The 57671-nt window shown below is 53.5% G+C and carries 51 protein-coding genes, 1 rRNA gene, 1 pseudogene and 2 riboswitches (1 of these 55 running past the window's edge); of the genes and pseudogenes, 13 read left to right on the plus strand and 40 right to left on the minus strand.

Features of this window, described 5'->3' with window-relative positions; genetic code table 11:
* The 7 genes from Q5741_RS17720 to Q5741_RS17750 all read right to left on the minus strand — a co-directional run.
* Positions 1-74, minus strand: a 16S ribosomal RNA gene (locus Q5741_RS17720); the annotation flags it as partial.
* A gap of 386 nt (positions 75-460) precedes the next feature.
* Entirely contained in the window at positions 461-1870 is a 1410-nt protein-coding gene (locus Q5741_RS17725; protein WP_305025455.1) for an NCS2 family permease, read from the minus strand.
* A gap of 118 nt (positions 1871-1988) precedes the next feature.
* A riboswitch (purine riboswitch) is annotated at positions 1989-2088 on the minus strand.
* A 277-nt stretch (positions 2089-2365) separates the two neighbouring features.
* On the minus strand, positions 2366-3904 hold the full coding sequence (gene guaA / locus Q5741_RS17730; protein WP_305025456.1) for a glutamine-hydrolyzing GMP synthase: 1539 nt from the start codon (positions 3902-3904) through the stop codon (positions 2366-2368).
* A gap of 194 nt (positions 3905-4098) precedes the next feature.
* Complete coding sequence (locus tag Q5741_RS17735; RefSeq protein ID WP_305025457.1) at positions 4099-6399, minus strand: DUF4129 domain-containing transglutaminase family protein; 2301 nt, start codon at positions 6397-6399, stop codon at positions 4099-4101.
* Positions 6377-7681: a DUF58 domain-containing protein gene (locus Q5741_RS17740; protein ID WP_305025458.1), complete on the minus strand. Its 1305-nt coding sequence runs from the start codon at positions 7679-7681 to the stop codon at positions 6377-6379. Before Q5741_RS17740 ends, Q5741_RS17735 begins: the two co-directional genes overlap by 23 nt.
* A complete protein-coding gene (locus tag Q5741_RS17745; protein ID WP_305025459.1) occupies positions 7678-8664 on the minus strand; it encodes an AAA family ATPase in 987 nt (328 codons plus the stop codon). Before Q5741_RS17745 ends, Q5741_RS17740 begins: the two co-directional genes overlap by 4 nt.
* 108 nt (positions 8665-8772) lie before the next feature.
* Positions 8773-10026 carry a polysaccharide deacetylase gene (locus Q5741_RS17750; RefSeq protein WP_305025460.1) on the minus strand — a complete coding sequence of 418 codons (1254 nt, stop codon included), beginning with the start codon at positions 10024-10026 and terminating at the stop codon, positions 8773-8775.
* Between the two features lie 237 nt (positions 10027-10263).
* On the opposite strand from Q5741_RS17750, the gene Q5741_RS17755 reads away from it, so the two are divergent.
* Positions 10264-10899, plus strand: a complete 636-nt coding sequence (locus tag Q5741_RS17755) for a DedA family protein (RefSeq protein ID WP_305025461.1) — start codon at positions 10264-10266, stop codon at positions 10897-10899.
* Between the two features lie 68 nt (positions 10900-10967).
* On the opposite strand, the gene bcp is transcribed toward Q5741_RS17755, so the two are convergent.
* Positions 10968-11447: a thioredoxin-dependent thiol peroxidase gene (gene bcp / locus Q5741_RS17760; protein ID WP_305025462.1), complete on the minus strand. Its 480-nt coding sequence runs from the start codon at positions 11445-11447 to the stop codon at positions 10968-10970.
* A gap of 183 nt (positions 11448-11630) precedes the next feature.
* On the opposite strand from bcp, the gene Q5741_RS17765 reads away from it, so the two are divergent.
* From Q5741_RS17765 to Q5741_RS17775, 3 genes are all read left to right on the plus strand, one after another.
* Entirely contained in the window at positions 11631-12692 is a 1062-nt protein-coding gene (locus tag Q5741_RS17765) for an LCP family protein (protein WP_305025463.1), read from the plus strand.
* A gap of 221 nt (positions 12693-12913) precedes the next feature.
* Positions 12914-14230: a glutamate-1-semialdehyde 2,1-aminomutase gene (locus Q5741_RS17770; RefSeq protein ID WP_305025464.1), complete on the plus strand. Its 1317-nt coding sequence runs from the start codon at positions 12914-12916 to the stop codon at positions 14228-14230.
* A gap of 176 nt (positions 14231-14406) precedes the next feature.
* Positions 14407-15393, plus strand: a complete 987-nt coding sequence (locus Q5741_RS17775; RefSeq protein ID WP_305025465.1) for an ABC transporter substrate-binding protein — start codon at positions 14407-14409, stop codon at positions 15391-15393.
* A 269-nt stretch (positions 15394-15662) separates the two neighbouring features.
* Here the strand turns inward: Q5741_RS17775 and Q5741_RS17780 are convergent, their stop codons facing one another.
* The 6 genes from Q5741_RS17780 to Q5741_RS17805 all read right to left on the minus strand — a co-directional run bounded on the left by Q5741_RS17780 (position 15663) and on the right by Q5741_RS17805 (position 21775).
* Complete coding sequence (locus Q5741_RS17780) at positions 15663-16940, minus strand: stalk domain-containing protein (protein ID WP_305025466.1); 1278 nt, start codon at positions 16938-16940, stop codon at positions 15663-15665.
* Positions 16941-17101: 161 nt separating this feature from the next.
* Positions 17102-17362 carry a hypothetical protein gene (locus Q5741_RS17785; RefSeq protein WP_305025467.1) on the minus strand — a complete coding sequence of 87 codons (261 nt, stop codon included), beginning with the start codon at positions 17360-17362 and terminating at the stop codon, positions 17102-17104.
* A gap of 52 nt (positions 17363-17414) precedes the next feature.
* A complete protein-coding gene (locus Q5741_RS17790) occupies positions 17415-18314 on the minus strand; it encodes an inositol monophosphatase family protein (protein WP_305025468.1) in 900 nt (299 codons plus the stop codon).
* Between the two features lie 108 nt (positions 18315-18422).
* The gene (uvsE, locus tag Q5741_RS17795) at positions 18423-19424 is read right to left on the minus strand and encodes a UV DNA damage repair endonuclease UvsE (protein WP_305025469.1); all 1002 of its coding nucleotides are present in this window, start codon (positions 19422-19424) and stop codon (positions 18423-18425) included.
* 159 nt (positions 19425-19583) lie between these two features.
* Positions 19584-20678, minus strand: coding sequence for a D-alanine--D-alanine ligase (locus Q5741_RS17800; RefSeq protein WP_305025470.1), 1095 nt, complete (start codon positions 20676-20678; stop codon positions 19584-19586).
* Between the two features lie 98 nt (positions 20679-20776).
* Entirely contained in the window at positions 20777-21775 is a 999-nt protein-coding gene (locus tag Q5741_RS17805; RefSeq protein WP_305025471.1) for an amidase domain-containing protein, read from the minus strand.
* Between the two features lie 329 nt (positions 21776-22104).
* Here Q5741_RS17805 and acnA point away from each other — a divergent pair, with 329 nt between their 5' ends.
* Positions 22105-24822 (plus strand): aconitate hydratase AcnA, encoded by a 2718-nt coding sequence (gene acnA, locus Q5741_RS17810; RefSeq protein ID WP_305025472.1) that lies wholly within the window; start codon positions 22105-22107, stop codon positions 24820-24822.
* A gap of 79 nt (positions 24823-24901) precedes the next feature.
* Here acnA and Q5741_RS17815 read toward each other — a convergent pair whose 3' ends face one another.
* Both Q5741_RS17815 and Q5741_RS17820 read right to left on the minus strand, forming a co-directional pair.
* Complete coding sequence (locus Q5741_RS17815) at positions 24902-25549, minus strand: SdpI family protein (RefSeq protein WP_305025473.1); 648 nt, start codon at positions 25547-25549, stop codon at positions 24902-24904.
* A complete protein-coding gene (locus Q5741_RS17820; protein WP_305025527.1) occupies positions 25542-25811 on the minus strand; it encodes an autorepressor SdpR family transcription factor in 270 nt (89 codons plus the stop codon). The genes Q5741_RS17815 and Q5741_RS17820 overlap by 8 nt, the downstream gene beginning before the upstream one ends.
* A 373-nt stretch (positions 25812-26184) precedes the next feature.
* Between Q5741_RS17820 and Q5741_RS17825 the strand changes: the two genes are divergently transcribed.
* A complete protein-coding gene (locus tag Q5741_RS17825; RefSeq protein WP_305025474.1) occupies positions 26185-26337 on the plus strand; it encodes a hypothetical protein in 153 nt (50 codons plus the stop codon).
* Between the two features lie 122 nt (positions 26338-26459).
* On the opposite strand, the gene thiC is transcribed toward Q5741_RS17825, so the two are convergent.
* Entirely contained in the window at positions 26460-28238 is a 1779-nt protein-coding gene (gene thiC / locus Q5741_RS17830; RefSeq protein ID WP_305025528.1) for a phosphomethylpyrimidine synthase ThiC, read from the minus strand.
* A 281-nt stretch (positions 28239-28519) separates the two neighbouring features.
* A riboswitch (TPP riboswitch) is annotated at positions 28520-28633 on the minus strand.
* 100 nt (positions 28634-28733) lie between these two features.
* Entirely contained in the window at positions 28734-29477 is a 744-nt protein-coding gene (locus tag Q5741_RS17835; protein ID WP_305025475.1) for an IclR family transcriptional regulator, read from the minus strand.
* A gap of 209 nt (positions 29478-29686) precedes the next feature.
* Here Q5741_RS17835 and Q5741_RS17840 point away from each other — a divergent pair, with 209 nt between their 5' ends.
* Together Q5741_RS17840 and Q5741_RS17845 are read left to right on the plus strand one after the other, a co-directional pair.
* Complete coding sequence (locus Q5741_RS17840; protein WP_305025476.1) at positions 29687-30694, plus strand: alpha/beta hydrolase; 1008 nt, start codon at positions 29687-29689, stop codon at positions 30692-30694.
* Between the two features lie 185 nt (positions 30695-30879).
* Complete coding sequence (locus Q5741_RS17845; protein WP_305025477.1) at positions 30880-32091, plus strand: Fe-Mn family superoxide dismutase; 1212 nt, start codon at positions 30880-30882, stop codon at positions 32089-32091.
* Positions 32092-32175: 84 nt separating this feature from the next.
* Here Q5741_RS17845 and Q5741_RS17850 read toward each other — a convergent pair whose 3' ends face one another.
* The 6 genes from Q5741_RS17850 to Q5741_RS17875 all read right to left on the minus strand — a co-directional run bounded on the left by Q5741_RS17850 (position 32176) and on the right by Q5741_RS17875 (position 37724).
* A complete protein-coding gene (locus Q5741_RS17850; RefSeq protein ID WP_345784170.1) occupies positions 32176-32988 on the minus strand; it encodes a lipoate--protein ligase family protein in 813 nt (270 codons plus the stop codon).
* A gap of 97 nt (positions 32989-33085) precedes the next feature.
* Positions 33086-33679: a GTP cyclohydrolase I FolE gene (folE, locus tag Q5741_RS17855; protein ID WP_305025478.1), complete on the minus strand. Its 594-nt coding sequence runs from the start codon at positions 33677-33679 to the stop codon at positions 33086-33088.
* A 46-nt stretch (positions 33680-33725) separates the two neighbouring features.
* Positions 33726-33974, minus strand: coding sequence for a YneF family protein (locus Q5741_RS17860; RefSeq protein WP_305025479.1), 249 nt, complete (start codon positions 33972-33974; stop codon positions 33726-33728).
* A 101-nt stretch (positions 33975-34075) separates the two neighbouring features.
* Positions 34076-35104: an HD-GYP domain-containing protein gene (locus Q5741_RS17865; RefSeq protein ID WP_305025480.1), complete on the minus strand. Its 1029-nt coding sequence runs from the start codon at positions 35102-35104 to the stop codon at positions 34076-34078.
* A gap of 69 nt (positions 35105-35173) precedes the next feature.
* Positions 35174-36994: a tRNA epoxyqueuosine(34) reductase QueG gene (gene queG, locus Q5741_RS17870; RefSeq protein WP_305025481.1), complete on the minus strand. Its 1821-nt coding sequence runs from the start codon at positions 36992-36994 to the stop codon at positions 35174-35176.
* Positions 36995-37298: 304 nt separating this feature from the next.
* On the minus strand, positions 37299-37724 hold the full coding sequence (locus Q5741_RS17875) for a GNAT family N-acetyltransferase (RefSeq protein ID WP_305025482.1): 426 nt from the start codon (positions 37722-37724) through the stop codon (positions 37299-37301).
* 557 nt (positions 37725-38281) lie between these two features.
* On the opposite strand from Q5741_RS17875, the gene Q5741_RS17880 reads away from it, so the two are divergent.
* On the plus strand, positions 38282-38896 hold the full coding sequence (locus tag Q5741_RS17880) for a superoxide dismutase (RefSeq protein WP_305025483.1): 615 nt from the start codon (positions 38282-38284) through the stop codon (positions 38894-38896).
* Positions 38897-38966: 70 nt separating this feature from the next.
* On the opposite strand, the gene mutY is transcribed toward Q5741_RS17880, so the two are convergent.
* The 5 genes from mutY to Q5741_RS17905 all read right to left on the minus strand — a co-directional run bounded on the left by mutY (position 38967) and on the right by Q5741_RS17905 (position 43935).
* Positions 38967-40166 carry an A/G-specific adenine glycosylase gene (gene mutY / locus Q5741_RS17885; protein ID WP_305025484.1) on the minus strand — a complete coding sequence of 400 codons (1200 nt, stop codon included), beginning with the start codon at positions 40164-40166 and terminating at the stop codon, positions 38967-38969.
* Positions 40167-40214: 48 nt separating this feature from the next.
* The gene (acpS, locus tag Q5741_RS17890; protein ID WP_305025485.1) at positions 40215-40601 is read right to left on the minus strand and encodes a holo-ACP synthase; all 387 of its coding nucleotides are present in this window, start codon (positions 40599-40601) and stop codon (positions 40215-40217) included.
* Between the two features lie 154 nt (positions 40602-40755).
* Positions 40756-41568 carry an ammonia-dependent NAD(+) synthetase gene (nadE, locus tag Q5741_RS17895; RefSeq protein WP_305025486.1) on the minus strand — a complete coding sequence of 271 codons (813 nt, stop codon included), beginning with the start codon at positions 41566-41568 and terminating at the stop codon, positions 40756-40758.
* Positions 41569-41673: 105 nt separating this feature from the next.
* The gene (locus Q5741_RS17900; protein ID WP_305025487.1) at positions 41674-42108 is read right to left on the minus strand and encodes a BrxA/BrxB family bacilliredoxin; all 435 of its coding nucleotides are present in this window, start codon (positions 42106-42108) and stop codon (positions 41674-41676) included.
* 129 nt (positions 42109-42237) lie between these two features.
* The gene (locus tag Q5741_RS17905; protein ID WP_305025488.1) at positions 42238-43935 is read right to left on the minus strand and encodes a two-component system sensor histidine kinase NtrB; all 1698 of its coding nucleotides are present in this window, start codon (positions 43933-43935) and stop codon (positions 42238-42240) included.
* A gap of 213 nt (positions 43936-44148) precedes the next feature.
* On the opposite strand from Q5741_RS17905, the gene Q5741_RS17910 reads away from it, so the two are divergent.
* Positions 44149-45411 carry a BaiN/RdsA family NAD(P)/FAD-dependent oxidoreductase gene (locus tag Q5741_RS17910; protein WP_305025489.1) on the plus strand — a complete coding sequence of 421 codons (1263 nt, stop codon included), beginning with the start codon at positions 44149-44151 and terminating at the stop codon, positions 45409-45411.
* A gap of 86 nt (positions 45412-45497) precedes the next feature.
* Here the strand turns inward: Q5741_RS17910 and Q5741_RS17915 are convergent, their stop codons facing one another.
* From Q5741_RS17915 to Q5741_RS17930, 4 genes are all read right to left on the minus strand, one after another.
* A complete protein-coding gene (locus Q5741_RS17915) occupies positions 45498-45908 on the minus strand; it encodes a hypothetical protein (protein WP_305025490.1) in 411 nt (136 codons plus the stop codon).
* Positions 45909-46023: 115 nt separating this feature from the next.
* Positions 46024-47298, minus strand: coding sequence for an ABC transporter permease (locus Q5741_RS17920; protein ID WP_305025491.1), 1275 nt, complete (start codon positions 47296-47298; stop codon positions 46024-46026).
* 11 nt (positions 47299-47309) lie between these two features.
* Complete coding sequence (locus tag Q5741_RS17925; protein WP_305025530.1) at positions 47310-47999, minus strand: ABC transporter ATP-binding protein; 690 nt, start codon at positions 47997-47999, stop codon at positions 47310-47312.
* Positions 48000-48188: 189 nt separating this feature from the next.
* The gene (locus Q5741_RS17930; protein ID WP_305025492.1) at positions 48189-49523 is read right to left on the minus strand and encodes an MFS transporter; all 1335 of its coding nucleotides are present in this window, start codon (positions 49521-49523) and stop codon (positions 48189-48191) included.
* A 315-nt stretch (positions 49524-49838) separates the two neighbouring features.
* On the opposite strand from Q5741_RS17930, the gene Q5741_RS17935 reads away from it, so the two are divergent.
* Positions 49839-50285, plus strand: a complete 447-nt coding sequence (locus tag Q5741_RS17935) for a MarR family winged helix-turn-helix transcriptional regulator (protein WP_305025531.1) — start codon at positions 49839-49841, stop codon at positions 50283-50285.
* Between the two features lie 63 nt (positions 50286-50348).
* Here Q5741_RS17935 and Q5741_RS17940 read toward each other — a convergent pair whose 3' ends face one another.
* From Q5741_RS17940 to Q5741_RS17965, 6 genes and pseudogenes are all read right to left on the minus strand, one after another.
* The gene (locus Q5741_RS17940) at positions 50349-51881 is read right to left on the minus strand and encodes an MDR family MFS transporter (protein ID WP_305025493.1); all 1533 of its coding nucleotides are present in this window, start codon (positions 51879-51881) and stop codon (positions 50349-50351) included.
* A 288-nt stretch (positions 51882-52169) separates the two neighbouring features.
* Positions 52170-52994, minus strand: a complete 825-nt coding sequence (locus Q5741_RS17945; RefSeq protein ID WP_305025532.1) for an energy-coupling factor ABC transporter ATP-binding protein — start codon at positions 52992-52994, stop codon at positions 52170-52172.
* Positions 52995-53201: 207 nt separating this feature from the next.
* Positions 53202-53687: pseudogene (locus Q5741_RS17950) on the minus strand (energy-coupling factor ABC transporter ATP-binding protein); the annotation flags it as partial.
* A gap of 4 nt (positions 53688-53691) precedes the next feature.
* A complete protein-coding gene (locus Q5741_RS17955; RefSeq protein WP_305025533.1) occupies positions 53692-54279 on the minus strand; it encodes an ECF transporter S component in 588 nt (195 codons plus the stop codon).
* 260 nt (positions 54280-54539) lie between these two features.
* Positions 54540-55298 carry an energy-coupling factor transporter transmembrane component T family protein gene (locus Q5741_RS17960; RefSeq protein WP_305025494.1) on the minus strand — a complete coding sequence of 253 codons (759 nt, stop codon included), beginning with the start codon at positions 55296-55298 and terminating at the stop codon, positions 54540-54542.
* The gene (locus Q5741_RS17965; protein ID WP_305025495.1) at positions 55282-55869 is read right to left on the minus strand and encodes a GNAT family N-acetyltransferase; all 588 of its coding nucleotides are present in this window, start codon (positions 55867-55869) and stop codon (positions 55282-55284) included. Before Q5741_RS17965 ends, Q5741_RS17960 begins: the two co-directional genes overlap by 17 nt.
* 240 nt (positions 55870-56109) lie before the next feature.
* On the opposite strand from Q5741_RS17965, the gene Q5741_RS17970 reads away from it, so the two are divergent.
* Entirely contained in the window at positions 56110-57126 is a 1017-nt protein-coding gene (locus tag Q5741_RS17970; RefSeq protein WP_305025496.1) for an alpha/beta hydrolase, read from the plus strand.
* 104 nt (positions 57127-57230) lie between these two features.
* Here the strand turns inward: Q5741_RS17970 and Q5741_RS17975 are convergent, their stop codons facing one another.
* Positions 57231-57539, minus strand: a complete 309-nt coding sequence (locus tag Q5741_RS17975; RefSeq protein WP_305025497.1) for a hypothetical protein — start codon at positions 57537-57539, stop codon at positions 57231-57233.
* Here Q5741_RS17975 and Q5741_RS17980 point away from each other — a divergent pair.
* Positions 57538-57671, plus strand: partial view of a hypothetical protein gene (locus Q5741_RS17980; protein WP_305025498.1) — the 5' portion only. It continues 100 nt past the right edge of the window; 134 of the gene's 234 nt are visible here — the first part of the coding sequence; it begins with the start codon at positions 57538-57540; its stop codon lies off the right edge, out of view. The two genes, Q5741_RS17975 and Q5741_RS17980, sit on opposite strands and share 2 nt — an antisense overlap.

A 57671-nucleotide genomic window follows, 5' to 3' on the forward strand; every position in this document is an offset into this window, starting at 1 on the left:
AAACCCCGCTCGACTTGCATGTATTAGGCACGCCGCCAGCGTTCGTCCTGAGCCAGGATCAAACTCTCCAATAAAGTATTGAAAAGAGCGATAAGCTCATTTTGAATCTGACGAGATATAATTCTCATGGTTTGCCGTTACTTTCGTAACAGCGATACTCACTCGTTGTTCAGTTTTCAAAGATCAAGCATTTCACTTCATCGCTTCAGTTTGTCGCATCAGCAACTTTTATATCTTATCACAGCCACTTATTAAATGCAAGCTTTTTTTAAACTTTCTTTTCGCTTGCTACCCAGCTATGAACCAGCTCAATTGGCCGGAATAAGAATATACCACATAACCAAGTTAGTTAGCAAGTGTTTATTTAAATTAATTTTATTATTAGTTCCTCATAATTAATCTCTACATATTATACACAAAAAAAGCGTCCCTCCATTTTGGAGAGACGCTGCTCACTTTATTACCCTTGGCTGCCCACCAGTACATAACGAAGGATAACCAGCACGGCCAATACCCACATCATCCAGTGAATATGATATTTCTTCCCTGTCTTATTCGCAGCCAGGTTAGCCACCACGGCCAAGATCACATACGTGACGATCCCGAAGGAGATCCCGTTAGCGATATTGTAAGTGAACGGCATGATCACGAAAGTCAGGAATGCCGGAATCGCAATAACCATATCCTGAAAATCAATATTACGAATCGACTGCGCCATCAGCACGCCTACAATAATTAAAGCTGCAGCCGTAGCTGAACCTGGAATCAATGCGGCAATGGGTGCAAGGAACAATGCAAGCAGGAAGCATACGCCTGTCGTCACAGCTGTCAGACCTGTACGTCCGCCTTCAGCCACCCCCGCTGCACTTTCAACATACGCTGTCGTTGTGGAAGTCCCCATCATGGCACCACCGGCAACTGCTACAGCATCTACGAACATGGCTTTGCCAACACGTTTGCGTCCTTCTTCTTCATTATCCATGATGCCTGCGCGCTGCGCTGTACCTACGAGCGTACCGAAGGTATCAAACAGCTCTACAAAAGTAAAAGTAGCAATAGCCGAAATAATTCCTGTGTGCAGGATACCTTCCCAGTCAAAGGACATAAAGTTCAATTGGCTGAAATCAGGCGTCCAATGAGCATCCTTACCGGAGAGCGTACTGAAATCTACAGCGCCCATCAGCATGGCTACAACCGTTGTACCCAGGATACCAAACAGGATAGCCCCTTTCACACGCAGAACCATCAGAATAGCAATCAGGATCAGACCAATCAGGGCGAGCTGCACATTGGTGTTCTCCAGGCTGCCCAAGTGAATTACCGTTTCAAATGAAAGGACATCAGTCAGCTTGTGAGCCGGAATATCGCTTCCCGCTTCAACGCCAATCGTCATCAATCCACTGTTTTTCAGACCAATAATCGTAATAAACAAGCCAATACCTACTGTAATCGCATGTTTAAGGCCATCAGGTACAGCGACAAGAAGGATTTGTCGAACCTTGGTTACCGTCAGCAGAATAAAAATCAAACCGGAGATAAATACCGCCGTTAAGCCCATCTGCCAGGTAAACGGGTGATCCGAAGTGGCCGATGCAAGAATAACCGATGCAAAATAAGCGTTAAGTCCCATGCCTGGCGCCAATGCCACAGGGAAGTTAATGAACAATCCCATTGCAATAGTGAAAATACCTGCTGCAAGCGCAGTTGCCAGGAAAACCGAGTACCAACCCATCTCGATCTGGCCAAAAGCAGTCAGCGTGTTCGGATTGACCGAGAGTATGTAAGCCATCGCCATGAACGTGGTAAGGCCCGCCATAATTTCGGTGCGTACGGTAGTTCCGTTTGCCTTGAGTTTAAAAAACCGCTCCAAAAAAGATTCCCCCTAATAAGATTCTGTTCTGTCAAACCAAAAATAGCCGGAACCTGAGCAGGCACCGACGTTAAAAAAGATATATCCACTAACGAAAGGAACAATACCTCTCCCGTTACTGGATTCTCTCTCACATCGTAGCCAGGTCATTACGGTGACCGTGTAGAAACTCCCGGGCCAATTCCCGGGATTATACGAAGAAAATATGCTTGATTGCTTTTTCATTTTAGGGCGGCACCTATGAATTTGTCAACATAAAAACGAACATTGTATGTAATATCCATGAAATCGTTCGCATATGAGCTATAAAAAACACTTTTTCGCTCTTTTTGCCCACCCAATCCGTGTATGATCAACTTAATTTTCCCAAATCCTCTGTGCTTTAGCTATCTAAAATGCTCTTATGCTATTATGGCCTGCTCCCGCAAACTCCATGCTATACAAAAAAAACCCCGTCCAAAATGGACGGGGGTTTTTCAGCAGAAAACAAGGGGATTACTCCCACTCAATCGTTGCAGGCGGTTTGGATGTCACATCATAGACGATCCGGTTAACGTTGTCGACTTCGTTGACAATGCGAACCGAGATTTTCTCCAGCACATCCCAAGGGATACGTGCCCAGTCTGCAGTCATGCCGTCGATGGAGGTTACAGCACGGATACCTACCGTATAGGAATACGTACGTGCATCACCCATAACGCCGACACTCTTCATGTTAGGCAGCGCCGTAAAGTACTGCCAGATTTCACGATCCAGGCCCGCCTTCGCGATTTCTTCACGCAAGATGTAGTCAGAATCCCGAACAATTTGCAGTTTCTCTTCCGTCACTTCTCCAAGCACACGGATAGCCAGACCTGGACCTGGGAAAGGCTGACGCCACACGATTTCTTCAGGCAGACCGCACTCCTCGCCCACTTTACGGACCTCGTCCTTAAACAGCGCGCTCAGCGGCTCAATCAGCTTGAACTTCATATCTTCAGGCAGACCGCCTACGTTATGATGCGATTTGATCGTGTGTGCCGTAGCTGTACCGCTCTCTACGATGTCCGTGTACAGAGTACCCTGTGCCAGGAATGCAAAGTCGTCAAACTTGGCAGACTCTTCCTCAAACACATAGATGAACTCGTTACCGATAATTTTACGCTTCTGCTCCGGATCGTCGACACCGGCCAGCTTGGACATAAAGCGCTCGCGTGCGTCAATTTTGACCACTTTCATATCGAATTTGCCGACAAACGTCTCCATTACGCTCTCAGCTTCTCCCTTGCGCAGCAGGCCGTGATCGATGAACATACAGGTCAATTGGTCGCCGATGGCTTTATGAATAAGCATAGCTACCACGGAAGAATCCACACCGCCGCTCAGTGCGCACAGTACCTTCTGGTCGCCCACTTTCTCGCGGATCTCACGAATCTGGTCCTCGATGAATGATTCCATGGTCCAGTTTCCTTCACAACCGCAGACTTCGTACAGGAAGTTACGAATCATCTCGTTGCCCTGCACAGAGTGACGAACCTCAGGATGGAACTGTACCGCATACAGACGGCGTTCCTCGTCGCTCATGGCTGCTACAGGCGCGCTCTCTGTACCTGCATCCAGTTTGAACCCTTCCGGCAGGCCTGTAACATGGTCACCATGGCTCATCCATACCGTTTGACGGGCTTCCAGACCTTTGGCCAGAGCTGCTCCTTCATTAAATACTACATCCGCTTTACCATACTCACGCTTGTCCGCCCGTTCTACCTTGCCGTTCAACTGTTGTGCCATCAGCTGCATGCCGTAGCAGATTCCGAAAATCGGAACGCCCAGATCGTACACCGCTGTGTCTACATGAGGTGCATTCTCCGCGTATACACTGGATGGTCCTCCAGAGAAGACGATGCCTTTCGGCTGCAGTTCGCGGATTTTGTCAGCCGGTGTATTGTACGGCAGCAGTTCGCTGTATACTCCCAAATCCCGGATTCTTCTTGCTATTAACTGGTTGTATTGTCCTCCGAAATCCAGAACAACAACAATTTCATTTGGCTTATTCATTACCGTGCCTCCCTCAATTATTGGATTCATTATACGAAACGACAATTCGTAACGTCAAGGAAGGGAAGGACCTGGCATTCATGACAACCGAGCTTGGGCAATTCATCCATCCTGGCAATTACCATTATCAACCCCACAGATCGGAATAGTGTTATTTCCAGAAATGAAAGCTCGGATGATCGCCGCTCTACGTCTCAGAACAAGCGGCTCGCCAGACGCAGACACAGGCGCAGAAATGCCTGTGTCTCCATGCGCCCGGGATGCTCGGGCGCATAAGCCAGCCGCTCCCACGCCTCGGCGAAGCGGCTGATGTCGCCCGCATGCTCCGGCCTGCGGGCAGCCAGCACCGCCGCGTACTCCCGCGGCGTCTGGCCCGGTGCCCTTGCCCCGCAGCGGCGCGCAAGGGCAGCCCAGACCGTGACGGCGGCGCGCAGCAGCCGTTCACGGTCTGGAAAGCGGCTGCGCGGCCATGCCAGCAGCAGCCCAAGCTGCATGGCGGTGCGCAGCCGCCATGCGTAAGCGCCCGCAGCAGCGGCGAGCAGCAGCCCCGCCATGGCGGCGGCTGCCTGCAGCGGGCGCTCGGCGGCGGCAGTGCCCAGCTGCCGCAGCATATGCAGCGGCGCGGCGGCCCATGCCGCGCCTGCGCGGGGCTGCAGCGGCTTGCTCGCAGCCTGGCCAGCAACCGCCCCCGACAGAGCAGGCTGCGCCTGCGTTGCGGCGGCAAAACCGGGCGTGGCTTCGAAGGGAAGCCAGCCTACGCCCGGAAAGTACACCTCTGCCCACGAATGGGCATCCGCGGTTGTCACCTGATAATGACCCGGCTGCTGCGGGTCAGGTGTCCCCGGCGCGAACCCCTTGGCCCAGCGGGCCGGGATGCCCTGACTCCGCAGCAGCACGACGAGGGCCGTGGAGAAGTGATTACAGTATCCTTTCTTCGAAACGAACAGGAAATCATCAACAAAATCACGGCCGGTCGGCGGCTGTTCCGTATTTAGGGTGTAAGAATAATGTTCGTCAAGATAGGACACTGTCGCTTGGACCGCATCATAACGGCTGCCCGCTCCCTGCATAATCCGGTGTCCCAGCTCCCCGATCCGACCAGGCAGGCTGGCTGGTAGCTGGGTGTACTTGGCCAGGATAGACGGCGGATCATCCCCTGCAGCATGACGAAGCCGTTCTGCACTGCGGTCAGGCACCAGCACATCCATCCGGTAGCTCCGGATATCCGGGGGAAGCAGCTCGTCCCCCAGACGGACCAGTCCAGAGGAGAGGTTCTGCTCAAGCGCGGGGTTCACGGACTGTTCACCTGATGTTCCGGCCTGTCCGGTTTTTTCGGGTGACGGAATTTCCGGGTTCTTCTGGCTTGCCGGGAGCCACTGCATGGAAACAGGTACTCCCCCTATGAATAAGGGTTCGTGAGGCAGCGGCTGGCGATGAAACGTGATGGTCTGGCTTACCGTGTGCCAGAGGCGGCTGTCCATAATCGCTGTGTCCTCCGGTATTGCACTGCCCGGCTGAATCGTCTGGTAGTTTTCTCCCTGCGAATTCCATTGTCTCCCGTCATACCAGCTCCGATACTCTCCGCGCCAATAAGCGGGCAGAGGGCTGACCGCTTCAAACAGAGGCCGATCTTCCTGCATCAGCGGCGCCCCCAGCGGAGTGTCCTCACTGCCATAGCCGGTGACAGCCGCCGGCTGTGATGGCTCGAAATCAAGATCTGTCCAGCTGCTAACACGGGACCAGACACGTTCAAGGGACAAGTTGCCCGCCGATTGATGAGGCAGAATGCCAACCGCGGCGGTCCCCAGCAGCAGGAGCAGGACAGCAGAAACAGCAGTCCCCGCTGACCAGCGCACAAACGACGCGCGGTCCTCATAAGAGGGGTCTGCAGAGTCTGCTGCGAGCCATAGAATGTTCCTCCTCAAGATTCCCTGCAGCAGAATTCCCCAGAGCACGACTCTGCCCACAGGCCAGAACATGTCAGGTCCCGAGAGGGCCTCCAGCAGGAGCAGGTAAGCCACTGTAGCTCCAGTGAATAAGAACAGTGTCAGACGATACAGCATGAGCCGCTGCACCGAGGCGACCATCAGGCCCCAACCTGTCAGCATGACCAGCAGTCTCGTCTGGCTGCTGAACCTCATATGCGGGTCTGCTGCAAGCCAAGAGAGCAAATCGCTCCATAAAGCCTGACCCTGGTCATGCAGCCAAGCGGCAGGACTTCCGCTGCCAGTCATGACATACAGTGCAGCTGTCAGAATAGCCACCCTCAACATAGCCCCTGTCTTCGCAGGTACAGGCAGGAATCCAATAGCAAGGAGAAGGACCGTCAGCAGGATCCAGCAGGCTTTCAGCCATGTCTGTTCTCCCCCCGTCATCACTCGCCCTGTCATTGCCTGCAAGGGCTGGAGCCATTCCAGGCAAATTCCCATCAACAATAAGCTCCACGTGATTTTGAGGATCAGCGGGTCGCTTTTAGTGGAAGTAGGTTCCTGCATGAGAATTCACCTCCGTCCACAAATCAGCCAGTCTTCCATTCGAGCGAGAGGCATTCTGCAGAGAAGGCGGAAGGACAGGCTGCGGCGGCAGCTCCCTTACCGCTACACCTGCGGCTGACAGCTGTTCCATGCGCTCCTTTGCAGAGGAAGTGTCCTTATTTTCCGGAAGGGGGAGTCTGTATATAGCGGTTACGATGCCTGATGCCGCCAGCCTCATGGCTGTGTCGGCCGTCGCCGTATCCAGGCTGCCTGTCAAGATGACCGTACTCCTTGACTGCGTCGGAAAGCCCCGGGATGCCTCATACCATTCATGATTTGTCATGCAGACGTCCCCCGGCTGAATGACGGCCAGCTGCTGCTGAATATCTCCAAGCGTCTCTCCACGCCGGAATACGGGCTTTAGAAAGGGCTGCCCGATGGCGTCCTCCATGTCCCTGGAGGGCCACATCTGCTCAAGAGAGAGCGCAATTCCTGCAGCTTCCGCCTGGACAGCCCAGCCGGCGGCGGCGGAGACAACGGCTTCAAATCCGGGATGGAGCATACCTTTGCGGTATCCCGGATAAGCGGCGGGATCCAGATTCAACAGAATCTGCAGCTCCTGGCCCTGTTCAGGCTCCGGAAGCCGTGTATGCAGACTTCCCCTGCGTGCGCTGCCTTTCCAATCGAGCCGGTTCAGCGGATCTCCCGATACATATGTACGGACTTGTCCTTCATACTGGCTGCCTTTCCATCTCGGCTCCGCCGTTATGATCCCTTCCGGAGCGCGAGCTCCAGCCAGACCAAGGCTCTGCTCCCCGCCAAAGCTTGGCGTTGGCAGAACGGTAAACGAAACCTCGACGGGCAGCGTACGCTTATGCATAAATCCTCCGAGGTATCCGCCCCAGTACAGCTCCGTCATCCGAATAGTGTGCACACCGCGCTGCATGGACGTCAGCGTGTACTCGTAAGTGAATTGCCGCCTCCAGCCGGGCAGCAGCAGGTGACGATGGAAATCCTCGTCCAGGACATCCTCAACGATCAGCCACGGCAGCGGCAGCCAGGAGCGAAAGTTCAATTGCACCTGCACCCTGTGTGCAGGTTCTGTCTGGCTTCCCGCAGGATGGATCAGATGCTTGAGCTGAACTGTGCGCGGCCCCCCCGTCCACGAAATCATACCGCCGGCGATCAGCAGACAGGACAGCACCGTGAGAAGCAGCAAAGCTGCTCCGCCGTGCCAGAGGTAAAATCCGTACAGACCTGCCGCCAAGCATAACGCCAGCAGCCACCGCCAAGCCCCGATCATGCCTTCGCCCCTCTTCCGCCATAGCCGGTTAAAGGCATCCGGACCGACGAAATAAGTTCTTCCACTAATTCTGCGCCCCGGCTCGGCCCAGGATGAATGCCATTAAACTGCAGACGGTGGACCAGAACCGGCTCCGCCATGTCTTTCACATCGTCTGGTGTCACATAGTGGCGTCCCTGCATGTAGGCTGCCGCCTGGGAGGCACGCTGCCAGGCCAGTGTGCCGCGCGGACTGAGTCCAAGTGCGATAGCCGGATGCGTGCGTGACAGGACTGCGGCTTCAACGAGCGCACGCTTGATGGAATCATCCACGTGCACCGTCATCACCTGACGCTGCATGACCGCAAGCTCCTCTGCCAGTATGACCGGTTTAATGCGCTCAAGTGCCTCTTCACCGTGTAGCCGGCCCAGCATGTCGAATTCCTGCTCCGGATCAGGATATCCCATGGCAATCTTAATCAGGAACCGGTCCATCTGCGCCTCAGGCAGACGGCAGGTCCCTTCGAACTGCAGAGGATTCTGAGTAGCAATCAGGGTAAACGGTCTGGGCAGTTGATAAGTCGTGCCGTCCACCGTCACACGCCGCTCCTCCATTGCCTCCAGCAGAGCCGACTGTGTTCGGGCTGATGCCCGGTTCAGCTCATCACCCAACACCAGGTTTGCCCACAGCGGGCCGCGGCGGAATTCGAAATCACCGGTCTTTGGATGGTACACCGAACATCCCGTAATATCTGCGGGCATCAAATCCGACGTAAATTGAATCCGGCCGAAGCTGCAGCCGAGGGCTGCTGACATTGTTCGTACCAGCATGGATTTGCCGACTCCAGGCACATCCTCTAGCAGCACATGGCCCCCAGCCAGCATCGCAATTAATGTCAGCCGGATCTCGCGCCTTTTGCCGACAATCACCCTCTCCACCCGATTCAAAATCTGCTCCAGCAGCTCCGGTGCGTTCCGGTAATCAAAAGAATTGGCTGCATTCATTCTGCTTGCCCCTCCCTATCCGTTATCCATCCGCCTTACAGTGTTGCTGCTTGGCAGAAATCTAGTAGCAGTGTTGCCGGATAAGAGAGTAAATAGACATAGACCTGCTTAGAAAATAGAGATTTCCTGTGCCTTAACCCGGCGCGCCTCCGGACCGCTGTAGATTCCGGTAATCTGGTAGCCGCTCTTCTCCAGCAGCTCGCGCAGCGGAAACCAGACAGTTTCCCCAATAAGAATCGAATGACGAAGCGAAGCGGGGGCTCCCTCTCCCGCCGCCCTCACTAGGGATGCCGTCGGGTCATAGGCCGCCCGCATGGCATCCGACTCCAGTACGGTAAAACGCGGGGTGCCAACAGGGATGATCAAACGAGCATGGCCAAGCCGGGTCTCTACCTCCTGCCCCGAACGGTTCCATGTAACGGTTCCTCCCAGCCGTTCGACGGTCTTGCGCAGCGGCACGACATACTGTCCCCGTTCAATCCTGTACTCACCGGGCTGTAATTCAGTAGTGACCGCGCCGGCTTCGATCGTCAGACCTGGACCCCTTGCGAACAGCTCTGCATTGGCCTCCACGTTCGCTTTCACCCAGCCGGCATCAGGCGGTAGCCGCTTGTAGGGCAAGGAAGCTGCCACCCGGAACTGTACCGGCTCCTGTTCTTCGCTTAATATACCGAACTGATATCCGGCAGAACGGTAATGCTCGATAATCGCAGGCAGTGCCTTCACCGTCTCCCTGTGAGCCCCGCCGTCGTGCATCAGCAGAATGACATCCCCCCGGACTGCAGATGACAGGGTTGCATGACTCTTGATCTCTGCTGCCGGTACGTTCCGCCGAGCCGAATCCCCGCTGTCCACATTCCAGTCGAACACCTGGTAACCGCCTTGCTTCAGCAAATTGAAATAGGTATGATCGAAATGGCCATAGGTCCCGCCAGGCGCACGCACCAGGCTGGGCCGGCTGCCTGTAATGGATGTAAGTATTTCTTCTGTCTGCTTGATCTGTTTCCAGAAATGAACGAATGAGTCGTACATCTCACTGTATCTATGATTATAGGAATGATTTCCTATAGCATGTCCTTCTTCATACACCCGCCGCACGAGCTCGGGATAACGTTTGGCCTCCTGTCCAACCATGAAGAAGGTCGCTTTTACCTGATAGGTATGTAAAATATCAAGAACTTCTCCTGTATACTTGCCGGGACCGTCATCGAAGGTAAGGTACACGATTTTGCCTGTTGCAGTTGACCGGTTTCCCGCCTCAGACGCTTCAGCCGCCTGCAGCGGGAACGTTCCCATAATCATCAGAAGCAGCATACACCAGATTGCTGTGCGTTTGCCTATTTGGTTCCGATTTGCGGCCATGATTCTCTACCTCCAACATTTCGATAAGTTCCGTTTTCTGCTAGAATAAGGATTTGTTAGGCCTTTAGCGAAAACGAATTTAATAGATTATATGGAGGGCCTTCCGTAAAAAGACTATAGTAACGCGCTCTACCTTAATAATATTTCTATTGAATGCAACCATCCTATCGGTTGTTATAAGCCTGCCTCCGGTATTATTAGGTCAGGACTAAGCAGGTCATCAGGAGTGTGAACGTTGTGGAATTGCTGAAGTGGATGGAGCAATTATTTTATAATTACGGTTACGGTGTGCTGTTCTTCGGCCTACTGCTCGAGTTCATTGCACTGCCCTTTCCGGGAGAAACAACGATGGCTTACGCCGGATATCTCTCTTATAAAGGTTCGCTGGAATTTATGCAGCTGATCGGTGTCGCTTTTCTCGGGACAACTATCGGCATGACCATTACCTATTTTATTGGAAAAAAGGCCGGTCTCCCTTTCATCGAGCGTTTCGGCAAGTGGGTGTTTCTTAATCCAAGCAAGCTGGAGAAAACACAGCTGTGGTTCCGAAAATACGGTTACGGTCTGATTTTCATCGGCTATTTTATACCGGGTGTCCGCCACTTTACAGGCTACTTTGCCGGCATTATAGCCCTTCCTTTCAGAAAGTTCATGCTATACGCTTACAGTGGTGCATTGCTCTGGGTCATCCTGTTCATCAGCATCGGCAAAGTATTCGGCCCCCAATGGAGCGCTGTATTCCAGCTCGTTGAGCATTTCTCCGTGCGTGCTGCAGCTGTTCTGGGCATCCTTATTGTCCTGATCCTCCTGTACAAGTACCGCAAGCCTCTGTTCTCCCGGCGTAAGGGGAAGACCCGTCAACGTTCAAACTGACACACCTTATACAGGAAAAGCAGTCCCTGAAGCGGGACTGCTTTTCTGCATCAAGTGCATATTTCGGTTTACTCTGCTGCCTGTTCCAGCTGCTGCACGGTCGCGAGCGCTTCCTCAATGTGGCCTTTGACCCGGACGCCGCGCCACTCCCGAATCAGTTTACCTTCCTCATCAATCAGAAAAGTCGAGCGGACGATGCCCATATAGGTTTTGCCATACATCTGCTTCTGCTGCCAAACGCCATAGGTCTCGGACACACGATGATCCTCATCCGACAGCAGGTCGAACGGAAGCCCGTATTTCTCGATAAACTTATGGTGACGGCTGACCGGATCCGGGCTGACACCCAGAATAACGGTATTCAGATCACGAAACTCCAATTCCCGATCCCGGAAATCACAAGCCTGTGTAGAACAGGTTGAAGTGAGATCTTTGGGGTAAAAATATAAGAGAATCTTTTTCCCCCTGTATTGGGACAGCTGTACGTCATCCCCGCTGCTGGAAGGCAGCGTAAAATCCGGTGCCAGTTGACCGAGAGTTAATACCATATCTACTTCTCTCCCCTTCTATGACCCATAAGCTGCCGAGATTCCGGCAAAAGTCGAAAATTGATTGTATTACGAAAAGAAATTATAATGGAGTCTATTGAAAAGCTACAATAGCTTGTTCCCAAATGATATGGATGCCGTCTCTTTATACCAGCATTTTGTAATGGAAAGGAAGAACACCGGATGACGAGAAAGACCAAGAGAACCCTATGGACGGTTCTTGGCGTGGTGGTTTTGGGTATTATTATTTTTGCGGTTTATTACTTTGGCTCGATCTATAATCAGCTTCAAGGTCTTCAAAAAACAGGCGAGGATTCCCCTTTCCATAGTATTGAACAGGTTGAACAGGTTAAAACCCCTGATCCTCCAAAGTGGGAAGGCACGGAAGTTGTCAATGTTCTGTTGATGGGTGTCGATGCACGCGGCTTCAGCGAGGGAGAAATCCCGCGTTCCGACAGCATGATGGTTGTTTCCCTGGACCCGGTGAAGAAGAAGATCCATCTCTTTTCCATTCTGCGCGATACGTATACCGACATTCCGGGACATAACAAGGACCGGATCAACACCGCAATCACACATGGCCCGAATACGGCAATGAAAGCGGTAGGCGATCTGCTGGGACTGAACATTCAGTACTATGTCTACACCGACTTCCAGGGCTTTATTAAATTGGTGGACTCGGTCGGCGGCGTCGATTTTTACGTGGAGAAGGACATGAAATACCTTAGTAACGCTGACAATCACGAGTATGACATTAACCTGAAGGAAGGCATGCAGCACCTGGACGGAACAACCGCCCTGCAGTATGTTCGTTTCCGCCACGATGCTTTGTCCGATTTCTCTCGGACCGAGCGCCAGCGTGATTTCCTGAAGGCCGTAGGGGATAAATTGCAGTCAACGACCTCCATTGCGAAACTTCCCACGATCCTGGAAGCGGTCAGTCCTTACATTGACACCAACCTGGATGTATCGGATATGTGGAAACTGGCGAATGTGGCTTATCAGAGCAGTATGAGCAGCAGCGAACAGATTCCACCGATGAACCAGCTCGTGGAGGAGAAGATTGGCGGCGCACAGGTCATTACCGTCAAGAACCCCGAATCGCTCAAGCGGTACATCAAAAAGCTGTATCAGACTCAGGATCCGGTTCATGTCTCCAGCGATGGCAGCAGCAGTACGGTTGCCGGTGAAGATGGCAGTACCTCTGAGAGCAGTGCTTCAACCTCATCCAAAAATGATAATTAATTCAAACAGGCAGCCTGCGGGCTGCCTGTTTTTGATTCGATTTAACGATCAGCCCTGCCGGTTGGTCTAAAATTGTAACAGAGCTGGTCGTCCGCTCAGGCGGAAACGTGTATACTGGTACATGGTGCAAACGATGCTCTGAAAGCTGGTATCGTTCATGATCAGGATGAATTCGGCCATCAGGCAGATGCCGCATTCCATAAACGAAAGGATGTAAAATTATGAATCGCAAACAGTCTTCGCTGTTATATACAGAAGCCTTGGAGCATATTGTCGGCGGCGTGAACAGCCCTTCCCGTTCATTCAAAGCGGTCGGCGGCGGGGCTCCGGTATTTATGAAGAGAGCTCAGGGAGCTCACTTCTGGGATGTAGACGATAATCGCTATATTGATTATCTCGCAGCATATGGACCGATCATTACCGGCCATGCTCACCCTCACATTACCGAGGCTATTACGAGAGCTGTTTCCAACGGTGCCCTGTACGGAACGCCAACCGAGTTGGAAATTCAGCTGGCACGCATGTTGAAGGAAGCCATCCCTTCCATGGATAAGGTCCGCTTCGTAAACTCGGGCACTGAAGCTGTCATGACTACCATTCGGGTGGCTCGTGCTTATACCAAACGCAATAAAATCATCAAATTTGCCGGCTGCTATCACGGACATTCGGATCTTGTACTGGTAGCTGCTGGCTCAGGGCCGTCCACGCTGGGCATCCCGGACAGTGCAGGTATTCCGACCAGCATCGCAAACGAAGTCATCACCGTTCCATTCAACGACCTGGACGGGCTGCGTCAGGCTCTGGAGCATTGGGGAGATGACGTAGCTGCAGTTATGGTTGAGCCGATTGTCGGCAACTTCGGTATGGTGATGCCGAAACCAGGCTTCCTGGAAGGTCTGTGCCGGATGGCACATGACAACGGATCACTCGTGATCTATGACGAAGTCATCACTGCTTTTCGTTTCCATTATGGCTCCACACAGACCTATGCCGGCCTGGAGAATCACGATGCGATCCAGCCGGACCTGACGGCGCTGGGCAAGATCATTGGCGGCGGCCTGCCGATCGGTGCCTATGGCGGCACCAAACAGGTCATGGAACAGGTCGCACCGCTGGGACCCGCCTATCAAGCCGGTACCATGGCAGGCAACCCAGCCTCCATCTCAGCCGGTATCGCCTGCCTCGAAGTTCTGCAGGGCGAGCGAGTATATGAAGAGATGGAACGTCTCGCTATTACGCTGACAGAAGGTCTTCAATCTTCAGCAGATGTGCATGGAGTTCCTCTGACCATCAACCGGATCCGAGGTGCCTTCTCCACCCACTTCTGCGATCATCCGGTCACGAATTATGACGAGGCACAGGATACGGACGGTGAAGCATTTGGCGAGTTCTTCCGCCACATGCTGGACCGCGGCATTAATCTGGCGCCTTCCAAATACGAGGCCTGGTTCCTGACAACAGCTCATACCGATGCGGATATCGAAGCTACACTTACAGCAGCTGATGAAGCATTCCGTCTGATGGCTCAAGGTAAATAAGAAGCAATACATCCGCTGCCGGATATATACGCCTGCAGCGGATGTTTTTTTATTTGACAAAGAAAATGATAATCATTATCATTATACTGTCTGTACACCATGAACATACTTACACTCAACGATATGCCCTTCCGACAAGCGCGAAGTGCAGAAAACATACATAGGGGGATTCCTTCATGAAACGTAAGCATAATATAAAACTGATTGTCCTCAGCCTGACACTCATGGCCCTGCTGCTTGCCGCTTGCGGCAGCCAGAGCACCGGCACGTCAGATCCCGGCAGCAGCACTGGCACTGGTACCGTGTCACAAGATACGCCTGATGCTGCAGAGCAGACTGTCAAGGATGCCATGGGACATGAGGTGAAGATTCCCGCCCATCCGCAAAAAGTGCTGGCTGCCTATCTGGAAGATCACCTGGTTGCGATCGGGGTCAAACCCGTGGCACAGTGGGCTATCGGAACGACAGTCCAGAAATACCTGACCAGCGAGCTGAATGTTGTGCCCACCATCGAATGGAATTTGCCGCCTGAAGCAGTAGCCGCTGCAGCGCCGGATCTCATCATCGTCGGCTCACAGGCCAGTGTACAGAAAGGCTTGTACGAGCAATACAGCAAAATTGCCCCGACTTACGTACTGGGAGATGAGATCTTAGCCGACTGGCGTAAGGCACTCACTACAATTGGCGAACTGCTGAACAAATCCGATGAAGCCGCCAAAGCCATCCAGGATTATGATCAGAAGGCCGCCGATGCCAAAGAGAAGATTCACCAGGCAATCGGTGACCAATCGGCTGCGATCCTCTGGCAAATCCAACAGCAGCTGTACATCGTGGAACCGACACGCACCAGCGGCAACGTGCTGTATGGTGATCTGGGCGTAAAAGTTCCAGCTTTGGTGGCCTCCCTGCCCGCCCCGGGCGCGACCTGGGAAGCTATTTCGCTGGAAAAGCTCGCGGATCTGGATGCAGACCATATCTTCCTGATTAATGCTGACGGTGTCGGGCAAGCCGCCAAAGGCACCGAAACGGCCCTCTGGAAAAACCTGAAGGCTGTCAAGGAAGGCCATGTACATGAACTGGCGGATCAAGGCAACTGGACGGTATCCGGTCTGGTCGCCGGTGAGAAGACCATGGAAGAAATTGTGGGCGCACTCACGAAATAAACCGCTGCTTCCCTAAGCAGGCATCTGACTTTGTGCAGATGCCTGCTTTTTTTGACTGCTGCCTGTCTCCTTCTCTTCGGACAAGTGCTACAATGTGTAAATTTATGCGATGATGAAGAAGAGTACGTGCAGCAGAGGAACGCAGAGAGCCAGGGGATGGTGCAAGTAGTATTACTTGAAGACAGCTGTTTAAAAGTGATTCAAAATAAGAACCCCTCCTCAGCCATTGCTGGCTGCAGGAGGGGTTCTTGTTACAAGTTCTATTCGTATTAAGGATTGATAAATACCGTTTTGAGCTTGGCATCATACTGCACGTCGAGTCCCAGGCCCACGGCCAGAACTTTCAGCGGAACATAGGTTTTGTCCTCCTTGCCCACCTTATTAAGGAACGCCGGACTGCTGACAGCCACCTTCTGGCCGTTCACCTGCACGGTTGGCGCGCCCATCTTCACCACAACCTGATCGCTGCCGTAGGTGATGGTTGCGCTCGCTGTTTTGTTATCCCATTTGGTGGTTGCCCCGATCGCATTCACAATGTCCTGAATCGCTACATAGTTCTCATTTTTGCGCAGAACAGGCTTGTAGGGCGTCTGCAGCATGTTGCCTTTGACGATAATGTTCATCGGCTGGCCCGTATCAGGCGCTGTCAGCTTCCGGTATTCTCCCCAGATAGTCTCAGAGAACACCTTGGCAATGGCATCGTATCCCAGCTGGTTCGGGTGAATATCACTTGACAGAATGTGGGTCATCGTGAGCTCGCCGCCAACAAATTCCTTGGCCACATGGGCAATTTTCACGTTAACACCCTGCTGAACGGCATCCGCAGCGATTTGATCTGCAGCCCGCGTGAGCAAGCCTGCTGCCTGCTGCAGCGTATCATACAGCGCCTTGCCTGCAATGGCGGGAACCGGCTGATATTGATCAGCCAGCACAATTTCCGCGTCTGGATTGAGCTGATGCAGTGTGCCGATGACGGAAGATACATTAGCTGAATAAGTGCTCAGCAGTTCCTCAACCTTGGCCCCGACCGCAGCGCTGTCCATGCCGGAAGCAGACTGGGTCAAGCTGCTGACATCATTGCCCCCGATGGTCAGTACGATTAAATCCGCTTCAGCCAGCTTGGTTTTGGCTTCCGGAGCTAAGGCACCTACGCTGTTGGCCCGGGGATCTGGCAAAGCCGGCTGGATCGCTTCACTAGATATAACCTGTCCGGATGCGATTGCCTGTACATAGTTCTTGAGGCCATCCGTCTTCAGACCAGCAATAGCGTAGTTGGCTGTACGGGTACGTCCGTGGAGCAGCCCCTGCTCCTGCAGACGGTCCACATAGCCGTAAGGCACGCTTTTGCCCGTCTCCTGGCCGAGCCCCGGCTCAAATCCTACGGTAATGGAGTCTCCCAGTGCGACAATATGATATACATCGGCTTTGGCTGCCGCCGCCGACGCCTGCCCTGTGAATGCGCTGCCTCCCAGTGTACCGAACAGCACCGTGCTGAGTACAGCAGCTCCAGTCCAGGCTTTTAATCTATGTTTCCAGTTTACGTTCATGATGAACTCCCTTCTGCTTGGCATCATTTTCAGCAATCAAATCTTACCATTTTCTGCTTACCCAGCATAGAGGAGCATGAAGACTCATATCAAAAAAACCCCTGAATGTTCATTCAGGGGCCTCAGGTTTATTCACTGCATTACATATACAGTTGTGCCGGCTATTTGGAATCCGGTCCGGACCTATGCTGCTCACCAGGTTCTTGGGAAGAATCATATTTGTCGTACCGGTTATCCAATTCCTTGGCTATACTGCGATACCTGCGGGTCTCTTCCGCAATGGGATCCAGCTGGGTCTGAATGCGAATCTCGTACCGGGGAGGCAGCTCTTCCCGCTGGCGCTCTTTCACGTCTTCCTGCTCCATCTCACCTTCTGTCAGCAAATCATGAAGCTTGCGCTCGAGTTCTTCCGGATGACTCATATTCATTCACTCCTTGTCCATAGAATCGGATTAGTAGATGTACTCCTGCTAACTACTCGATGCCGGTAGTTCCCTCTTGCTTCAATATCGCGGCCAGCTCATCATGAATTGCGCCATTGGAAGCTAGCACGTGACGGACCGACAGCTCGTAAGGCTGTCCCGCAGTATCCGTGATGGTTCCTCCCGACTCCTGAACCATAATGGCACCAGCTGCGATATCCCAGGCATTGAGGCCCACTTCACAGTAAGCGCTCAGTCGTCCCGCTGCAATATAAGCCAAATGCAGTGCCGCAGAACCGCCTGCGCGCAGGCTTCGCACCTGAGGGATCAAGGCCTGGGCGGTCTTCATATTCAGCGGCATGGCAAAATTGCGATCCGGCGGGAAGCCGGTAGCCACCAGACTCTCGGCCAGGGTTTTCTCGCCGGAGACCGCCATCCGGTTGCCATGGACATAAGCGCCCTTGCCCTTCTCCGCGACAAACATTTCATCCCGTGACGGGTCATAGATTACACCGATAATGACTTCTCCCTTATGGGCCAGCGCAATAGACACGCAGAAGAACGGAAAACCGTGAACAAAGTTGGTCGTACCGTCAACCGGATCAATAATCCAAAGGTATTCCTCCTCGCGGGCAGCCTCCAGCGCTCTGGACGATGCGTCCGCCCCAGGCTCGACGCCTTCTTCCCCCAGAATGGCATGGTCCGGAAAATAGGTCATAATCAAACGGCGGATCATCTGCTCGGCTCCCTTGTCCACTTCGGTGACAAGGTCCTGCGGGGATTGCTTGGTCGACAGCTCTTTCACCGTGCCAAGCTTGCTCTTGATCCACTCACCCGCTTTGGAGGCAGCATTGATCGCTACCGCGGTATAGCTTTTGCCAGATACGACATATGGAACCTTTTCATCGTTTGCCAAAGCATTCACTCTACTTTCTGTATCATGTTTCAGCATTGTATATAATGCCTGCTAGAACTAGCATTTCTTACTGTTTAGTATACACCTGAAATGCAAGATTTGGCTCTCTTAATCCCCCCAAATCCTGACGTGAAAGGCCCTTTTTCACGGCTGGATCTCGATACTGGCTCCATCCAGCACCTTCACGCCGTCACCTGCCAAGCCTTTGAACTGCTCCATCAAACCGAACAGGGCCTCATCCTTCCGTTTGGCCTCAATCATGACATCAAGCCGGGGTGTATAACCCGATATTTTGCGCAGAAAAGTGAGAAGCGGCTCCAGGGATACTCCGTCCGCATGACCGCGGGGATCCTTCTCGCTCTTGGGGCTGGAGACATGGATTTTGGGCGGGAGCGGCTGATCCGGACTTGAATCGGCTTGCGCAAGCGGAGACTGCCAGGTTTCGAGGACACCAGGCCAAAGCTCCCAGGGCTGCTCGCCCTCGTTGTTCACCCATTGATGATGGATATCCAGCACCATAGGCAGCCCTGTATGGCGGCTGACCTCCAGGGTCTCCACCGCATTAAATGTCTTATCGTCGTTCTCCAGTGTCAGCCGTTCCTGTATGGAACGGTCCAGTCCCGCGAAGTTCTCCTCGAACCGGCCGGCAGAAACAGGCTTATTCCCGTAAGCCCCACCAATGTGAATGTTGTTCTTGGATGATGCATTCAGCCCCATAGCGTCCAGCATTCGAACATGATGTTTCAGGTCTCGAATCGAACTCTCCAGTACCTCCGGGCGCGGCGTGCTCAATACCGTAAAATGATCCGGGTGAAAGGAAACCCGCATCTGATGCTTCCGTACGAAGTCCCCTACTTCCGCAAATGAAGGCTGCAGCGCCTGAAACGGGTCCCAATCCTGCAGATCCCCATGTGTAGCAAGCGGGATAAGCTTGGATGAAAAGCGGTATACCTGAATATCGCTGGCCAAATTGTGACGAAGCAGGCGAAGTGTATTGTGCAGGTTATCCGCCGCAATCCGTTCCAGCTTGCGGATCGCCGCTTCACGATCACCAATCTTGTTAAAGCTTGCCATAGTCATCGTTTTGGAGGGCGAAGCATTCTCGACGATGACGGACATGGCAACATAACCGAATCTTACAATCATGCCGTTCATTCCTTTCCTGCGCTGATGTCAATTATCTATGAACTGTATGTACCCGGATGGGGGCATTTTACACATTAGAGGATTGGAAAGGTTGTCCGGGATCATGCCAAACACCGGGTATACAAAAAGGGGAGTTATCCTCCCCTTCGTCATCCGAACTTATACGCCGTTCTCGTAAGTCAATGCAGCCCGCGCTGTATAACGCTCCAATGCAAGCTCAATCATACGGTCAAGCAGTGCTGCATACGATAACCCTGTCTCTCTCCAGAGAAGCGGGTACATGCTGTAAGGCGTAAAGCCAGGCATCGTATTCACTTCATTAATCAAAATGCTTCCATCCGACTTGCGCACGAAAAAATCGGCGCGTGTAATGCCGCTGCCCTCAATCGCCCGAAAAGCATGAAGAGCATATTCCCTCAATTGATCGGCCACTTCTTCATCAAGCGGGGCAGGAATCAGCATCTGGGATTTGCCGTCCGTATATTTGGCAGCGTAGTCATAGTATTCCCCGGAAGAGACAATTTCACCCGGAACAGAAGCGATAGGCTCATCATTACCTAAGACACTGACCTCCACTTCGCGGGCTTCAATAAATTCTTCAACCACGATCTTCAGATCAAAGCCGAGCGCGTAGTCCACGGCCTTGTTCAGCTCTTCGCGGTTGTTCGCTTTGGAGATTCCGACGCTGGATCCCAGATTCGCCGGCTTCACAAAGCACGGATAGCCGAGCTCCCCTTCGATCTGCTGCAGCATCTCGCCGTGATTCTGCTTCCACTGTGTAGAGTTGAAATAGCAGTACTTCCCTTGGGGGATGCCCGCTTGGGCAAACAGCTTCTTCATAACCCCTTTATCCATGCCTGCGGCGGATGCCAGAACACCAGCTCCCACGTAGGGAAGGTCCGCCATCTCGAACATGCCCTGAATCGTACCGTCTTCACCAAAGGTACCGTGCAGGAGCGGGAACATAACATCGATGACCTGATTCTGACTGCCGTACAGCTTGGCAAAAATCGTATTCAGCGCTTCCTGGGTACCGGATGCCTGTTCCAGCTTCAGCTGGTCCACTGTCTTGAAAGCTGCATGGAGTACACTGCCCTTGCGCCATTCTCCCTGCTTCGTGATATAAAAAGGAATAATCTCGTATTTCGTAAAATCAAATGCATTCATTACCGCGTATGCGGTCTGCAGTGATACTTCATGTTCACCTGATTTGCCCCCGTAGACAAGACCTACGGTCAATTTCTGCTGTTCCATGCCTAACCTCCGCTTTCTGTCTGATACTGCTGCTGCCGGCTCTGTAACGATTTCGTCCAGGGATACCAGCGCCGCCTCAAATTTGGCTTCGTGCCGCCCTAAAACTGATCTGCTATATGGTAGAAGCGATAGACCGTGGCGTCATTCCAGGCGTAGGAGTCCTTATAGTCCCAATAGCGATGGCGGCTGCTGACTGTGTGGGCATTGACCAGGGGCATTCCCCCTGCATCAAAAGCCGTAACGATCGTACTGTGCTGAAAGGTGCCGTCTCCATCCCAATCGTAAAAAATAACATCACCCAAAGCCAGCTGCTCCGGGCGCTCCACCTGCTCGGCACGAAGACCCCATGTACTGCTGTCCAGATATCGCTGCAGGCTGTTCGATACCGCCCAGCTGTAGCTCCAAAGCTCGCGTCCGGCGGCCAAGCCTTTATACCACCAGCCCGATTCTCTTCTACCAGTATAGTGGATTGGCCCACCCCCTGCAAAGAGGCATTGGGAGATGTAATTGGTGCAGTCGACTTCAAAGGCTTCGAACTCGGGGTTGCTCGAATTCCACCAGCGGTCTGCATAATCAACAGCTTCTTCACGACGATAACGCGCATTCCGCGAACGGCTTGCGGGCCCCGTCACTTTACGGTTCAGGAGTGGAAGATTATGAGCATGAACGGTCTCCGCAGGCTCAAACGGATAAGCACCGGCGGAAAGCCCCCGCTCCGGAACAGAACGTTCAATCCGGGTGACTGCCCACTGACCCCCATCTCTGGTAAAAGTAAGCCGTTCCTGCTCCATTCGTTCCTCCCGGTGATTCATGCCCCTTTTCTCGTAAAACAGCCGGATATAGAGACTTACATCTACACAGGCCTCCTCTGGCGTATCCAGGACCAGCTTGGATAACCGGGCCCGGGTCTCACAGCGCAGTGGTACAGCTTCACGCTCCCGGTACCACTGCTGCAGCCGCTCCATGCGGCTTCCCCGCTCCAGCAGAACATCCAGATCCGCGATGACACTCTCCTTGGCCTGGGGCCGAAAATCGATCTCGCACTGATTATATTGGTTTACGTAGGCAAACAAGGTGTTTTTCCATTCCTTTTCCATCCTTTTTCCCCCCTATTCACTACAGAAAGCTTCCTATCATTAATATATGAAGGCTTTGGCCAGGTATGTTTCACTGGAAACAGTCAGGATGCAGCACCTGAAGAATGGGTACAAAAGACCCGAAAGAGGTCGAAAAAGCCCTTTACGCACAACGATGAAAACGGTATACTTGAGATAAAGACATTTTATGAAATGTTGTTTCACCAAGTGAAACGGGAGATTCCCGAATGCTCTTCTTTTTTCTGAACTTCTCATCATCGTAACCCCAGTATTTTGTCTATGGGCCGTTCTATGGACGATTCCCAACCCACATCCAAGGAGGTACATGTATGTCAGGAAAGGATCAATTCTCTACCGCGCAAAGCCTGGAAGTCGGCGGCAAGAGCTACCGTTATTACAGTCTGCCTGCCATGGCAGAACAGCAGGGGCATGAGAATATCTCCAAGCTCCCTTTTTCTATCAAGGTGCTGCTTGAAGCAGCAGTGAGACAGTTTGATGGACGCGCAATTACCGACGAGCACGTGAAGCAGATCGCAGGTTGGGGCGTATCCAGCGATCATAATAAGGAAATTCCTTTTATTCCTGCCCGTATCGTTCTGCAGGACTTTACCGGCGTTCCGGTTGTTGTTGACCTGGCCGCCATGCGCGATACCGTTAAGAAAGCCGGCGGCGATCCGAAGCGGATTAATCCGCTTGTACCGGTAGACCTCGTTATTGACCACTCCGTCATGGTCGATGCCTTCGGTACGAAGGACGCACTGGATTATAATATTAATGTTGAATTTGAACGGAACGAGGAACGCTACCGTTTCCTGCGCTGGGCACAGACCGCCTTCAACAATTTCCGTGCGGTTCCGCCTTCCACAGGCATCGTTCACCAGGTTAACCTGGAGTACCTCGCTTCTGTAGCTGCTACTAAGACGATTGAAGGGGAAACTTATGTGTTCCCGGATTCTCTGGTAGGCACAGACTCCCACACAACCATGATCAATGGTCTTGGTGTTGTAGGCTGGGGCGTTGGCGGTATCGAAGCAGAAGCCGGCATGCTGGGCCAGCCGCTGTATTTTGTGACTCCAGATGTCATCGGCTTCAAGCTGACTGGCAGTCTGACTGAAGGCGCAACAGCGACCGACCTGGCGCTGACGGTTACACAAATGCTCCGCAAGAAGGGCGTCGTCGGCAAGTTCGTGGAATTCTACGGACCGGGCCTGGCGAACATCAGCTTGGCTGACCGTGCAACGGTTGCCAACATGGCTCCGGAATACGGCGCAACGATCGGTTTCTTCCCTGTCGATGCGGAGACGCTGAACTATCTGCGCAGCACCGGACGTGACGAAGAACAGGTCGAACTGGTTGAAGCTTATTACAAAGCTCAGGGCATGTTCCGTACCGCAGACACGGAGGATCCGGTATTCACGGATACGATTGAGCTGGATCTGGCGTCTGTTGTACCGAGTTTGGCAGGTCCGAAACGCCCGCAGGACCGTATCGAGCTGCGCAACATGAAGGAAGAATTTGAGGGTATCATCCGCACACCGATCGACAAAGGCGGTTATGGTCTGAGCGATGAGAAAATCGAGCAAAAGGTTCCGGTCACGCACAAGGACGGCTCTACCAGTGAACTGGGAACCGGTGCTGTCGTGATCGCAGCCATCACCAGCTGTACGAACACCTCTAACCCTAGTGTTATGCTGGGTGCCGGTCTGCTGGCCAAGAAGGCTGTTGCACGCGGCCTGACCAAACCGGGTTACGTGAAGAGCAGCTTGACACCAGGTTCGCTTGTTGTTACCGAATACCTGGAGAAGGCTGGACTGATTGCACCACTTGAAGCGCTTGGCTTCCACGTTGCGGGCTACGGCTGTGCGACATGTATCGGTAACTCTGGTCCTCTGCCGGATGAAGTTAGCCAGGCTATCGCAGACAACGATATGACGGTAGCTGCCGTCCTGTCCGGTAACCGTAACTTCGAAGGCCGTGTCCATGCCCAGGTCAAAGCGAACTACCTGGCATCTCCACCGCTTGTTGTTGCCTATGCACTGGCAGGAACGGTGAATATTGACCTGCAGAACGATCCAATCGGCTACGATCAGGAGAACCAGCCGGTCTATCTGAAGGATATCTGGCCTTCCTCAGAGGAGATCAAGGAAGCTATCAGCCTGTCCCTCAGTCCGGATATGTTCCGCCGCAAATACGAGAACGTCTTTACAGCGAACGAGAAGTGGAACTCCATTCCTGTTCCTGAAGGCGAACTGTATGAATGGGATGAGAAATCCACTTACATTCAGAATCCGCCATTCTTCGAGAATATTCAGGATGGAATGAACGATATTCAGGATGTGAAGAATGCACGTGTACTGGCTCTGCTGGGTGACTCCGTGACCACGGACCATATCTCCCCGGCCGGTAACATTGCTCCTTCCAGCCCTGCAGGTGAATACCTGAAGGAACATGGCGTAGAGCGCAAAGACTTCAACTCCTACGGCTCCCGCCGTGGTAATCACGAAGTTATGATGCGCGGTACGTTCGCCAACATCCGTATCCGCAACAATGTAGCTCCTGGTACAGAAGGCGGCGTAACGAAGCACCTCCCTACCGATGAAGTCATGTCCATCTATGACGCTTCCATGAAGTATCAGGCTGGCGGACAGAATCTTGTCGTGATCGCTGGCAAAGAGTATGGTACCGGTTCTTCCCGTGACTGGGCTGCCAAAGGGACATTCCTGCTCGGCGTCAAGGCGGTTATCGCCGAGAGCTTCGAACGGATTCACCGCAGTAATCTGGTAGGTATGGGTGTACTGCCGCTGCAATTCCAGGAAGGATATGGCTGGTCCAGCCTTGGACTGGATGGAAACGAGACCTTCGACATCCTCGGTCTGAGCAACGAAGTAACACCAGGCCAGCTGCTGACCGTAGTGGCCAAGCGTGAGGACGGAACGAAATTTGAGTTCCCGGTAACTGCCCGTCTGGACAGCATGGTCGACATTGACTATTATCATAACGGCGGTATCCTGCAAACGGTGCTGCGTCAAATGATTCAAAACGGTTAAGCCATTATATTTGTCCTTGATCAAAAAGGGTGCTTCCGCCATTCAACGGCGGAAGCACCCTTTTGTATATAAAGCAGTCTCAATTCTTGAAACCATAAATTAGTGAGAAGATCATCATTACCAAAAAAATGGCTATTGCCATAACCCAGGATAGCTCTCCCGGGAGCAGGGCTGCCAACATGGTCAGGAGGCCGCCAATCATAAATACTCTGCCGCCGCGGCGCTGGGCTTTGAACCACGCGGCGTCATCCTTCATCGTGACGGGTGTCCGGATTCCAGCCCAAGCGTTGCGGCGGAGTTTCGGCATATAGTTCCCAGTCAGCATGAAAATCAGACCCAGCAGCAGGATGACAAAGTGTATCACCCCTTCCGCTCCCCAGCTCACTTGCTCCATACCCTCCATCAGGGCAAACACACCAATTCCACTAAAAAGAACCGTCGTCAAAAGCAGGCTTTGATCAAACAGCTTGATTGCGGCAGAAGCATGACTCTTCTTCGCCGCCATTACGCTGCGAATCGCCATCATAATCCCAAAGCCTATGACTCCCAGTGCACACAGCATCCAGACATCCGGGCTGGATTTGCTGACAAAGCGGTCTGCTTCTCCATGACCATTGAAATGAATAGGCAGGGTCTCTCCCAAATCCGGATACACATAACTATAGAATGCAAAGGGCACCAAGGCTGCTGCAGCAGCCAGCACAATCCATACATTTATTTTACGCATGATCAGAATCCCCCTTTAAATCCATCATCCATGCCATGACATCGTCCATGACGGTCGTGTTCAGCTCGTAAATAATATATTTGCCCTGGCGTTCTGTCCGTACCAGATCAGCCTCCTTCAGGATCGATAAATGATGGGATACCGTGGCCTGGCTCATAGCGAAAGAAGAAGAAATTTCACCTGCAGACATTCTGCCCTGCTTGAGCATCTCCAGAATCCGCCGGCGCTCCTCGTCGGCCAAAGCTTTAAATGTATGCTTGATCCCCACAATAAGCCCCCCTCACGTCCTTCACTTTATTGATGAACTTAGCCTAGTTGAATCGCTTGATTTATACATTTCGAAAAAAATCTAAATGTATCTTATTTTTATTTTAATCAGACCTTTTCTCTAGGTCAACCACTGATATTTAATACTACTGTCCCAGTCGGAAATTAGGAAATAACTCTTACTTCAGCAAACAGTGCCCGGTCGAATCTTGACGGACGCAGGACGTATCTCCTGTTTTGGTACTATTCTGTTTAAGTGTATTGGCGGAGGGGTAATTGAGAGAAACTCAAAATTTTAAACGATGTGAACAGGTCCTGCATAGGATATCAGATATAAATCATCGTAATCATCAAGGAGGAGTTTAACTATGAATATCATGAATATGACCGTACATAATATGATGCCCTTCCATCATCAGTACCCCAAAGCCCAGCAGATCAATACAGAGAAAAAGTCATCCGGTAATGATCCGAAGGTAAGCTTCCAGGATATTCTGAATGCGAAAATGGCATCCCGCTAATCTTCACGACATCCCCCTTACATATAAAATTGAATCCAGAATAAAGGGTGACCTAAGCCGGCAGCGGCTAAGTCACCCTTATTTAACGTGATCAAGAAATCTCTAAGGCCGAGATTAAACGGTTAACATGACGGCTTCGCCCGGTACTCTGCCGCTTTCTCCCTCATACCTGCCTCGATCCACGCCTGACTGGCCTGGCCGATCTCTTCAGCCTGACTGCGGATGTCCTGACTGATACGCATACTGCAGAACTTCGGTCCGCACATAGAGCAGAAATGCGCCTGCTTGGCCCCTTCCGTGGGAAGTGTCTCATCATGATAGGATAAGGCCCGCTCCGGGTCCAGCGAGAGATTGAACTGATCCCGCCAGCGGAATTCAAATCTTGCCTTAGACAAGGCATCGTCCCGCTTCTGAGCCCGCGGATGGCCTTTAGCCAGATCGGCCGCATGCGCTGCAATTTTATAAGCAATGACCCCTTCGCGTACATCCTCCTTATTGGGCAGGCCCAGATGTTCTTTAGGCGTGACATAGCATAGCATGGACGTGCCAAACCAGCCGATCATTGCGGCTCCGATTGCAGACGTAATATGGTCATATCCCGGTGCTATATCGGTTGTCAGTGGTCCCAGCGTGTAGAACGGCGCCTCTTGGCAGATTTCCATCTGAAGATCGACATTCTCCTTGATTTTGTGCATCGGCACATGGCCGGGTCCTTCAATCATCACTTGAACATCGTGCTTCCATGCCATCTGCGTCAGTTCTCCCAGTGTCGCAAGCTCTGCCATCTGAGCTTCATCGTTCGCATCGTATACACTGCCAGGACGCAGGCCGTCTCCCAGGGAGAATGCAATATCGTAGGCCTTCATAATCTCGCAGATTTCTTCAAAATGGGTATATAAAAAGTTCTCCTGGTGATGAGCAAGACACCATGCCGCCATAATCGACCCGCCCCGGGATACAATTCCAGTCATCCGCTTAGCCGTCATCGGAATGTAGCGCAGCAGCACGCCTGCATGGATCGTAAAATAATCAACTCCCTGCTCTGCCTGCTCGATCAATGTATCCCGGTATACCTCCCAGTTCAAAGCCTCTGCCTGACCGTTCACTTTCTCCAAAGCCTGATACAGCGGAACCGTACCCACGGGCACAGGTGAGTTACGAATGATCCATTCCCGCGTCGCGTGTATATTACGACCTGTGGACAGGTCCATAATCGTGTCCGCTCCCCAGCGCACCGCCCAGGTCATCTTCTCCACCTCTTCCTCAATGGATGAGGTTACAGCAGAGTTGCCGATATTGGCATTGATCTTGACATGAAAATGGCGCCCGATCACCATCGGCTCACTCTCCGGATGATTGACATTCGAAGGCAGTATAGCGCGGCCAGCAGCCAGCTCCTGCCGTACAAACCCCGGCTCCACACCTTCCCGGATCGCCGCAAATTCCATCTCTGGTGTAATCATGCCGCGGCGTGCATAATACATCTGTGTTAGATTCCGGCCAGCCGCAGCCCGTAAAGGGCGATGCTTCTCTACTGCCCCTGGAAAAATCTCAGCCTGGTCTTCGCTGCGGCGCAGCACACCGTCATCCTCCAGCTTGGCCTCGCGCCCTGGATAGAATTCGGCATCTCCCCGCTCCAGCACCCAGCTGCGGCGCAGAGCGGGTAATCCACTTCGAATGTCGGCTTGGTATTCCGGGTCAGTCATCGGACCGCTCGTGTCATACACCCGGAATGGTGCATTGTACTCCACTCCTTGTGGCGTCTGGGTGGCATGCAGAACGATCTCCCGTTCAGGGACAACGATATCCGGCCGTGATCCCGTGATATACACTTTTCGGCTTGCCGGAAATGGCTGGCATACTGTCTGACCCGCCCTTTCTTCACTGCTGCTCATATCCATCTGCTTGCTCATCAACTCACGCCTCCTCTTGGAATATCCTGACTGGTCCATTGCCTCCAGGTCAGATCGGCCGGCACGAGAATCCCGTCATTCTGCTCGTTAGAAGAGCATCCGTGACATTGATTCAGCTGTAAGCAGCGGCTGCGTCCGGTTCAGCTGCAGCCCCCGTCCTACAGGAGCACAGAAAAAGCCGGCTCCCGCAGGAACCGGCTGGCTTTCACTGCCCCAATGTCTTCACGGCGTCAAGCCATGACGAATAGACATCAGACCACCTCTTCATCCAGTATGACCGATTACTTCCCTACGCTGGTATGATCCAGATCAGGTAATAAGGGTCCGGAATCTTCTGCAATTCCGTCTCAGCCCGGACATTTCGGGCTCCCCCAGTAACATGTATCGCGGCGATGGACACCACCGCTGCAGCACAGAACAGACTGGCTGTCTGTGATACTTCTCCCAGATTAGCTCAATTCCCTTTAAATGACAACCCGTAGATCAGGACAACAGCAGTCCCATCTCATGGGCAGCTTCCATCAGAACAGGAGCAAACTCCTCCAGCTTATCCGGTGACAACCGGCTCACCGGCCCGGATACCGACAAGGCTGCGGCCACACCGCCCTTGCGGTTGAAAATCGGAGCAGATACCGCCGCTGCGCCGGGCTCCCGCTCCTCATAGCTGGTGGCGTATCCGCACAGGCGGATCTGCTCCAGCTGCTGGCGGTAGGCTGTCCGGTCGAGACCGGCAGGCCAATCCGGATCCGCCATCAGCTTCTCTGCATCATCACCGTCCGCGAAAGCCACCAGCACCTTGCTCGAGGCTCCGACAAACAGCGGCAGCCTCGCCCCAACCGTAGCAACCCGGCGGATCGCCTGGTTGCTCTGAACGGCCTGGATGCGAATCCGTTCCGCGCCATCCCGCAGGTACAAGCTGACCGTCTCGCCCAGCCGGTCCCGCAGACGTTCCATAGCCGGCAGCAGGATAACAGCCGGATCATCCCCATGTGGCATATGCGTCGACAGCTCCCAGATCCGGATGCCCAGCCGGTATTTCTCGGTAGCGGTATTGCGAATCACAAAACCGCGATCCTCCAGTGTCGTCAGCAGCCGATGTACCGTACTTTTGTGCAGCCCAATCATCCCGGCTATTTCCGATAAACCCAGCTCCTGATCCCGGGTAAAACACATTAATATATCAAGCGCTCTCTCAACAGCGCGAACCGTCAGCTTGCGATCTTCCACCAGCAGCCACCGTCCTTTTCTGTTTCATCAAGTGAAACATGGTTACATAAATTATATGCAAAATCAGGAGTAGTGTAAACTACCGTTTACCGTCAACATACCCGTCAGATAAGACAGCTAACAAATGTTTACACGCGATTGACATTACTTCTTACCCATCATACGATAAATAAAATAGGTTTTAATAATGAAAGAAGCTAGGAGGGGCTATGATGACAACATCCCAGCATAACGCCTCGCCCCAGTCTCCGGTTCATGAGCTGCCGGGAGAATTGTCTCCCCGCATGCTGCGGTTGAAGCATGTGATCGTGGCATTGCTCATGTCGGTGGTGTTCTTCCTTTTGTTCTGTTTTATCGCACTGCATGCCTATATCGCATGGGTGCTGTCGAATCCGACAGTTGCCCCGCTTTTCTCTAATCCGATGCAGGCTAAATCAATGCCTTACGAGGAAGTCACTTTTCCGGCCAAGGACGGAAGCCGAATGATGCAGGGCTGGTATATCCCGGCGAGCAACTCGTCCAAAACGATTATTTTCAGCCATGGCTATGGTGCGAACCGTGAAGAAACCTGGATTCCTATGTATGATCTCGCGCATTTTGCGCATTCTTTAAATTTCAATGTCATTATGTTTGACTATGGTTTTGCCTCCCAGAACAGCAAGGCGGTCGCTACCGGCGGCAAGGTTGAATCTCAGCAGCTGCTCGGGGCCATCCAGCTGGCCAAGCAGCGCGGCTCGCAGGAGATTGTCGTCTGGGGCTTCTCGATGGGAGCCGGTACAGCTCTGCAGGCAGGACTGGTGAGCAAGGATATCAGCGCTATGATTCTCGACAGCACCTTCCTGCTGGAGCCGGATACGTTGTATCATAATATTCACAATCAGATCGATTTGCCGCGGCATCCATCGCTTGAGATTCTGGAATTCCTGTTCCCCGTTCTAAACGGTACGAGCCTGCACCAGATTCCCTATCGCGAGGTGAAGAACAAGGATTATCCGTTCCCCATTTACTTCATCCACGGGACGGAGGACGAAAAGGCACCTTATCCTATCGCCGAGCTGCTGGCGTCCCACCAGACTAATCCGAACTCCGGCGTCTGGATTGTGGATGGAGCCCAGCATGAGCTGATCTTCCGCGAACACCCGCGGGAGTATCTGCGCAGGGTATCCAGCTTCCTCGGAAATATTCAGCTGGCCAGCAGCAGCACTGCGGCGCAATGACAAGCGAATGAGCAAAGGCCTATAACCCGCGGTCCCTTACAAGGGACCGCGGGTTATTCAGCATACAAGAATAGACCCTCTAAATGATTGACATAAGCTGCAGCGTGAACCAATAGGATGTACAGATGCCGTTCATCCCAAGCAGTCCTGGCGATGAACGGCCCAACGAACAGGAGGTACCTGTCATGTTATATGTATACGGTCCCCTGCTGCCGCTGCGCATTCTGGAAGAGATCCGCTTCTGGAAGCAGCAGGAAAGCGAGCATACGGATGTGATCAAGGCCATCGTGCCCAATCTGGAACCCGTGTATGTTCAGCTGCTCGATCAATGGAAGGTGCTGTTTGAAGAAACAGAGCAGGCCGCACAGCGGCTGCTGAATCAGGTCCTGCCCGGTACACACCAGGCCGATCCCTACGTGCTGGCCCAGCTGGAGCAGCTGCTGGACGTTTCCTGCAGGCAGTCCAGAGAGTTTATACGTCAGCTCTATCAGCTGATCGAGAAGAGCAGTGCCGTTAAGACGGTGCCCCTTGCTCCGGTGGTCCTGCTGCATATCATCAGGGAATCCGAGTACTTCCTCGGTGTACTGGAGACGCTCAGCAAGCCGGGCTCCATTGCCGAGAGTGTGCAGCATCCGCCGATGCTGGATCCGCATGAGCCGCAGCCTTTCCGCATTTCTGAACCATCTGTCCGGCAGGATGAACCGTCCGCCGGGGCATCGCAGGCCAATACATCGGCCTTGACAGGGCAGCCGCAGGCACAGCAGGACCGACCGGTGCCTATCGGAGGCCACACGCTGCCGCCACTGCCTTACCCTTACAACGCATTGGAGCCTTATATTGATGAGAAGACGATGCGCATCCATCACGATATTCATCACAAAAGCTATGTAGACGGCCTGAACAAAGCCGAGAAAAAACTGGAGGAAGCCCGGCGGAAGAACGACTTCGAGCTGGTGAAGCATTGGGAACGGGAGCTGGCCTTCAATGGCGCCGGGCATTACCTGCATACGATCTTCTGGACGATCATGAGTCCACAAGGGGGAGGCAGACCAACCGGGGCACTCGCCAATCAGATTACCAAGGACTTTGGCAGCTTTGAGGCATTTAAGAAGCACTTCTCGGAAGCGGCCGAGAAGGTCGAAGGCGGAGGCTGGGCAATCCTTGTCTGGAGTCCGCGTGCCCAGCGGCTTGAAATTCTGCAGGCGGAGAAGCACCAGAATCTCTCACAATGGGATGTCATCCCGCTGCTGACACTGGATGTATGGGAGCATGCCTACTATCTGAAGCATCAGAGCAACCGCAAAAAGTACATCGAAGACTGGTGGAATGTCGTCAACTGGCCTGCAGCTGCCGAGCGTTACGAGCAAGCCCACAAGCTCAAATGGGAGCCATTCTGATTCTCTTCATTCCATCCAGAACAGCCGTCTTTCGCGCAGTGCGCTCGACGGCTGTAGCTGTTTTTTAAAAAAACTTCCAGTAAACTAAACGTCGTAACGCAGCCTGAGCTTCTCCGTCATTACCTGTACTTCGTCTATAGGTACAGACGGCTCCTGCAGCAGCAGCCGGGCTCCGGCTTCTTCCTGAAGAAGCCGGAACAGGGACGCCTGATATGCCCGAACTGAGCTGACACCTGCAAGCTCCTGCAGGCTGGCCATGGTGCCAGACCTGACATCCGGATAGCCCTCTGCACCCCCCGCCGAAGCCTCATCATAGAAACCGCGGACCTGATCCGCCAGGGCATCTCCCGAACCCTCAACAATAATAAAAGCACTAACAATCAGGGCTTTCGCTTGCCTGCGCTGGGCAATCCCGCAAAATTTGCGTCCTTCAATGCTGACATCGTAGTCACCGGGACAGAAAGCCCCTGCAATCTCACCAGCCCGGGCCGCCTCGGACCACGGAGCCAGCGAACGGCTGATCAGATCCACCATCAGCCGGAAATCCTCATGGATATCCAGTCTTCCCGGAGGGTTGGGTATGATTAATGAGACATTAAGGACTCCAGGGTTCAGGGGTACAGCTGCTCCCCCTGATGGACGGACACAGACCGACGTACCGCCAGATCGAATCCGCTGCATGGCTGTTTCCGCCTGTGGAAGTCTGCGGTCTCTCAGACCTACAACAAAGGCATCCGGGTGCCTCCATAGATGGACAACCGGTGGATGACCTTGTCCGACCCTACGGCACAGCACCTCTTCCCAGGCAAAATAGGCCGTCACATCATCGTGGGCGTCTTCCATCGCCGACTCCCACAGCTGTATACCCTGCAAAAGACTTAACCCTGTTCTCTCCACCCTGTTCTCACTCCTTTAGCCATAGATCCTCTTCCTCGACACTTCTAAATACAGCAAAAAAGGCCTCCCTTGCGGGTCAGGCCTTTTAATTTCAGCTTCAGTCCTTCACCAGGGACAGGAATTCTGCCCGCTGGGCGGCATTGGAACGGAAGGACCCACGCACAGCAGACGTTACCGTCTTGCTGCCAGGCTTCTTCACACCCCTGGCACACATGCACAGATGCTCGCCTTCCACGACAACCATCACACCATGCGGCTCAACCGTTTCATTCAGGATATCTGCAATCTGTGACGTAATCCGTTCCTGCACCTGCAGACGGCGCGTCACGGCTTCCACAAGACGTGCAAGCTTGCTCAGGCCGACTATTTTGCCGCTGGGCACATAGCCGATATGCACTTTGCCGAAGAAGGGTGCCATATGATGCTCACATTGACTGTAGTATACAATATCTTTGACAATAACCAGCTCTTCATGGTTCTCGTCAAAGGTTACGCCAAGCACTTCTCTGGGATCTACGGAATAACCGGCGAAAATCTCTTCATACATGCGGGTGACACGCTCAGGCGTTTCCACCAATCCTTCACGCTCCGGGTCTTCCCCAATCAGCTTCAGGATCTGGCTCACATGATATTCGATCTTCTCTCTGTTCTCTTCGACCTGGTGATTGGTATAGTCCTTAACTCCCGACATAACCTTCCTCCTTCCGCCGTATCCAAGATGCTCTTGGGGTCAGGTTCTATTTCCGGCGTCCCGGTTTTCTTGCTCCGGGCTGATTACGCACACCCGGCTGATTCTTCATCATCTGCTGAGCCTTTTGCATCTGTTTGCCGTTCAGATTATATCCCATCTGTTTAGCCATCTTTTGCAGCATTTCAGGATCGCTCTGCATCTTCTCAAGCTGCTTGCGCAGGTAAAATGCCCCGATGAAGAAGCCGCCGACCAGGCCAACGATCAATGTTATAATCGGAATGATAATATCCCACATGTTATGTCTTCACCCCTGTATTTATGATCTCATGCGACGGCTTGTCCGTTCACACACGAACATATCATAGCATTAACTACAGGAACGGGCAAACGGCATTTTCAGGCCAAAACAGCCTCTATAAACACCGTCGTATGCACAGCCAGATCCACTTCCTGAACCTCCATGTCATCTCCTGATCCATGGATGACCCGAACGACAGGACGGCCGGGAAGTCCGCGGTGCTGACGCACGACCACGCCCGTCTCCCGGGTGGACAAGCGAACGCTCGTACCATTCGGATACACCGAGATAATCCGGTTGAACTGGATCAGCACATCCCGGTCCAGCTGCTTCTCGGACATGGCCATCATCTCTTCGCAGGCTTCATGCGGGAGTAAACCCTTGCCGTTCCTGCCTGTGATCAGGTTATCAAAGGTATCCGCTACAGCTACAATTCGTGCAAACTGATGAATCTCATGCGCATCCAGCGCACGCGGCAAGCCTTTGCCGTCCAACCGCTCGTGATGCTGCAGCGCAACATGCGCAATCAGCAGATTGAATTCCCGCTTGGACTTCAGCACTTCAAACCCACGCCAGGTGTGATGCCCCTTCAGGCCGCCCAGTGCCTCATCGAGTGAATCCAGCCCCACCTTGCCGACATCATGAAGCATGGCTCCAATGGCCAGATCTTTCAGCTGGAACATGTTCAATCCCATATTCATCCCGATCAGTATCGAAATGAGACAGACATTCGTGGCATGTACATACTGCTGATTATCTGCGGTGCGGATATCTGTCAGCTGCACGAGCAGCTCCGGATTGGCCAGCACATCACTCAGAATGCGGTCCGCACTCACACTAATCTTCTTGGTGCTCCAGTCTTTCCCGGAGCGGACAGCCTCAAAGGTGTCATTCATTTCCTTAAAAACAGCCTGTTTCGTAGCTTCATCAAGAATGTCAGTGGTATCTACGTCTGCGAAATCCGGGTCTTTGATGTACAGCATCGTGACCCCGATCCGGTTCAGCGTATTGATCATGAACACGGTCAGCTGTACGCCTTCGGACAGCAGTACAGTTCCGTTGCTCGAGTAGACGCTTTTACCGAGGTGCTGCCCCGGCTCTACATTATCCACGCTTATATATTTCATCCTGCCGCTCCCCCGATACCCTGCATCTCATGTGTAATTTCTCCGGGAAGACTCCGCTCAAGCTGCGGTTTAAGCCTCCGGAGCAGGGGCTGTCTGTTCAAGCGATAACAGGTGAGCTTTCACCTGAAGTCCGCCTGCATAACCCCCCGGGCCTCCGTCCGCTCCGGTGACCCGGTGGCATGGAATGACAATCGGCAGCGGATTTTTGTTATTCGCACCGCCAACAGCCCGGACAGCCTTCGGGCGTCCAATTTTCTCGGCTATCGCTTTATAGGAGACAACCTCCCCATAAGGTATATCGGCAAGAGCCTCCCATACTTGCAGTTGGAACGGTGTGCCGCGCTGATCAAGCTTCAGATCAAACTCACGGCGCTGCCCGGCAAAATACTGGCGCATCTGGGAAGAAGCCTCCTGCAGCTTCTCAGGACTGCGTACATAGACATAGTCTCCGATCCAGGTACGTGCCCACTGCTGAAGGTATGCCTCCTGCACATGGAAGGCCCCGAATTCGATATGGCATAGTCCCTGATCGGTGGCACACAGGGTCAGGGGACCAATTGGTGATAGCAGTTCATCATAATAAACCGGTGTGCCTTCCCCTTCATGACCGGTCACGATCGTGAATGTACCGCTGGCAGTCTCCTTAACCTGCGGTTGGAATTCGTTCCCCTTGAAGTCGGCCGAAGCCGACATTTCATTCTTTGGTTCCGCTTGATTACCAGCTTCACTTAGCTTCTCTTCCGCTTGTCTGATCATCTGTTGTACCTGCTCATGCTGTTCGCCTGAAGCAGCTTCCTGAATGGCTTTCATCGCGTTCTCTCCTCCAATTCGGCTTAGCGCCCAGGCTGCAGTTCCCCGCAGTTCCGGACGCGGGTCCTTCAGCAGCACTTCGGTGAGCTTCGGCACGGCCGTAATGTCCTTGAAATTGCCGAGGGCAATCACCGCGTTGCGCTGAATCGGTTTCTTGCCGCGCCAGGCTGCGGCGCTCTCCCCGAAACGTTCTTTAAACTCCTTGTTGCTCAGATCCAGCAGCGGCAGCAGGAGCGGTTTGACAATCTCCGGGTCCGGCGTGAATTCGGGATGATGATCCCAGTTCTTGCCCCGGTTCTTCGGACATACGATCTGGCAGGTATCGCATCCGTAGAGCCGGTTGCCGATCTTAAGCATAAATTCTTCATCGAGAAATCCCTTCGTTTGTGTCAAAAAAGAAATACAGCGCTGGGCATTCAATTGTCCCGGTCCCACCAGCGCCCCTGTCGGGCATGCATCAATGCACTTCGTGCACTCTCCGCAGTCCTCCGTCACAGGAGTATCCGGAGGAAACGGAATATTCGTCACCAGTTCGCCCAGGAAAATCCATGATCCGTATTCCGGAGAAATAATGGAACAGTTTTTGGCACTGAAGCCAATGCCTGCGCGCTCTGAGACAGCACGGTCGACGAGCTCGCCTGTATCCACCATGCTCTGAATAACAGCTTCAGGCACCCGCTCCAGAATAAAAGCCCTCAGCTTCTCCATGGCTGCCCGCAGCACCTGATGGTAGTCCTTCCCCCAGGCTGAGCGGGCGATAATTCCTCTGTACCTGCCCGGTTCTGACTTGGGCGGGTCCTTCATCTTCGAAGGATAAGCCACCGCAATAGAAATGAGCGATGACGGCTTGCTGCCGTCCAGTGCCGGATGTATACGTTTATCGATATCAGGTTCTTCGAACCCGGATTCGTATCCCTTGGCCCGGTGCTGCTCCAGAATGGATTTCAATGACACAAAAGGATCGGCGGAAGCGAAGCCGATAGAGTCAATCCCCAGATCACGTGCAGCCGCCTTAATCTCCTGTTTCAATCGATCCCAGCCAACAACCTGGTCTTGTGTGGTAGTCCCTGCGCTCGTCATCCTTGATCCCTCCTTCCGGTTTAACTGCAGCATTCTCCTGCACAGGAGAAACGGCGCCTATTTTCCCGGAACATTCCGGAACAGGCGCCATTCAGACATATATATTTAAAATCATAATTTATAGAGACTGAGCCATAATAATAGAAAAGCATATCTCCAGACCATTTGCAACGGCTTGGAAGATATGCCCATATTGTGATTACATCCGCATTTTGCATAACTCTTGCGTAGGTTTATGTAAAACGCTTAATTAAATTCATATATATAATTGCAAAATCACGACGATGGACCTGGGTCTTCGTTCTTAGTGTGGCGCCAGAATGCTCAGCTTCTGGAAAGCCTGCAGGATTTGGCTTGCGCCATAACCGAGGGCTTCATACAGCGGCATGGCCGCCTGATTGTGCTCATCTCCAGCCACCCAAATACGGCTGACCTTACGCTGCTGGAAGCGAAGCTCCATACTGGACACAAGTGCCTTACCCACGCCCTGACGGCGGTAATCCGGGTGAACGGCAATTCTGTAATAGCAGCCGTGATTGTTATCGATCGTACCGATCAATACACCAACGATCTCGCTATTCTCTTCCGCAACCATAATCAGATCGGAATCCCAGGATAACTGACGAGCAAAAGCACCCATCGTATTCTCGTAGCAGTCTTCGGACAAAGCCGTTTGAAGCAGCTCGGTAACCGGATTCACATCACTCAACTGAAAGGAACGAACTTCCATAACATAATCTCCCTTTTCGTAAGCATAATAAGGCCTTTATGCAAAAATAAGTGCATTTTTACATAAAAACCGAAGTCAGATAGCATGACGATAACATCACCATCATAAGATGAGAATAAAGCCGCAGTGACACAAATCAAGCAGCCGTTGATCCTGCTTATGAAGGATATGCTAACAACCTGCAGGCGACAAAAAAATCCGAAAATGTTGCTTCCTTGACCATTAAACCACACTTTTCTCTGTATTTCATCCATTTTCTTCTGTAAGCGCTTTATATAAAGCGTTTACATTTTTAGAGCTGCCAACTCTTCCTTTAAATGGCCTGAACGCACGGTTTCATCCCCTTTTACTCGCTTTTTTTGAAGTATTTTATTCCTGCGGAGGGACAAGCTATGAGAGGAAGCTGCTATCCAAGGATATCCGACTTTACCAACATTGATGTTGATAAAATCAGCAGGATGCGGTTTAATATTACTGTCGAGGGTATTATTACATAGGTTAGCCTCTCATCCGAGCCGGCTGCCCACCCCAATCCAATTTCAGGAGGTAATTTCATTATGGCACATCAACTACCAGCTTTGCCTTATCCGAACAATGCACTGGAACCGCACATTGACGCTCAAACGATGGAAATCCACCATGACCGTCACCATAACACATACGTAACCAACCTGAATGCTGCTCTGGAGAACGCACCTGAACTGCAGGATAAATCTCTTGAGGATCTGATCTCCAACCTGGACAGCGTACCTGAAAGCATCCGTACTGCCGTTCGCAACAACGGCGGCGGTCATCATAACCACAGCCTGTTCTGGGAAATTATTGGTCCTAACGGCGGCGGCGCTCCTACGGGTCCAATCGCAGAAGCGATCGACAGCGAGCTCGGCGGCTTTGACAAATTCAAAGAAGACTTCGCCAAAGCGGCTACTACCCGTTTCGGCAGCGGCTGGGCATGGCTCGTTGTCGGCAAAGACGGCAAACTGGCTATTACCAGCACACCGAACCAGGACAGCCCTGTATTCGAAGGTCTGACTCCAGTTCTGGGTCTGGACGTATGGGAGCATGCGTACTACCTGAAATATCAAAACAAACGCCCTGATTACATCTCCGCATTCTGGAATGTCATCAACTGGGACGAAGTGAACAAACGCTATACTGCAGCCAAGAACTAATAGGCTGTGCTCATAGAAAAGGACCTCCGTTGGAGGTCCTTTTTTTGTGTTGGTCTAAGAACCGCCGGCTCTACTGCTCATCCTGCGCGCTGAAATAATTGCGCAGGATCTTGAGGAACACGTTGGGGAACGCCAACGTGTCCATGTCGGCCGCCGTAATCCAGCGGTAGGCGACCGGCTCCGGCGGCGCGGCATCGAGAGCTCCGCTCTCCGCGTAGGCCGCCGCCGCTTCCGCCACCTGCGCAGCAGCGGCGGCGTGCCCGGGCTCCGGCAGCGCGGCCGGAGCCTCCTCACACTGGAACACCTGCAGGTTCCAGTGGATGTGGCTGAACGTATGCTCCGCGTTCAGCAGATGGCGGACCGGCGCGACGCCTACGCCCTCCTCCCGGAGGGCGCCGGCAAGCCGGTCCATGGCGCCGTCACCCGCAGGGGCGGTGCCGGCAGAGGCTGCCGCGAGTACATGCGGCAGCTCCCACATGCGCGCCAGCAGGCCCTTGGCCGGGCGCTGGCGCACCAGCACGCGGCCGCTGCGGCTGCCGCGGCCTTCGACGAGGGCGACCAGCCGCTCCTCCGGACGCGGGGGTTTCGCCTTCGTCTTCACGGGCAGCGTCTCCTCGACCCCCGCCAGCCGTCCGGCGCAGTGCTCCATCACCGGACAGGTCAAACAATGCGGCGATTTGGGCGTGCAGACCAGCGCCCCCAGCTCCATCATCGCCTGGGTGAAGTGGGAGGCCTGTCCTTCCGGAAACAGCTCCCGCACCAGCGCTTCCATCTGCTTGCGTGTCCCCTGCTTCATAATATCGTCCTCGATGAGGAAATACCGGGACAGCACCCGCATCACGTTACCGTCGACGGCCGGTACCGGACGGTTGAAGGCGATGCTCATAATCGCGCCTGTCGTATAAGGGCCGACGCCCTTCAGACCGGCGACAGCCTCGACATCGTCCGGCATCCGGCCATCGTACAGCTCCATGATCTGCCGGGCCGCCAGCTGCAGGTTACGGGCTCTGGAATAATAACCGAGCCCCTCCCAATGCTTCAGCACATCTTCTTCCGGTGCTTCCGCCAAAGCCTGAATGGTCGGGAAGCGCTCCGTAAAGCGTTGGAAATACGGAATTACCGTATCGACCCGCGTCTGCTGCAGCATAATCTCTGAGATCCAGATCATATAGGGGTCCCGGTGTCTGCGCCAAGGCAGATCCCGTTTGCTGACCATATACCAGTTCAGCAGCTCCGTACTGAAGGTGGACTTGTGTTCTGTATTGTTCATGATTCTGTATATTCTCTCCTGTGCAGTCCTGGCTGCGCTTGTATTCGCTCAGCGGGCCTCTACCACGGCAAAAGCCGAAGCCAGACCCGGCTGGTGCGTAATGCTCAAATGGATAACATGCTCCGCGGCAGACAGCCCCAGACGCTCCCACGCTGCCGTGTTCAATTGAACAAGAGGCTTGCCCTTCTCATCCGGCACGATGTTCAGATCGCTGAAGCCGATTACGCCGCCAATGCCGCAGCCAAATGCTTTGGTGATGGCCTCTTTGGCCGCAAAACGGCCGCCGATGAACTCGGCAGACTGGCCGCGCTCCCTTGCGAGCGCCTGCTCCTGCGGGGTCAGCACCCGTTCGATAAAGGGGGTGCCGTGCCTTCCGTCCAGGAGGCGCTGCAGACGGGGAATTTCCAGTACGTCGTGTCCTATCCCGTAGATCAAGAATTCATCCCCCTTTGTTCTCTGCCCTATATTGTAACAGCCCCGGACTTTCATGAACAGGCTGAAGCCTATTCCAGCCGTAAACAGCAAGAAGGCGAGTCCGCTCCCGCAGCAGGAGCAGCTCGCCTTCCTAGTTAGTCCCGATTGTGACCAATCAGATCCCCGGAATCGCATTACGTTTGTGATGTGTTCGCTTGTAGAAGGCTTCCAGTCGTTCCTGAACTTCAGGGTTAATCTGCTTGCCTTCGAGGTAGTCACTATTATCCTCATAGCTGATACCCAGTTCCTTCTCATCGGTCTGTCCTTCCCAGAGACCAGCACTTGGCGCCTTCTCCAGTATTTCCTTCGGCACACCCAGGTGAGCCGCAAGCTGGCGTACCTGGCGTTTATTCAGGCTGCCCAGCGGTGTGATATCTACCGCGCCGTCACCCCATTTGGTGTAAAAGCCGGTGATGGCCTCTGAAGCATGATCGGTACCGACGACGAGCAGATTCTGCTCAAAAGCCAGTGCGTACTGCATGACCATGCGGGTTCTCGCTTTGACATTCCCTTTGCCCTGCGGCGTCATCGTGGTTTTTTCCAGCCCCATCTTCACCATGCCGCGCTCTACTTCTTCGGCGATCTGGTTCACGGAAGCTTCAATATTGGTTTCAACCGTATACTTCAGTTCAAAGGCTTTCGCTGTCGCGTAGCTGTGGTCGATATCTTCCTGTTTCCCGTAAGGCTGAAATACGCCCAGCGTTCGGTATTCCTCTCCGCTTTCCTCGGTCAGCTCGTCCGTCGCACGTTTGCACAGGCCTGTGGCTACGGCACTGTCAATCCCGCCGCTGATGGCAATCAGAAGCCCTTTCGTACCTGACTGCTTCACATAACTTTTCAGAAAATCCACACGTTTGCGGACTTCGGCTTCGACGTTAATGGTTGGTGATACGTTAAGCTCCTTAATGATCTGTTGCTGCAGCGTCATTGAATATGCACCTCGTTTTTGAAATTTTGGGAAAGGCCGTCTAAAACCAAATAAACGCCCCAGCCGGATTCGAAACCGAACACGGCGGGGCGCTGCTGGACTGACTTAGCGGCAGTAACGGTCAAATGCGCTCTTCAGATCCGCCGCAATCTCATCAGCCGAACGGTCTTCAACCTGATGACGTTCGATGAAATGCACCAGTTCTCCGTCCTTCATCAGGGCGATGGAAGGGGAAGACGGCGGGTATGGAGCGAAGTATTCGCGTGCCTTGGCAGTGGCTTCTTTATCCTGACCGGCGAATACGGTGTACAGGTGATCCGGAGTAATATCATGCTCCAGCGCCTTGGCTACACCCGGACGGCATTGGCCTGCGGCGCAGCCGCACACCGAGTTAACGACAACCAGGGTCGTTCCCTTGGCATCCGGGAGAGCGTTCTCCACAGCTTCCGGATCTTTCAGTTCCTGGATACCCAGACGAGTTAACTCATCACGCATCGGCTGAACCATATCTCTCATATATTGGTCAAAAGACATTGACATCTGCTTTCACTCCTTTGGAATAGCTGAACCTTGCTTGAAGGCAGCCCGATCTGTATTCATTCACTTTATCTGAGGCACTTATGTAAAATGCCTGACTACTCCTTTATTATACATTCCGGTATGTTGAAATCAAGAACGCAGCATTGGACGCTCCATTCGAAAGGCCACCCTGAAGGCCGTGCCCTTCCCTTCTTCGGAATCCACTGTAATGGTACCATTATGCCTCTCTACGATACTCAGACAGAGCGCAAGACCCAGACCTGTGCCGGTTGACTTTGTCGTGAAGAAAGGCTCGAAGAGCTTATCCAGCTTGTTCTTAGGAATGCCCGGACCCGTATCATGCACCTCGAAGAGAACCTGTTCTCCGCTGCTGGCCGTCTTTAGGGTAAGCACCCCTTTATCGTCCATCGCTTCCATCGCATTGCGGGACAGATTCAGAATCAGCTGCTTCATTTCCTTCGGATTCAAATTGAGCTTGGGCAGGTCCTCATCCAGTTTCAGTTCAATGCTCTGCCCACGCAGGTTGGCGTCCGCCCAGAGCAGCGGCGTAAGCTCATAGATGATATCATGGAGATGATGTTCTTCCTTCTCGACGATCCGGTTCTGCGCCAGGGACAGGAAATCACTGATTATGCTGTTGGCACGGTCCAGCTCCTCCATGACGATCCGGTAGTAATGATCCAGCGAGCCTGGACTTTTCTCCCGCATCAGCTGCAGGAAGCCCCGGACCACGGCCATCGGATTACGGATCTCATGTGTAATACTGGCAGCCATCTGCCCCACAAGGCTAAGGCGTTCCACATTGCCGAGCTCACTGCGCAGCATTTCAATTTCTGTCATATCCTGCGAGATCACAAGCACGCCAACAATCTCCTCCTTATATGTGTCACGTATCGGGGAAATGTGGGAATAAAATATGTAGGGACCTGAATGGACGGATTCCTGGCTGGCCTGGCCGTCCAGCGCCATCTCAATCCGTTCCCTGAAGCGTTTAACCAGATTGGGAGCTATGAAATTTTCAATTCCTTCACCAACGACGTCCTTAAACGACAAGAAGGGAGAGCTCTTACGGAAAAACTGCAGCATGACTTCATTGATCAGAACAATTTCAAGGCGGGTATCAAGCGTCAGGACATGCAGGGGCACGTTGTCCAGGAACTGGCGGAATTTATCCCGTTCCAATTCGTACTTCCTGCTCATGATGCGGGCTTGTTCACGGTCTCTGATGTGGTCGTGGGTCGTTTCGATGTGCAGCAGCAGCAGGCTGCCGGCAGCAAGGCCTGCAATGACATAAACCAAACTAAAGACCGGCTTATGGGGAGTATCGGGAATGGTATTCCACCCGGAAAAGGTGGAAAATAAGACGTCCAATACGCAAAATACGAGCACAAAAAGATTAAATATTCTGAGCTTGCGCTGGACCCCACTCCGCTTGAAGCAGCCAGCGGCCCAGAATATAAAAGGATAGAGTATAACCCCTGTTTGCAGAAGAAGCTGCGAAAAATCCAGCTGGTATCTAAATATGCCGTGTATCAACAGGGCCGCAGCAGCGATGATTATACCAGTTCTTAATCTGCCGTATAATATACCGATCAGCAGAGGCAGCGCACCCAGATCAAAAATCAACCCGTCCCGGTAGCCGGATTGGAACAGATGGCACAGCAGAATACTTAGAATACAGCACACAGCGAGTATGGTATTATAGGAATTCCGGAATAGTACCGGCTTTCCTGATTCGTCAGCGGTATAGCGAACAGCGTAGGGAAAAAGAATGAGTCCGAATCCGGCTAAAAAAACTTGGAGCAGAATATGTTCGACAGCATTCACTGTGGGCCTTCCTCCCTTGCGAACTAAGCATCGGTTATTTCGATTAAAACATAGGCGACACTATATTACAATATATGTGTAAAGTCATGTGTAAAAGATAATAAAGTCAACGTTTCTGTACGAATTAATCCCTTTCTAAGAATGAAAAGGATCGAATTAGGCAGCATATCCTATTTGAACGGTGTTCTAAAATTTCGACAATGAGGGATTTTTATGACCTATGATGTAATTGTAATCGGTGGCGGCCCTTCCGGCCTAATGGCCTGTGTCGCTGCCGCAGAACACGGGGCTTCTGTCCTGCTGATCGATAAGGGCGACAAGCTGGGCCGCAAACTGGGTATTTCGGGCGGCGGCCGCTGTAATGTGACTAATGCCAAGGAGATTGATGAACTGATCCGCTATATTCCCGGTAACGGACGTTTCCTGTACAGTGCATTTCAGCATCTGGATAACCGCGGTATCATGCAGTTCTTTGAAGGATTGGGTATCGCGCTGAAGGAAGAAGACAACGGCCGCATGTTTCCCGTGTCAGACCGGGCAAAGAGCGTAGTGGATGCCTTGGTCGGCAAGGTCAGGTCCCTTGGTGTCCATATGACAACCAACAGCCCTGTTGCTGAAGTTCTTTATCATGGCAATGCCGTTCAGGGCGTCAGACTGAAGAATGGCAAGTCTGTTGCGAGCCGTGCGGTCATCATCGCAACCGGAGGCAAGTCTGTTCCACAGACCGGTTCAACCGGGGACGGGTATGCATGGGCTGAGGCCGCAGGCCATACCATTACCGAGCTGTACCCAACGGAAGTTCCGATCACCTCCCAGGAAAAATGGATTTCCAACCGGGAACTGCAAGGCTTGTCCCTGCGGGATGTCGAGCTTTCCGTTACTAACCCCAAGGGCAAAACCGTCATCGCTCACCGCGGGGATATGATTTTCACTCATTTCGGCGTGTCCGGGCCAATTGCCCTTCGCTGCAGTCAATTTATTCGGCAGGTGCAGAAAAAATTCGATATCCGCCTGGTGACGATGTCCATTGATCTGTTTCCGGACAAGCCGCTGAAGGTATTAGAGCAAGAGCTGCATTCCAAGCTGGAGCTGGAACCAAAGAAAGCGCTCAAAAATGCACTTAAGGGTATTCTCCCGGAACGGATGATTCCCCTGCTTTTGTCCAAAGCCGGTTTGCCGGAAGAAGTGACGTATCATCACCTGCCGAAGGAACCTTGGCAGCTGCTGCTTCAGCTGCTCAAAGGGTTTGAGTTCCAGGCCAACGGTACCCGCTCTCTGGAAGAAGCCTTTGTAACCGGCGGTGGTGTTCATTTGAAGGAAATATACCCCAAAACGATGCAGTCCAAGCTGATGCCGGGATTATTCTTTTGCGGAGAAGTTCTGGACATTCACGGCTATACCGGAGGCTATAATATTACGGCTGCCTTTGCGACCGGCTATACTGCAGGCAAAGGTGCTGCACTGCAGCTGGAATAGAGGTACTCCAACCTATAGACGGATTACAGAAATAACCCCCAGACTCATGTCTGGGGGTTATGCTCATTACAGGAACCCGGGCAGTGCTATGCCCGAATACTTCCCGAGAAGCCTCCATCCGGCGCTTCCCTGCTCCCGTCATCATTATTGTTATGCAGGCCTCTGCTGTCCTGGTCCGTCTGGGGAAAGGTATGGGATCCATTCATATATTCCTCTGACCAGTCCTCATTAATCGTATGGGCAGGAATCTGGATCTCTTCCAGATCATAGGCGGACTGCAGCAATTGAAGCTCCGAAGCATGATCCTGCTCCTGCAGCTGTCCTCCATAAGACTGGCAGATTTCAAGTGCAGACGTCAAATCCTGATGGTCCACATGGACTTGAATACTCGCGTGACCTGCCAGAGAAGCATCGTACCCCAGCTCGGCCAGGGTATCCTGTGCCTGGAGAGCCTGCTCCTCCTGATGAAACCGGAATAGTAAAGCTTGTTCCTTCATAATATCGTCCTCCTGAAGTGAATACGGTCCTGCCAGCAGGAATGCTTGACCAGCCGGATATAGATTACCCAGAAGATTCCGTGATTATCAATGCGCTGTGTCATGCCAATCCAGATCAGTCCCCGCTCCGGCCGAGCTGATACCATTGCAGAAGCCCTGATATGATCCAGCCCAGGACGGGTGCTAACAGGATTGACAGCAGCCACCAGCCTCCTCCGCCGCGAATAGCAACAGCCGCACCAAGAATGACCGCTGGCGGAGCCAGCAGCAAAGACACAGCAAAGCTGCCTCGGGATCGTGTCCGGTGAGAATCTGCTCCAAGGAGCTGATAAAATCCGGAAGCGGTAAATGCCCCCCATACTCCGTACAGCCAATAAGCCTGCAGGAGCAGCATCACAAAACCGATGATTACACCAATCCAAGCAGGCGGCAGCAGCACAGCCACAGCCCCAAACCCGATGAGCTGCAGATAGAGCAGCCGCTGCGACCCGTCACGCAGCATGGATTTTAAACATAAATCTACAATACGTCCGCGTTCACTACGCACCGGCAGCAGCCTGCGCGACCCTTTAAATAGAAAGGACCTGCGCGGGACACGTTTGGGCTTATCCACTGCCTGACTCAACAATATTGAAGTCAGGCGCATACGGTGGTGCAGGTCCTCCCTGACCTCACCGTCCCAGGCCGAATGGCGAAGCCTCCACCTGGCGAACAGCGGAAGCAGACTAAAGCCGGCAGCCGTACATAGTGCAATCAGCCAGGGATGCCGGGATTGAACAGCAATACCAACATACAACAGGCTCAATCCGCTGCGGGCTGACAAGAGGGCCAGCTTCGTTCTCCAGCCCTGGCCTGACACCCGGACGGCATGGGTGACCAGCATCTGAATGCTGGTCACTGCCACTGTCCAGCCTGCCAGCAGCAGCATGCCCGCCGCCGTCAGACGAATCCCCCGCACCAGCAGCGGAGACAACAGCCCCAGCGCAAAGAGAATAACCGCATTCCAGCTGATCAGGCTCCACCGCATTCCGAAGCGCTTGATCGTCAGCACCCATGAGGAATGCTGGCGGATGAAGAGGCTGTCTGCCTCTTCCAGATAATAATGTACCGTGCCTGCCAGCATCAGGATCTGGAGCAGCACCAATTCAATGGTAAAGGGAAGCTGGAGGGCCCATGCCGGCAGGGGTTCTCTCCACAATGCCGAATAGGCAAATCCTCCATATAATAAGGCAGGAATTATGATATACAGCAGGACTGTCCAATCCGCAGCCAGCCGAAGCACACGAAACTGGCTTGTCATATATTCCTTGAAGCGCCGCCGAAACAGCTGCTCCGCTCCAGTCTTCCGGCCAGTCAGGGATGCCGCCCGCTCTGCTTCAAGTCGGTTCATAGTCATCCCCCTCAGGTCAAAATATCAAAGCATTCAAATAGTGCTGCCTCCGGCTTCCCGCTGGCCTGCCGGATATCGGCAAGGGTTCCAGAGGCAACAGCCGCACCGCCGGAGATCAGGATAAACCGGTCACAAATCCGTTCTGCCGTGTCCAGTACGTGGGTAGACATCAGCACTCCGGCTCCCCGGCTTCGCTCCTCTTCCAGCAGAATCAGAAAGTCTTTGGTCGCTCGCGGGTCCAGCCCTATAAACGGCTCATCCACAATATACATGTCCGGTTCGGCAATGAAGCCGACCAGCAGCATCATTTTCTGACGCATGCCTTTCGAGAAGCTGCCCGGCAGATCATGACGCACATCCCACATACCAAAACGTCTAAGCAGAGCCTCGGCGCGCTGCCGGAAAGACTCATATTCCAGCTCGTAGACTGCAGCGGCCAGATCCAGATGCTCCCACAGTGTGAGGTAATCATAGTGCACCGGATGCTCTGGAATATACGCATACCTGCTGTTGCCCCCAATGTGGACATGATAGTTGGCATACTGCATTTGACCCAGCAGCGTCTTAATGCTGGTACTCTTGCCCGCTCCATTAGGCCCGATCAGACCGACCAGTTCTCCTGGCTGCACCTGAATGGTAATATTGCGGATCGTGCCTGCAGATGCCTCATAACCGGCTTCCACGATATGAGCATCCAGCATAAATCCTTGCACTGCTTCTTTCTGATAGACTTGTCCCGGTTGTCGTCGTTCGTTTTCTTGTCTGTGCATGATTCCCCTCTCCATTCTCTTTTGTCTCTCTTAACTATACGTCAAAAGATGCGACGTCAAAAGCCGCGGTTCGTCCCGCGGCTTACCTGTGTTCAAGGATGAAAGCACGACTTATTTCTTTCAGGATACCGCCTGCTCAACCTCTGCAGTCTTCTGCACTTGAAATCCAGCGTCTTTGCGTTCGATGCCAGCCCGTGTCATAAGAACCACTACGCTAAGCACGAACAGGGCAGCCCCTGTTATAGCAAAAGCATATGCTGTTCCGTAGGCCGTTACGAACAAACCTCCCAATACCGGTCCGATAATGGAACTGGCTGATGTCAGACTGTTGACCGTGCCGAACACCCTGCCTGTCATATGGACAGGCGTACGTTCTTGAAGAATAACCTGGAAAGGAATAAAGGAGAACCCGCCTCCCATCCCCGCCAGCAGAAATCCGAGGATCATCATAACCGTTGTGCCCGTTCCCGCTGTGACCGTAGTGGATATAGGTCCGATCAGCCCGAAAATCAGACCCATAAGAGCAGCGCCGATCCCCATCTTGCCCAGATGGGATATTCCCTTCCACCTGCCGGTTAAAGCAGCCGCCATCAGGGTGCCTACTCCGCTGGCCGTAATGCACCAGCCGAGCAGATCTTCACGGATGCCCGGGATGTCCCGAAAAAGAACAATGGTCTGGGAATCCGCCAGCTGCAGCACCAGCAGCACGATGGACAGCAGCAGTGTACCATAGCCGAGCAGCGGGATCTGGATCAAATATCGTATTCCTGCACCGGTCTCTGCCAGGAAGGAGCGCTCGCGCTCGGGGCGCCCCCGATTCTGCGAAGATTCCGCAGCTCCGGCGCCTGCTGTCACTTTTCCCCCGGGAATTCCGAACAGCAGCAGCCCGGAGATGACAAAGGTAACGGCATTAAAGATAAAGCATCCTTGAATCCCCATGAGTCCGACCAATACGCCTCCAATCGCAGGACCTGCAATTTTGGCCCCCTGCTCAATAAATGAACTGATCGACACCGCCTGCTGAATTTGCTCATCCGGCACCACTTCCTTCAGCTTACCGCTCTTCGCAGGTGAAAACAGGATATCGAACACACCCTTCACGATCAGGATCAGATAGACCTGCCATAAATGCACTGCAAATACCAGTCCAATCACCAGCACAGCGCGAACCGCATCAGACCCGATCATCAGCTTTTTGCGGTCCATCCGGTCAGCCAGCGCCCCGGCAAACGGTCCGCCCACCAGAAAAGGCAGCGCGGAGCACAGCGTCACCATGGTGATCTCCCAAGGCGTCGCCTGCCACCTTATTCCAAGTAAGGTCAGCAGGGCCAGCAGATAGAGCCACCCTCCGATATTGGAAGTCATTTGGGCCAGCATCAGTGATACAAAAGCCCGATTACGCAGCAGGGAACCTCCTGGGGTTCTTTCTTCTGCGGCTGCTTTACGTTCCATCATCATCTCACATCTCCCTGTTCGCGATCTTTGACACATTACCATATATTTCTTATGCCTTTAATCTTATCGAAAGAAATGTAAGGTCTCCTCCGTCCGGAGGATGAACCTTCACCAACCCGAAGATGGAATTATGACTTTGAGCGGCAGGGCGAGAGGCTGACGATTTAGGAAGAATTTAATTTATTTAAAATCCATTTAATGTGATATTTATCATGTCGCCATCTGATGCCCCCTCCTATAATGAAGGAACCAATCAGAAAAGGCGGGATGATGATGTACCAACCCAACCTGCTGCAGGAGCAATCCGACGCGCAAATGGAGCAGTCCATGCACTTGTTTCGCGTTTTTGCCAAGTCATTCAAAAGTGTATCCGAGCATTCCGTAGCCAGCAGCAAAAACGGAGGATTCAATCCTACGGCTTTTGCCGTGATGGAAGTGATCTATCGCAAAGGGCCCCAGCCCATTCAACAAATCGGCTCGAAGCTGCTGCTGCAGAGCGGCAACGTGACCTATGTCATTGATAAATTGGAGGAGCGGGGGTTTCTGCACCGCAGGCCTTGTCCGCAGGATCGGCGTATTATTTTTGCCGAATTAACCAGCAGGGGCCAACAGATGATGGACGAGATTTACCCCTGTCATACCCAGCGCATTCATCTAGCCATGAATGCCTTGGATGAGAGCGAGAAGGAACAGCTGATTCACCTGCTGAAGAAGATGGGTATGGGCGCTGACAGCGCTGCTGCCTCCATCCATAAATCGTGATACGCCATGCCAAAAAGCCCGGGAAACTTAACGTTTCCCGGGCTTTAACATTCGTTGTTCCGATCAGGCACGCCGGCCTGCAGGCACCTGGGTGCCTGATGCCGTCTGCTCTTCTGCTGAGGGCGGCTGATCCCGAAACCGGGTTACGGCCAGCCAGCCTATCACAGCAATAACGGCCATGATAATAAACAGGGTATGAAGACTGTTCTCCAGTACATGTTTCAGCAGGACGGAAGCCTGTCCGGCCAGCGTACGCTGCGTCTCGGGGGACAGCAGATTGTTAATGTCCTCCTGGGTTACCCCCTGCCCTATCAAGTTCTGCTCCGCGCTCTGCCGGGCAATTCTGAAATTCAGCCAGGCTCCGAACACGGCCACTCCAATCGTCTGACCCAGCGTACGCAGAAACGTATTCAGCGCGGTAGACGCTCCGCGGAGGTTAAAGCCGACCGAAGATTGGGCAATGATCGTAAACACGGTCATGGAATAACCGAAGCCCAGACCATACAGCAGTGTACAGATCAGCAGCAGCCATTGCGATGTACCTGCGGTTAACAGCGTCATCCCGCCTGCACCCAGCACAATAAAGCTGAGTCCGATCAGGGAAGTCCGGCGGGATCCAAGTGTAATCAGCAGGCGGCCGCCCGTTACCGACCCCACCAGCCAGCCGGCCGTCATCGGCGCAAGTGCCAGTCCGGATGAGGTGGCATCCCCGCCGCGCACCCCCTGAATCCACAGCGGCAAATAACTGGTCAAGCCAATCAGCAGCGAACTGACGAAGAACGCCGCTGCACTGGCTACCGCAATGTCACGGATACGGAACAGCTTCAGCGGCACCATCGGCTCTTGTGCTTTCCGCTCGATCAGGAAGAAGGCAATGAGCAGTACAACTGCAAGCAGAGCCAGCAGCAGCAGACCCGGCGAATTCCAGGCCAGCGACTGTCCGCCTGTAGCGAGGACCAGCAGCAGGGCGGTCATGCCGATGGCAAAGGTCGCTGCCCCCGCCACATCAATGCGTGCCGTCCGTTTGGCAATCTCCTCCTTCAAATACCGGGCGATGAAGAACATCGCCAGCAGACCAAAGGGAACATTAAATCCGAAGATCCATTCCCATCCAAAGTGATCGGCTACATAGCCGCCAAGCAGCGGACCGATCAGAGAGGATATCCCCCAGACCGAGCTGATCATCCCCTGAATTTTGGGGCGTTCCTCCATTGTATAGATATCGCCGATAATCGTGAACGTCACCGGAATGACGGCACCTGCTCCAATCCCCTGAATGGCACGGAACAGGATCAGCATCGACATACTCCCTGATAAGCCGCACAGCAGCGAGCCTCCAATGAACAAAGAAACCCCGATCAGAAAAATCGGTTTGCGGCCAAACAAGTCACTCAGCTTGCCGAAGATCGGTGTCGTCACAGCCATCGTTAACAGGTAAGAAGTAAAAATCCAGCTCAGCAGCTGCACGCTGCCCAGTTCACTTACAATCGTCGGGCCTGCAGGCCCGATGACCGTACCCTCAATTGCTGCAAGGAATGTGGCCAGCAGCACACCGGCCAGCACTAATTTTCGCCTCGGCTTTACCGCAGCATTCATATTCACCCTTCTCTCTTTACAGACCGTTATCTGCTATATATTCCCCCATTCTCCAGAATACGACTCACTCCGGGCGGACAGCCTGTACACCTCAAAAAAGGCGGCTGCTGCCGCAGCGTGACCGCCGTCTTCATGCAAGAGAAGCCTGGGATCAGGTGAAATTTACGGATTCGGTCATGTTCTCTGAACCGGTAAACCGGTATCACGCAGTTGGAAGATTCCTCCTCCACTTCTGCCGGACCCGTTTATCTTGCTTGTCCAGAAGCCTCTTGTCAAGAGAGAGCGGATCTAATCACCCAGCCGCCGGACAAGCATGTTCCCCTGCTCCAGCTGACAGCAGAGATCTGCATCCTCTTCCATCCACTGCGGATCATGCGTGATCACCAGCAGGGCTGCTCCAGCCGCAGCCTGCTGCCGGCAGAGCTCAAGGAGGATCTGGATTCCACGGTAATCGGTTCCCGCGGTGGGTTCATCCAGAATGTAGAGTGATTTGGGCAGTATGAATTGGGCAATCACGCTGAGCAGCCGTTTCTCGCCGCCGCTCAGGAGATAGGGGGAATCTTCCCGCTTGTCCCACAGGCCAGCCTGCAGCAGCAGGGCCTCCGCCCGTTCCCGCTCTGCCCGGGGGATCTCCTGGCCTGCTCGCAAGTTCAGCTGGGCGCGGACACCGAAGAGACATTCCTCCCAGACGCTAGAAGCTACCATCTGATGCTCCGGCTGCTGAAATACGTAGCCGATCTCCCGGGCCAGCTGCTCCACCGGGGTGCGGAAGAGATCCCGCCCTCTCCAGAACAGCCGTCCGCGCGGCAGCGGCTGCAACCCCATCAGCAGCTGGCTGAGCGTCGTCTTGCCGGAGCCGTTGCTCCCGACCAGCAGCGCCCATTCGCCCGGCTGCAGGGACAGGCTGACATCCGCCAGTGCCGGGCGGACGGCGCCGGGATAGGTGAAGGTAAGCCCCTTCACCTCCAGCAGCGGGCCGGCCTCGCGCTGCGCGGCCCGTGCCCGCCGGGCTGCGGCTGCTCCTGCCTGCAGGTCTGCAGGGAGCAGGCCCAGCCCGGCCAGCTGCGCGCCATGATCGCGCAGCAGCTCTGCCGGCGGACCGTCGAACAGCACGGTGCCGCCGGCCAGAACGAGGACGCGCTGCGCCGCCTGCGCCGTCTCATCCAGACGGCCGGACGCGGTAATGACCGTCCGGCCGTCCTGGTGCAGCCGCCGGCACAGCGAGGTGTACTCGCGCTGGGCCGGCGGGTCGAGGCTCGCCGCTGCATCGTCGAGCACGACGAGCGGCGGGACCAGTGCCAGCACCGCGGCGATAGCGGTGCGCTGGCGCTGGCCGCCCGAGAGACGGCGCACGAAGGAGCGCCGCTCGGCGGCCAGCCCGACCGCATCCAGCGCAGCGGTGATGCGGCGGCCGATCTCGGCCGGAGGCTGGCACAGATTCTCCGGCCCGAAGGCCACCTCGTCCTCCACAACCGCTTGGACGAGCTGGGCATCGGTGTCCTGATAGACCAGGCCCACCGCGCCCGCCAGCCCGGCGATCTCCGCCTCCGCCGGATCCATCCCCATTACCGCCACCGTACCGGTGCGCTGGCCGCCGCCGGCTCTCGGCAGATAGCCGTTCAGCAGCTGGCACAGCGTCGATTTCCCGCTGCCGCTCGCACCCACAATTGCTACCCATTCACCTGATGAAATGGCCAGAGACAGACCCAGCAGCACCGGATCTGTCTCATTCTCATACGTATAGGTTACCTCATGCAGTTGGACCGCCACAGCCGCTGGCGTGACAGAAAGGGCTTTGTCATGCATACGTTCAGGCACGCCCCTGTGTGCTGGCTGCGAAGCGGCGCAGCAGACCGGTCTTCACCAGAGCATCACCGAGCAGCTTGCTGACCAGACCGCATAGAACGGCTCCGCTGACAATCCGGACAGCAAGGGCGATCAGCAGTACATTCCAGCCCCATTCCATATAGCCGAACAGACGGGCAGCAATCAGGAACCAGATGGGTACCAGCGCAGCACCAGCAATCATCATAATAAATCTGTTCCATACCCGGTAACGCAGCAGGGCAAAGACCAGCTCAGCCACAACCATGTAGCAGGCTGCGGCTGCAATTACGGAGGTAATGCCGTAAGCCGTACCGATAAAGCTCTGAACGACAGCGCCCAGCGCATAGGTGATCACAGCGGTTCCCGGTTTACGGATAATGTAGTAAGCCAGCAGCCCATAAACCATATACAAACCGGTAATAGTTGAGGTGGCAATCGGACCGCCAAGGCTGTTCAGTGCCTTATTCACGACGGACAGATAGAAGGTCATTGCACCGTTGGCGGTGGCCAGCATAGCCATCAGCACAATATCCAGGGTGGTGAAGGCCTGAAAAATCCCTTGTTTTTTCATGTTCATTGGTGTCCCTCCGGATTATCAATATGTATTATGCCTTTTACAGGAAGCTCCTCACCCGAGGATGAAGGAAGCCTACAAGTAAATGTAAAGACCTGCTCCGTAATTGTCAACCAATATTTATTAATCTAAGTTGACAATTGTAGTGCAAGCTGCCTGCACCGCAGTATCGGCAGGCTGGATTATCTGAACATACTGCCCGGAGCCTGCTTAACCAGACCCTGCTCAATCAGAACAACTCTATCGTTATTCTGCTTTCAGTGCCACAGCAGCAGCAGTACAGCTGTTATAACCCCCAGCCCGGCCATCCACGGCCCCGCGGGGCTGCCTTGAAGCGGATGAAGATACGTCCGGTCGGGATAAGCCCCAAACCCCTTTCCTTCCATCGCTCCTGCCGTCATCTGCACCCTGCGTACCGCATTCACCAGCACAGCCGTGAGGAAGCTGCCCCACCAGCGGAGCCGTGATCTCCAACCGCGCGGCGGTCTTTGTCCCCTGACACGCTGGGCAGCCGAAATCGTGCGGCCTTCCTCTTCGAGCAGCGGCAGGAATGACAGTGCTAACGATATCCCGAACGCAAACCGATAAGGCACCTTCAGCCTCCGGTGAAGTGCCTGTACAATCTGCTGCGGGTCTGTCGTTATGATAAAGGTCAGTGAGGATAGGAACAGAATGAACATACGCAGCGTCATGGCACCGGCAGCATTCAGTCCTTCGGAAGTGATATGCAGCAGCCCCCATGACCACAGAACATGTTCCCCGTTCACCGCAAGGGCAGTCAGCACAAAATACGGTACCGCCAATGCCAGCAGAAAAGACATCGTCCGCTGCATCCGGCCAAAGCCCATCCCTCCGGCCAGACGGGCGGCTGCAACGACGAACACCAGCAGGCCGAGCTCCCATCCGGCTGTATTCCAGCCCATAGCAAGCGCCGACACACAGAGCAGCAGAATAAATTTGCTGCCAGGCCCCAGTTTGTGAAGCAGGGAACGGCCCCGATCATATTGGAGCAGCATGATTTTTATCCCCTTTCTGCCATTCTTCATAGAGAAGTGAATACATTTGCATGTCCTTAAAACCTGACGCCGTGTGCTGTACCTGGCGCAGCAGCCCTTCCCTGGTGAAGCCGAGACTGGCCAGCAGTGCTGAGGAGCCGTCATTCCGGTGATCGACCAGACCTTCGATCCGGTTCAGTCTCATGGTCTCGAATCCGAACGTTAGAATCGCCTTTAGCGCCTCTGTCATATAGCCCTTACGCCAATAGGGTTTATGAATTTCATAACCGATCTCACCGCGGTAAGAACCCTTAATCTGCCAGCTGTTATATCCGCAGCTGCCCATCAGCCGCCCGGTGCTTTTATCCACGATCCCCCACCGGATCGCATCGTCTATCTCCGCCATATCGTTCAGAAAACCGATCATCTCTTCGGCTTCCTCTACACTGGTCATGGGAGAAATATTCATAAAGCGGGTCACTTCCCGGTCAGACCAGCATCTGTAGATTTCCGGAGCATCCTGCCGTGTCATCCTGCGGAGCTTCAGCCGGGGTGTCTCCAGTTCAGGGATATATCCTTTGCATGTATACACATTGCTTCCTCCTTTGCTGCACAATAAAAAAACGGTCAACCGTTGATCAATAAGACTCCATATGCCATCTAATCATAGGTCGCTTCCGAAGACAACCTTCTTTCCTGAATTTCTGTCCGTCTGCTCCAGCTTGGTTCGCAGCACGGATGAGCTGGCAAATTTGGGGTAATGATACTTAGAACGTTCAGGAGCCTGCCCGAAAGGGTAAGGCAAAATGGCATGGAAAGAAGGAGATGAACCTTGCTGTATTGGATCACCGCCGCTGTCCTCTGTTTTCCCCTTCTGGTTATCGCGAGCATTACCGGTATAGCCTTCCGGCTGATGGTCCAGATGAAGGTGCAGACCGAAGACCGCATCTTCCGCGTTGTGGAACAGCAGGGACAATACAGGCGCCGCCAGTATACCGAACTGCACAAGAAGAGTGTCAGCGTAACAAGCAGGGATGGCTTGAAGCTGCACGGTGTGCTCGTTGAACCTTTTCCCGGCTCAGGGAGATGGATGATTATCGTACACGGATATACCGCTTCTCACGCTGCCTCTGCCCAATTTGCTGACATGTTTATCGAAAAGGGATTTAATATACTTCTGATTGACCAGCGCCGTCATGGTAAAAGTGAGGGCCGCTTCACGACGTATGGTTTTCATGAAAAATATGACGTCGACGCATGGGTACACTGGCTGCTCGGCAGCCGGGGATCCGCGATAGATATCGGCCTGCACGGCCTATCTCTCGGCGGGGGCACTGTTCTCGAATATTTGGCCATTGCCCACCCTTCAGTTCGATTTGTCATTGCAGATTGCCCATACTCGGATCTGACCGAGCTGATGGCATACCAGATGACGGTTCTTAATCATATCCCTGCCCGACCTTTTCTGCAGCTGGTGAATGCACGGATATATCGCCGTGCCGGATTCAGACTGGAGGATGTCAGCCCGATCCGGGCAGTCCGATCCAGCCGTCTGCCTGTCCTGTTCATTCACGGCACGGCGGATACCTATGTCCCGACCTGGATGAGTGAGGCCATGTATGAGGTCAAACCGGAGCCCAAGCGTCTGTTCCTAGTCGAAGGCGGTTTGCACGCCAATGCTTACACGGCCGCTCCCGTTCCCTATCGGCTGGAGGTCCAGTCTTTTGTGGATCAGGTTATGACGATGGACCGGCCGGAGTCAGCATCGGAATCACGTCAACCTCAAGAATCCATGAACCGGATGAAAAATGCCCTGCTCCCGGCCGCTGCCTCGCTGCCGGATGCTTGAAGCCCAATCCAAGCTCCCTATTCCTAATGAACTCAAAACAACCCGCTTCCTTTGCGGAAGCGGGTTGTACGTATACAGATCATATTCTATAGGGGTCTTCTGTACTAAGAGGTTGCCCCCGACATCTGTTTCGCTCGGGATGGTTCTACGACCTCGCCGCACAAGCTGCTGAGCATGGCCTGAATCTCCTTGAACTCTTCAATTCCGGTTCCGGTTACGCTGAACTGATCATCATGAGCAGTCAGGAAATTTTCCTGTGTGAGATGTTCCAGCTCCTGCTTGACTTCTCGTTCACCGACACGGTATCCCCGGCTTTCCAGCGCGGGCAGGACATCACGTACCGTCAGGTCCTCCTGCTGAGCAAGATAAAGCATATGAATGCGGATAAACAAGTTCTGTACCTCTGCGTGCATGAATGCTCTCCTTCCCGGCGCTTGCGCCACGGTTGTATATCAACTACTTACCCGTGAACACCACCGGGGAATCAGAATTTATACCCATTTCATACCGGATCAGGCCAAAGATGAGATTCTCGGCATACTGGT

The organism is Paenibacillus lacisoli (assembly GCF_030580655.1).
In the GTDB taxonomy this organism is placed as follows: Bacteria; Bacillota; Bacilli; order Paenibacillales; family Paenibacillaceae; genus Paenibacillus; species Paenibacillus lacisoli.

What these genes read in the sequence shown, in the direction of transcription:
- guaA (WP_305025456.1), bottom strand. Translation starts at nt 3,904, where the DNA reads ATGAATAAGCCAAATGAAATTGTTGTTGTTCTGGATTTCGGAGGACAA.
- Q5741_RS17735 (WP_305025457.1), bottom strand. Translation starts at nt 6,399, where the DNA reads ATGCAGGAACCTACTTCCACTAAAAGCGACCCGCTGATCCTCAAAATC.
- Q5741_RS17740 (WP_305025458.1), bottom strand. Translation starts at nt 7,681, where the DNA reads ATGATCGGGGCTTGGCGGTGGCTGCTGGCGTTATGCTTGGCGGCAGGT.
- Q5741_RS17745 (WP_305025459.1), bottom strand. Translation starts at nt 8,664, where the DNA reads ATGAATGCAGCCAATTCTTTTGATTACCGGAACGCACCGGAGCTGCTG.
- Q5741_RS17750 (WP_305025460.1), bottom strand. Translation starts at nt 10,026, where the DNA reads ATGGCCGCAAATCGGAACCAAATAGGCAAACGCACAGCAATCTGGTGT.
- bcp (WP_305025462.1), bottom strand. Translation starts at nt 11,447, where the DNA reads ATGGTATTAACTCTCGGTCAACTGGCACCGGATTTTACGCTGCCTTCC.
- Q5741_RS17765 (WP_305025463.1), top strand. Translation starts at nt 11,631, where the DNA reads ATGACGAGAAAGACCAAGAGAACCCTATGGACGGTTCTTGGCGTGGTG.
- Q5741_RS17770 (WP_305025464.1), top strand. Translation starts at nt 12,914, where the DNA reads ATGAATCGCAAACAGTCTTCGCTGTTATATACAGAAGCCTTGGAGCAT.
- Q5741_RS17775 (WP_305025465.1), top strand. Translation starts at nt 14,407, where the DNA reads ATGAAACGTAAGCATAATATAAAACTGATTGTCCTCAGCCTGACACTC.
- Q5741_RS17780 (WP_305025466.1), bottom strand. Translation starts at nt 16,940, where the DNA reads ATGAACGTAAACTGGAAACATAGATTAAAAGCCTGGACTGGAGCTGCT.
- Q5741_RS17785 (WP_305025467.1), bottom strand. Translation starts at nt 17,362, where the DNA reads ATGAGTCATCCGGAAGAACTCGAGCGCAAGCTTCATGATTTGCTGACA.
- Q5741_RS17790 (WP_305025468.1), bottom strand. Translation starts at nt 18,314, where the DNA reads ATGCTGAAACATGATACAGAAAGTAGAGTGAATGCTTTGGCAAACGAT.
- uvsE (WP_305025469.1), bottom strand. Translation starts at nt 19,424, where the DNA reads ATGATTGTAAGATTCGGTTATGTTGCCATGTCCGTCATCGTCGAGAAT.
- Q5741_RS17800 (WP_305025470.1), bottom strand. Translation starts at nt 20,678, where the DNA reads ATGGAACAGCAGAAATTGACCGTAGGTCTTGTCTACGGGGGCAAATCA.
- Q5741_RS17805 (WP_305025471.1), bottom strand. Translation starts at nt 21,775, where the DNA reads ATGGAAAAGGAATGGAAAAACACCTTGTTTGCCTACGTAAACCAATAT.
- acnA (WP_305025472.1), top strand. Translation starts at nt 22,105, where the DNA reads ATGTCAGGAAAGGATCAATTCTCTACCGCGCAAAGCCTGGAAGTCGGC.
- Q5741_RS17815 (WP_305025473.1), bottom strand. Translation starts at nt 25,549, where the DNA reads ATGCGTAAAATAAATGTATGGATTGTGCTGGCTGCTGCAGCAGCCTTG.
- Q5741_RS17825 (WP_305025474.1), top strand. Translation starts at nt 26,185, where the DNA reads ATGAATATCATGAATATGACCGTACATAATATGATGCCCTTCCATCAT.
- thiC (WP_305025528.1), bottom strand. Translation starts at nt 28,238, where the DNA reads ATGGATATGAGCAGCAGTGAAGAAAGGGCGGGTCAGACAGTATGCCAG.
- Q5741_RS17840 (WP_305025476.1), top strand. Translation starts at nt 29,687, where the DNA reads ATGATGACAACATCCCAGCATAACGCCTCGCCCCAGTCTCCGGTTCAT.
- Q5741_RS17845 (WP_305025477.1), top strand. Translation starts at nt 30,880, where the DNA reads ATGTTATATGTATACGGTCCCCTGCTGCCGCTGCGCATTCTGGAAGAG.
- folE (WP_305025478.1), bottom strand. Translation starts at nt 33,679, where the DNA reads ATGTCGGGAGTTAAGGACTATACCAATCACCAGGTCGAAGAGAACAGA.
- Q5741_RS17860 (WP_305025479.1), bottom strand. Translation starts at nt 33,974, where the DNA reads ATGTGGGATATTATCATTCCGATTATAACATTGATCGTTGGCCTGGTC.
- Q5741_RS17865 (WP_305025480.1), bottom strand. Translation starts at nt 35,104, where the DNA reads ATGAAATATATAAGCGTGGATAATGTAGAGCCGGGGCAGCACCTCGGT.
- queG (WP_305025481.1), bottom strand. Translation starts at nt 36,994, where the DNA reads ATGACGAGCGCAGGGACTACCACACAAGACCAGGTTGTTGGCTGGGAT.
- Q5741_RS17875 (WP_305025482.1), bottom strand. Translation starts at nt 37,724, where the DNA reads ATGGAAGTTCGTTCCTTTCAGTTGAGTGATGTGAATCCGGTTACCGAG.
- Q5741_RS17880 (WP_305025483.1), top strand. Translation starts at nt 38,282, where the DNA reads ATGGCACATCAACTACCAGCTTTGCCTTATCCGAACAATGCACTGGAA.
- mutY (WP_305025484.1), bottom strand. Translation starts at nt 40,166, where the DNA reads ATGAACAATACAGAACACAAGTCCACCTTCAGTACGGAGCTGCTGAAC.
- nadE (WP_305025486.1), bottom strand. Translation starts at nt 41,568, where the DNA reads ATGACGCTGCAGCAACAGATCATTAAGGAGCTTAACGTATCACCAACC.
- Q5741_RS17900 (WP_305025487.1), bottom strand. Translation starts at nt 42,108, where the DNA reads ATGTCAATGTCTTTTGACCAATATATGAGAGATATGGTTCAGCCGATG.
- Q5741_RS17910 (WP_305025489.1), top strand. Translation starts at nt 44,149, where the DNA reads ATGACCTATGATGTAATTGTAATCGGTGGCGGCCCTTCCGGCCTAATG.
- Q5741_RS17915 (WP_305025490.1), bottom strand. Translation starts at nt 45,908, where the DNA reads ATGAAGGAACAAGCTTTACTATTCCGGTTTCATCAGGAGGAGCAGGCT.
- Q5741_RS17920 (WP_305025491.1), bottom strand. Translation starts at nt 47,298, where the DNA reads ATGAACCGACTTGAAGCAGAGCGGGCGGCATCCCTGACTGGCCGGAAG.
- Q5741_RS17925 (WP_305025530.1), bottom strand. Translation starts at nt 47,999, where the DNA reads ATGCTGGATGCTCATATCGTGGAAGCCGGTTATGAGGCATCTGCAGGC.
- Q5741_RS17930 (WP_305025492.1), bottom strand. Translation starts at nt 49,523, where the DNA reads ATGATGGAACGTAAAGCAGCCGCAGAAGAAAGAACCCCAGGAGGTTCC.
- Q5741_RS17935 (WP_305025531.1), top strand. Translation starts at nt 49,839, where the DNA reads ATGGAGCAGTCCATGCACTTGTTTCGCGTTTTTGCCAAGTCATTCAAA.
- Q5741_RS17940 (WP_305025493.1), bottom strand. Translation starts at nt 51,881, where the DNA reads ATGAATGCTGCGGTAAAGCCGAGGCGAAAATTAGTGCTGGCCGGTGTG.
- Q5741_RS17955 (WP_305025533.1), bottom strand. Translation starts at nt 54,279, where the DNA reads ATGAAAAAACAAGGGATTTTTCAGGCCTTCACCACCCTGGATATTGTG.
- Q5741_RS17960 (WP_305025494.1), bottom strand. Translation starts at nt 55,298, where the DNA reads ATGCTGCTCCAATATGATCGGGGCCGTTCCCTGCTTCACAAACTGGGG.
- Q5741_RS17975 (WP_305025497.1), bottom strand. Translation starts at nt 57,539, where the DNA reads ATGCACGCAGAGGTACAGAACTTGTTTATCCGCATTCATATGCTTTAT.